The 57,671-nt window shown below is 71.0% G+C and carries 47 protein-coding genes (1 of these 47 running past the window's edge); 26 read left to right on the top strand and 21 right to left on the bottom strand.

Annotation, left to right across the window (positions count from 1 at the left end):
* The 4 genes in view from C2L58_RS22445 to pdxA are tightly spaced (each overlapping or abutting the next) and all read right to left on the bottom strand, a layout consistent with a single transcriptional unit that may run on beyond the window.
* A protein-coding gene (locus tag C2L58_RS22445) for a DEAD/DEAH box helicase (RefSeq protein WP_199191380.1) crosses the window boundary here: on the bottom strand, positions 1-1,611 show its start. The gene continues 3,060 nt to the left of window position 1, outside the view; only the first 1,611 of its 4,671 coding nucleotides appear in the window; it begins with the start codon at positions 1,609-1,611; the stop codon falls past the left edge of the window.
* Complete coding sequence (locus C2L58_RS22440) at positions 1,604-2,392, bottom strand: DeoR/GlpR family DNA-binding transcription regulator (protein ID WP_103339581.1); 789 nt, start codon at positions 2,390-2,392, stop codon at positions 1,604-1,606. The genes C2L58_RS22445 and C2L58_RS22440 overlap by 8 nt, the downstream gene beginning before the upstream one ends.
* A complete protein-coding gene (locus C2L58_RS22435) occupies positions 2,364-3,641 on the bottom strand; it encodes an MFS transporter (RefSeq protein ID WP_103339580.1) in 1,278 nt (425 codons plus the stop codon). The genes C2L58_RS22440 and C2L58_RS22435 overlap by 29 nt, the downstream gene beginning before the upstream one ends.
* Complete coding sequence (pdxA, locus tag C2L58_RS22430) at positions 3,638-4,666, bottom strand: 4-hydroxythreonine-4-phosphate dehydrogenase PdxA (RefSeq protein ID WP_103339579.1); 1,029 nt, start codon at positions 4,664-4,666, stop codon at positions 3,638-3,640. The genes C2L58_RS22435 and pdxA overlap by 4 nt, the downstream gene beginning before the upstream one ends.
* 298 nt (positions 4,667-4,964) lie before the next feature.
* Here pdxA and C2L58_RS22420 point away from each other — a divergent pair, with 298 nt between their 5' ends.
* The 5 genes from C2L58_RS22420 to C2L58_RS22400 all read left to right on the top strand — a co-directional run bounded on the left by C2L58_RS22420 (position 4,965) and on the right by C2L58_RS22400 (position 9,375).
* Positions 4,965-6,803 (top strand): Hsp70 family protein, encoded by a 1,839-nt coding sequence (locus C2L58_RS22420; protein WP_103339578.1) that lies wholly within the window; start codon positions 4,965-4,967, stop codon positions 6,801-6,803.
* 45 nt (positions 6,804-6,848) lie between these two features.
* Entirely contained in the window at positions 6,849-7,043 is a 195-nt protein-coding gene (locus tag C2L58_RS22415) for a DUF3046 domain-containing protein (RefSeq protein ID WP_103339609.1), read from the top strand.
* Positions 7,044-7,280: 237 nt separating this feature from the next.
* Complete coding sequence (gene recA, locus C2L58_RS22410) at positions 7,281-8,324, top strand: recombinase RecA (RefSeq protein ID WP_103339577.1); 1,044 nt, start codon at positions 7,281-7,283, stop codon at positions 8,322-8,324.
* 308 nt (positions 8,325-8,632) lie between these two features.
* Entirely contained in the window at positions 8,633-9,160 is a 528-nt protein-coding gene (locus C2L58_RS22405) for a regulatory protein RecX (RefSeq protein WP_103339576.1), read from the top strand.
* Positions 9,160-9,375 carry a hypothetical protein gene (locus C2L58_RS22400; protein WP_103339575.1) on the top strand — a complete coding sequence of 72 codons (216 nt, stop codon included), beginning with the start codon at positions 9,160-9,162 and terminating at the stop codon, positions 9,373-9,375. Before C2L58_RS22405 ends, C2L58_RS22400 begins: the two co-directional genes overlap by 1 nt.
* 12 nt (positions 9,376-9,387) lie before the next feature.
* Here the strand turns inward: C2L58_RS22400 and C2L58_RS22395 are convergent, their stop codons facing one another.
* The 4 genes from C2L58_RS22395 to edd form a co-directional block, all read right to left on the bottom strand.
* Positions 9,388-10,641 (bottom strand): MFS transporter, encoded by a 1,254-nt coding sequence (locus tag C2L58_RS22395; protein WP_103339574.1) that lies wholly within the window; start codon positions 10,639-10,641, stop codon positions 9,388-9,390.
* 22 nt (positions 10,642-10,663) lie between these two features.
* Positions 10,664-12,631 (bottom strand): PEP/pyruvate-binding domain-containing protein, encoded by a 1,968-nt coding sequence (locus C2L58_RS22390; protein WP_103339573.1) that lies wholly within the window; start codon positions 12,629-12,631, stop codon positions 10,664-10,666.
* 214 nt (positions 12,632-12,845) lie between these two features.
* Positions 12,846-13,451, bottom strand: coding sequence for a bifunctional 4-hydroxy-2-oxoglutarate aldolase/2-dehydro-3-deoxy-phosphogluconate aldolase (eda, locus tag C2L58_RS22385; protein WP_103339572.1), 606 nt, complete (start codon positions 13,449-13,451; stop codon positions 12,846-12,848).
* Complete coding sequence (gene edd / locus C2L58_RS22380) at positions 13,448-15,400, bottom strand: phosphogluconate dehydratase (protein ID WP_103339571.1); 1,953 nt, start codon at positions 15,398-15,400, stop codon at positions 13,448-13,450. Before edd ends, eda begins: the two co-directional genes overlap by 4 nt.
* Before the next feature lie 247 nt (positions 15,401-15,647).
* Here edd and C2L58_RS22375 point away from each other — a divergent pair, with 247 nt between their 5' ends.
* From C2L58_RS22375 to C2L58_RS22350, 6 genes are all read left to right on the top strand, one after another.
* Positions 15,648-15,935, top strand: a complete 288-nt coding sequence (locus C2L58_RS22375; RefSeq protein ID WP_003054488.1) for a hypothetical protein — start codon at positions 15,648-15,650, stop codon at positions 15,933-15,935.
* Entirely contained in the window at positions 15,932-16,756 is an 825-nt protein-coding gene (locus C2L58_RS22370; protein WP_103339570.1) for a hypothetical protein, read from the top strand. The genes C2L58_RS22375 and C2L58_RS22370 overlap by 4 nt, the downstream gene beginning before the upstream one ends.
* A gap of 66 nt (positions 16,757-16,822) precedes the next feature.
* The gene (locus C2L58_RS22365) at positions 16,823-18,739 is read left to right on the top strand and encodes a fumarate reductase/succinate dehydrogenase flavoprotein subunit (RefSeq protein ID WP_103339569.1); all 1,917 of its coding nucleotides are present in this window, start codon (positions 16,823-16,825) and stop codon (positions 18,737-18,739) included.
* Entirely contained in the window at positions 18,736-19,488 is a 753-nt protein-coding gene (locus C2L58_RS22360) for a succinate dehydrogenase/fumarate reductase iron-sulfur subunit (RefSeq protein WP_103339568.1), read from the top strand. The genes C2L58_RS22365 and C2L58_RS22360 overlap by 4 nt, the downstream gene beginning before the upstream one ends.
* Positions 19,489-19,568: 80 nt before the next feature.
* Entirely contained in the window at positions 19,569-19,859 is a 291-nt protein-coding gene (locus C2L58_RS22355) for a hypothetical protein (RefSeq protein ID WP_103339567.1), read from the top strand.
* The gene (locus tag C2L58_RS22350; RefSeq protein ID WP_158264147.1) at positions 19,856-20,971 is read left to right on the top strand and encodes an amidohydrolase family protein; all 1,116 of its coding nucleotides are present in this window, start codon (positions 19,856-19,858) and stop codon (positions 20,969-20,971) included. The genes C2L58_RS22355 and C2L58_RS22350 overlap by 4 nt, the downstream gene beginning before the upstream one ends.
* On the opposite strand, the gene C2L58_RS22345 is transcribed toward C2L58_RS22350, so the two are convergent.
* The gene (locus C2L58_RS22345) at positions 20,955-21,134 is read right to left on the bottom strand and encodes a DUF397 domain-containing protein (protein ID WP_103339565.1); all 180 of its coding nucleotides are present in this window, start codon (positions 21,132-21,134) and stop codon (positions 20,955-20,957) included. The two genes, C2L58_RS22350 and C2L58_RS22345, sit on opposite strands and share 17 nt — an antisense overlap.
* Positions 21,135-21,140: 6 nt before the next feature.
* The gene (locus C2L58_RS22340) at positions 21,141-21,992 is read right to left on the bottom strand and encodes a helix-turn-helix domain-containing protein (protein ID WP_103339564.1); all 852 of its coding nucleotides are present in this window, start codon (positions 21,990-21,992) and stop codon (positions 21,141-21,143) included.
* A 209-nt stretch (positions 21,993-22,201) separates the two neighbouring features.
* Here C2L58_RS22340 and C2L58_RS22335 point away from each other — a divergent pair, with 209 nt between their 5' ends.
* A complete protein-coding gene (locus tag C2L58_RS22335; protein WP_103339563.1) occupies positions 22,202-22,921 on the top strand; it encodes a YoaK family protein in 720 nt (239 codons plus the stop codon).
* 47 nt (positions 22,922-22,968) lie between these two features.
* Here C2L58_RS22335 and C2L58_RS22330 read toward each other — a convergent pair.
* The 6 genes from C2L58_RS22330 to C2L58_RS22305 form a co-directional block, all read right to left on the bottom strand.
* Positions 22,969-23,771, bottom strand: a protein-coding gene (locus tag C2L58_RS22330; protein WP_103339562.1) for an IS5 family transposase whose coding sequence is annotated in 2 segments (ribosomal slippage) — positions 22,969-23,435 and positions 23,435-23,771 — 804 coding nt in all. Because the reading frame shifts where the segments join, the coding sequence is not laid out codon by codon here.
* A 308-nt stretch (positions 23,772-24,079) separates the two neighbouring features.
* Complete coding sequence (locus C2L58_RS22325; RefSeq protein ID WP_103339561.1) at positions 24,080-24,817, bottom strand: SDR family NAD(P)-dependent oxidoreductase; 738 nt, start codon at positions 24,815-24,817, stop codon at positions 24,080-24,082.
* A 75-nt stretch (positions 24,818-24,892) separates the two neighbouring features.
* On the bottom strand, positions 24,893-25,753 hold the full coding sequence (locus tag C2L58_RS22320) for an amino acid ABC transporter permease (protein WP_103339560.1): 861 nt from the start codon (positions 25,751-25,753) through the stop codon (positions 24,893-24,895).
* Entirely contained in the window at positions 25,750-26,397 is a 648-nt protein-coding gene (locus C2L58_RS22315) for an amino acid ABC transporter permease (protein WP_103339559.1), read from the bottom strand. Before C2L58_RS22315 ends, C2L58_RS22320 begins: the two co-directional genes overlap by 4 nt.
* 86 nt (positions 26,398-26,483) lie before the next feature.
* A complete protein-coding gene (locus tag C2L58_RS22310; RefSeq protein ID WP_103339558.1) occupies positions 26,484-27,410 on the bottom strand; it encodes a glutamate ABC transporter substrate-binding protein in 927 nt (308 codons plus the stop codon).
* 55 nt (positions 27,411-27,465) lie between these two features.
* Entirely contained in the window at positions 27,466-28,194 is a 729-nt protein-coding gene (locus C2L58_RS22305; RefSeq protein WP_199191382.1) for an amino acid ABC transporter ATP-binding protein, read from the bottom strand.
* A 278-nt stretch (positions 28,195-28,472) separates the two neighbouring features.
* Here C2L58_RS22305 and C2L58_RS22300 point away from each other — a divergent pair, with 278 nt between their 5' ends.
* Entirely contained in the window at positions 28,473-29,147 is a 675-nt protein-coding gene (locus tag C2L58_RS22300) for a response regulator transcription factor (RefSeq protein ID WP_199191381.1), read from the top strand.
* Positions 29,148-29,152: 5 nt separating this feature from the next.
* Complete coding sequence (locus C2L58_RS22295) at positions 29,153-30,550, top strand: sensor histidine kinase (RefSeq protein WP_103339555.1); 1,398 nt, start codon at positions 29,153-29,155, stop codon at positions 30,548-30,550.
* On the opposite strand, the gene C2L58_RS22290 is transcribed toward C2L58_RS22295, so the two are convergent.
* Both C2L58_RS22290 and C2L58_RS22285 read right to left on the bottom strand, forming a co-directional pair.
* Positions 30,547-31,479, bottom strand: a complete 933-nt coding sequence (locus tag C2L58_RS22290; protein WP_103339554.1) for a TAXI family TRAP transporter solute-binding subunit — start codon at positions 31,477-31,479, stop codon at positions 30,547-30,549. The genes C2L58_RS22295 and C2L58_RS22290 overlap by 4 nt on opposite strands.
* 51 nt (positions 31,480-31,530) lie before the next feature.
* A complete protein-coding gene (locus tag C2L58_RS22285; RefSeq protein WP_233225858.1) occupies positions 31,531-31,884 on the bottom strand; it encodes a winged helix-turn-helix transcriptional regulator in 354 nt (117 codons plus the stop codon).
* A 92-nt stretch (positions 31,885-31,976) separates the two neighbouring features.
* Here C2L58_RS22285 and C2L58_RS22280 point away from each other — a divergent pair, with 92 nt between their 5' ends.
* From C2L58_RS22280 to C2L58_RS22235, 9 genes are all read left to right on the top strand, one after another.
* Positions 31,977-32,471: a DUF1579 domain-containing protein gene (locus C2L58_RS22280; protein WP_233225857.1), complete on the top strand. Its 495-nt coding sequence runs from the start codon at positions 31,977-31,979 to the stop codon at positions 32,469-32,471.
* On the top strand, positions 32,468-33,418 hold the full coding sequence (locus C2L58_RS22275) for an LLM class flavin-dependent oxidoreductase (RefSeq protein ID WP_199191379.1): 951 nt from the start codon (positions 32,468-32,470) through the stop codon (positions 33,416-33,418). Before C2L58_RS22280 ends, C2L58_RS22275 begins: the two co-directional genes overlap by 4 nt.
* A gap of 1,995 nt (positions 33,419-35,413) precedes the next feature.
* The gene (locus C2L58_RS22265) at positions 35,414-36,514 is read left to right on the top strand and encodes an ROK family protein (RefSeq protein ID WP_103339606.1); all 1,101 of its coding nucleotides are present in this window, start codon (positions 35,414-35,416) and stop codon (positions 36,512-36,514) included.
* 166 nt (positions 36,515-36,680) lie between these two features.
* Positions 36,681-37,637, top strand: coding sequence for a carbohydrate ABC transporter permease (locus tag C2L58_RS22260; protein ID WP_103339552.1), 957 nt, complete (start codon positions 36,681-36,683; stop codon positions 37,635-37,637).
* Between the two features lie 25 nt (positions 37,638-37,662).
* Positions 37,663-38,502 carry a carbohydrate ABC transporter permease gene (locus tag C2L58_RS22255; RefSeq protein ID WP_103339551.1) on the top strand — a complete coding sequence of 280 codons (840 nt, stop codon included), beginning with the start codon at positions 37,663-37,665 and terminating at the stop codon, positions 38,500-38,502.
* A 31-nt stretch (positions 38,503-38,533) separates the two neighbouring features.
* Positions 38,534-39,844, top strand: coding sequence for an ABC transporter substrate-binding protein (locus C2L58_RS22250; RefSeq protein WP_103339550.1), 1,311 nt, complete (start codon positions 38,534-38,536; stop codon positions 39,842-39,844).
* Between the two features lie 7 nt (positions 39,845-39,851).
* Positions 39,852-44,009 carry a glycoside hydrolase family 38 C-terminal domain-containing protein gene (locus tag C2L58_RS22245; protein WP_103339549.1) on the top strand — a complete coding sequence of 1,386 codons (4,158 nt, stop codon included), beginning with the start codon at positions 39,852-39,854 and terminating at the stop codon, positions 44,007-44,009.
* Positions 44,010-44,166: 157 nt separating this feature from the next.
* Positions 44,167-46,014, top strand: coding sequence for an autotransporter-associated beta strand repeat-containing protein (locus tag C2L58_RS51380; protein WP_103339548.1), 1,848 nt, complete (start codon positions 44,167-44,169; stop codon positions 46,012-46,014).
* Positions 46,011-47,336 (top strand): jacalin-like lectin, encoded by a 1,326-nt coding sequence (locus C2L58_RS22235; protein ID WP_103339547.1) that lies wholly within the window; start codon positions 46,011-46,013, stop codon positions 47,334-47,336. The genes C2L58_RS51380 and C2L58_RS22235 overlap by 4 nt, the downstream gene beginning before the upstream one ends.
* Here the strand turns inward: C2L58_RS22235 and C2L58_RS22230 are convergent.
* A complete protein-coding gene (locus C2L58_RS22230; protein WP_103339546.1) occupies positions 47,321-48,037 on the bottom strand; it encodes a protein kinase domain-containing protein in 717 nt (238 codons plus the stop codon). The two genes, C2L58_RS22235 and C2L58_RS22230, sit on opposite strands and share 16 nt — an antisense overlap.
* A gap of 100 nt (positions 48,038-48,137) precedes the next feature.
* Positions 48,138-52,187: a family 43 glycosylhydrolase gene (locus tag C2L58_RS22225; protein ID WP_103339545.1), complete on the bottom strand. Its 4,050-nt coding sequence runs from the start codon at positions 52,185-52,187 to the stop codon at positions 48,138-48,140.
* A 268-nt stretch (positions 52,188-52,455) separates the two neighbouring features.
* Here C2L58_RS22225 and C2L58_RS22220 point away from each other — a divergent pair, with 268 nt between their 5' ends.
* The 3 genes from C2L58_RS22220 to C2L58_RS22210 all read left to right on the top strand — a co-directional run bounded on the left by C2L58_RS22220 (position 52,456) and on the right by C2L58_RS22210 (position 57,127).
* The gene (locus C2L58_RS22220) at positions 52,456-53,835 is read left to right on the top strand and encodes a glycoside hydrolase family 43 protein (protein ID WP_233225856.1); all 1,380 of its coding nucleotides are present in this window, start codon (positions 52,456-52,458) and stop codon (positions 53,833-53,835) included.
* A 21-nt stretch (positions 53,836-53,856) separates the two neighbouring features.
* Positions 53,857-55,293, top strand: coding sequence for an RICIN domain-containing protein (locus C2L58_RS22215; RefSeq protein WP_233225855.1), 1,437 nt, complete (start codon positions 53,857-53,859; stop codon positions 55,291-55,293).
* Between the two features lie 82 nt (positions 55,294-55,375).
* Positions 55,376-57,127: a cellulase family glycosylhydrolase gene (locus C2L58_RS22210; RefSeq protein WP_103339605.1), complete on the top strand. Its 1,752-nt coding sequence runs from the start codon at positions 55,376-55,378 to the stop codon at positions 57,125-57,127.
* Here the strand turns inward: C2L58_RS22210 and C2L58_RS22205 are convergent.
* Positions 57,124-57,671: DDE-type integrase/transposase/recombinase (locus tag C2L58_RS22205; protein WP_146073643.1), on the bottom strand; the 548-nt coding region annotated here is incomplete at its 5' end. The genes C2L58_RS22210 and C2L58_RS22205 overlap by 4 nt on opposite strands.

The raw sequence follows: 57,671 nt of genomic DNA, 5'->3' as shown, positions 1-57,671 counted from the left end.
GCCGAACTCCTCGCTCGGGTAGCGGCCCGCGAGCATGTCGAGCACCGCGTGCAGGGCGTCGTCCGGCAGCGCGGCGAAGGGGGCGGCCCGCCGCACCAGCGACGCGAGGTCCGGCACCGTCCACGGTTCCAGCGCCACCATGGCGACGACGTGCTGCGCCAGGACGTCCAGCGGGTTGCGCGGGTAGCGGACCGCCTCGATCGCCCCGCTCGCCATCCGCTCCGCGACCACCGCGCAGGAGACGAGGTCGCCGCGGAACTTCGGGAACATCACCCCGGACGACACCGCGCCGACCTGGTGCCCCGCCCGGCCGACCCGCTGCAGCCCGGACGCCACCGTCGGCGGCGCTTCGATCTGCACCACGAGGTCGACCGCGCCCATGTCGATGCCCAGCTCCAGCGACGACGTCGCCACCACGCACGGCAGCTGCCCGGACTTGAGCGCCTCTTCGACGTGGGTGCGCTGCTCCCGCGACATCGATCCGTGGTGGGCCCGGGCGATCACCGGCGCCGCGCCGGTGCTCACGCCGGACTGCCCGACGGCTTCCGCCGGGAACGCGTCGGCCGGGGTCAGCTCGGTCTGCTCGACGGCCAGCTCGTTGAGCCGGGCGGTGAGCCGCTCGGTGAGCCGGCGCGAGTTGGCGAAGACGATGGTCGAGCGGTGCGCGCGGATCAGGCTCAGCACCCGCTCCTCGACCGCCGGCCAGATCGACGGCCGCTGCACGGGGTTGCCGGCCATCTCCTCCAGCGTGCCCAGGCCGCCCGGGGCGATCTCCCCGGGCGGGAACGCCTCGGTCAGCGACTCCAGCGACTCCAGCGCGTCGAGCGGGCTCGGCGCCGGCCCGCCGCGCGGCGCGTCGAGGTTGCCCATGTCCTCCACCGGGACCTCGACGCGGACCTCGATGGTCTTCGCCAGCTTCGGCTGGACCACGCGCACCGGACGGCCGCCGGCCAGGAACGCGCTCACCTCGTCGATCGGGCGGACCGTCGCCGACAGGCCGATCCGCTGCGCCGGCTTCGGCAGCAGCGCGTCCAGCCGCTCCAGCGAGAGCGCGAGGTGCGCGCCGCGCTTGCCGCCGGCGACCGCGTGCACCTCGTCGACGATCACGGTCTCGACGCCGCGCAGCGACTCCCGCGCCGACGACGTGAGGATGAGGAACAGCGACTCCGGCGTGGTCACCAGCACGTCCGGCGGGGTCTTGCCGAACGCGCGGCGCTCGGCCGCGGTGGTGTCGCCGGTGCGCATGCCCACTTCGATCCCGGGCACCGGCAGCCCGAGCCGGCGGCTGGCCTGCGAGATGCCGGCGAGCGGGGCCCGCAGGTTCCGCTGGACGTCGACCGCCAGGGCCTTCAGCGGCGAGACGTAGAGGATCCGGCAGCGTTTCGTCGCTTCCGCCGGTGGCGGCTCCACCGAGAGCCTGTCCAGCGCCCAGAGGAACGCGGACAGGGTCTTGCCGGACCCGGTGGGCGCGACGACGAGGGCGTGCTCGCCCGCGTGTGCGGCCCGCCAGGCCCCTTCCTGCGCCGCGGTGGGCGCGGCGAAGGCCCCGGCGAACCAGTCGCGGGTCGCGGGGGAGAAAAGGTCGAGAACGTCAGCTGCCACGTCATCCATGATGCGCGGCACCACCGACAATTCCGGGGCCGCCGGCCAGGATCACGCTCTGGGCGAACTGGGGGAACATCACGTCCACCCGCGGCTCGTCGGTGATCAGCCGGTACTCGCGGTCCAGCGGCGTCCAGTAGGAAAAAGGGGCCTGGTCCAGCTGGGAGTGGTCGGCCAGCACGTAGGCCTCCGCGCCCGCGTGGAGCATCGCGTGCTTGACCACCGACTGTTCCAGTGACGGGCAGCACAGCCCGCGCCCGGCCACGACGCCGTCGGCACCCAGAAACACCCGGTCGGGTGAAATGTGTCGCAGCTGCGCCAGCACGCTCTCGCCGAGGATCGCCTCGTCGGAGTGCCGCAGCCGGCCGCCGAGGACGATGAGGTCGATCCCGGGGAAGCCCGCGAGCTCGCGGATCGCCGTGACGCCGTTGGTCACCACCGTCAGCCCTTCGCGGTGGGCGAGGTGGCGGGCGAGCCTGCCGGTGGTCGTGCCCGCGTCGAGGAGCACCACCTCGCCGTCCCGGACGAGCGCGGCGGCCTCCCGGGCGATGGCGTCCTTGGCCGCCGCGTGCTCCCGGTCCTTCTCGAGGGGACTGCGCTCGGTGTCGAGTGCGCCGCCGTAGGTGCGGACGACGTGCCCGGCGCCGGCGAGCGAGGCGAGGTCGCGGCGGATCGTCGACTCGGAGACGCCGAACTCTTCGGCCAGTTCCGCGATGCCGCCGGAGCCGTCGCGGACGGCCTCCAGGAGCATCGCGCGCCGGTCACGGGTGCCTGGTCGCGGCTGAGGCATGCGCCGAGCCTTCCACAGTCACGGGTTTCAGCCCGAAGAACGCCAGCCCGGCGGCCACGGCGAGGAACGCGGCCAAGACGACGAACCCGGTGGTCGTCGTGCCGGTGACATCGGTCAGCCAGCCGACCAGGTAGGGACCGGCGAAGCCGCCGAGGTTGCCCAGCGCGTTGATCAGCCCCATCGCCACGGCGACCACTTCGATGCCGAGGACCCGGCCGGGGATCGCCCAGAACGGCCCGTACGGCATGTAGACGCCGGTCGCCACCACGCAGAGCAGCGCCAGCTGCACGGCCGCCGGCCAGTGCCCGAGGTTGCCCAGCAGCAGCCCGCCGATCGCGACGAGCAGCGGCACCGTGACCGCGAGCCGCCGGTTGCCGGTGCGGTCGGACCAGTGTGCGCACGCGACCATCCCGGCCAGCGCCAGCACGTACGGCACGGCCGACAGGAAGCCGACGGCGGTGGCCGAGCCGCCGGTCATCGTCTTCACCACCGACGGCAGCCACAGGGAGAAGCCGTAGAAGCCGGTGATCCAGAAGAAGTAGATGCCGACCAGCAGCAGCACCTGGCGGTTCGCCAGCGCCTGCCGGTAACTCTCCTTGGCGAACGCCGGCTTCGCGTCTTCTTCGGCCCGCAAGGTGGTTTCGAGGTACTCGCGTTCCGCCGCGGAGATCCACCGCGCCCGGGCCGGCCGGTCGGCCACCGCGAACCACCAGACGACCGCCCACACCAGCGGCGGCAGGCCCTGGAGGACGAACACCCAGCGCCAGGACATGTGGTCGAGCATGAACCCGGACAGCGGCGACATGAGGATCGCCGAGATCGGCAGGCACGTCATCCACAGCGCGTTCGCCCGGGCCCGTTCCGCTTGCGGGAACCGCGACGCCAGCAGGATCAGCACCGCGGGCCACACGCCGCCCTCGAACAACCCGAGCAGCAGCCGGGCCAGGTACAGCTGGGTTTCGTTCCGCACCAGCCCGCAGAGCACCGCCGCGAACGCCCAGGCGATCATCAGGATCAGCACGGTCCTGCGGGCGCTCCACTTCGCCGCCAGCACCGCCGCGGGGATCTGCAGCACCAGGTAGCCGACGAAGAAGATGCCGCTGGCCAGCCCTTTCGCGCCGGCCGACAACGGGAAGTCGTCGCCGATGTAGGGCAGGATCACCGCGACGTTCGTGCGGTCGAGGTAGGCCAGCATGTACATGACCACCGCGACCGGGATGACGTACGCCCAGCGCTTGCGGGGGATCACCGGCGGGCCGGTGGGTAGATGACCGGCAGCTTCCGCGCGTACGGCGCCAGGGTGGCCGCGGCCTTGAACGCCGCCCGCATGGTGCCGTGCGACGCCCGGCCGGTGCCGGCGATGTCGAACGCCGTGCCGTGGTCGACCGACGTGCGCAGGATCGGCAGGCCGACCGTCACCGACACCGTGCCGTCGAAGTCGTAGGTCTTCGACGCGATGTGCCCCTGGTCGTGGTAGAGCGAGAGCACCCCGTCGAACCGGCCCTGGATCCCTTGGTGGAACACGGAATCCGCGGGGATCGGGCCGACCACGTCGAGCCCGGCCACCCGCGCGGCGGCGACCGCCGGGGCGATCGCGATGATCTCCTCGTCGCCGAACTTGCCGTTCTCCCCGCCGTGCGGGTTGAGCGCCGCCACGGCCAGCCTCGGTTTCTCCGTGCCGAACACTTCCAGCGCGGTGTACGCCTCCCGGATCGCGTGCTCGATGTTCTCCCGGGTGATCTGGCTGATCGCCTCGCGCAGCGAAAGGTGCCGGGTGGCGAAGAAGATCTTCAGCCCGGAGACCCAGAACATCGTGTTGAACCGGGTCGATCCGGTCAGCTCGCCGAGCATCTCGGTGTGCCCGAGGTGCTGCGAGCCCGCCGCCCAGATGGCTTCCTTGTTGATCGGCGCGGTCACCACCGCGTCGACCTCGCCGGCCAGCGCGAGCCGGGTGGCGACCTCGATCGCCCCCACCGCGGCGGCGCCCGCGGTCGCGTTCACCTCGCCCCACGGCAGGTCTTCGGTGACCACGCCGAGGTTGAGCACGTCGATCACGCCGGTGGTGAAGCGCGCGTCGGCGACCGTGGCGATCGGGTTGATCTCCAGGTGCAGGCCCAGGTGCCGGACCAGGCGTTCCAGCACGATCGCGTCGCCCACCGCCACCCCGTGCGCCATCTGCAGGGCCTCGGGCTCGGCGAGGGTCTTCAGGGTGATCTCCGGGCCGATGCCCACGGGGTCGCCGAGGGTGACGGCGAGGATGGGGAGGTCGTTCACGGGTGGTTCCTTCCGGTGGCCAGGAGGTGGTTCGGGTTTTCCGGGCAGGGCGCCTTCCGAACCGCCTGCATGGCGTGTGGTGGCGAGGCGTGCCGGGTACCTACGTTCACCGGCACCGACCCTCCCTTCTTGCGCGATCCGAGCAGTCGAGTTGACTGAACTGTGCAACTATCGTGCACCTTGATCGGCGCCCACGTCAAGGAGCAGTGACTTTCCCGGGTCCGCACGCACGGTGACCGCGCGCATGGCAGCATCACGCGGGCGCCGTCGTGGCGTGTTTTTCGCGAAGGGGAGTGCTGTGCGGATCCTGTCCGTGGACCTCGGGACGTCCAACACCGTCGCCGTGCTTTCGGCGCACGGGAGGCCGCCCCGGGTCGTCGAGGTGGACGGCTCGGCCAACATGCCTTCGGCGGTGTTCGCCACCGAAGAGGGCACGATCATGGTCGGCCGCGACGCCGAGCGCCGCGCCCGGCTCGACCCGACCCGCTTCGAACCGAACCCCAAGCGCCGCATCGACGAGCAGACCCTGCTGCTCGGCACCGACGTCGTCCCGGTCACCGACGCGCTGGCCGCCATCCTGCGCCGCGTGCTCGAGGAAACCTCTCGCCAGCTCGGCGGCGAGCAGCCCGACGAGGTCCGGCTGACCCACCCCGCGCAGTGGGGGCAGCCGCGCCGCACCGTGCTGATGGCCGCCGCCCGGCTCGCGGGGATGGGCCCGAACATCCTGCTGGTGCCCGAGCCGGTCGCCGCCGCGGCGCACTTCGCGTCGTTCCCCGGCAAGTCGCTCGCGCCCGGCCAGGCCCTCGCCGTCTACGACCTCGGCGCGGGCACCTTCGACGTCGCGGTCGTCGGCGCCACGCAGAACGGGTTCACCGTGCTCGCCGAGGACGGCCTGCCCGACCTCGGCGGCCTCGACGTCGACCAGGCGCTGATGGTGCACGTCGGACGCGAGGTCTCGCACTCCGACCCGCAGCGCTGGCAGCGCCTGCTGCGCCCGGAGTCCACCGCCGACCGGCGCACCCGGCGCGCGCTGCAGGAGGACGTCAAGGCGGCCAAGGAGGCGCTGTCGCGGCACCCGCAGACCGAGGTGCCGATGCCCGAGCCGTTCAAGGACGTCCTCGTCACCCGCGGCGAGCTGGAAGGCCTGGTCCGGCCGGCGATGCTGCGCAGCGTCGAGCTGCTGTCGCGGACGCTGCGGTCGTCCGGGCTGACCCCGGACCGGCTGGCCGGCATCTACCTCGTCGGCGGGTCGAGCCGGCTGCCGCTGGTCGGCGCGATGATCGCGGAGAAGCTCGGTGTCGTGCCCGCCAGCCTCGACCAGCCGGAGACCGCCGTCGCGCTCGGCGCGCAGCATGTGGCCCGCGACGGATCGTCCGTGCGCACCCAGAACGTCGAAGGGGCGGTGGCCGCGGGTGCGCCGCCGCGCCGCCCGCAGTACGCGCCGCCGCCGCAGTACCCGGGTTACGCGCCGTCGAACTTCCCGCCGAGCGGCCCGCAGCCGGTGCCGTCGAACTTCCCGGCGTACTCGCCCGCGCCCGACAAGGCCGAGCCGAAGCCCGGCGGGAAGAAGAAGCTGCTGATCGGGATCGCGGCCGCGGTCGTCGTGGCGCTCGCGGTGGGCCTGACGGTGTTCCTCACGTCGTCGTCCTCGGTGACGACCTACACGGCGGACCAGTGCAAGACGCCGGGGCAGGCGGACGACAAGGGCTTCACGGGGTGCCTGCGCCAGCTCGCCGGGAAGATCGCCGACACCGGGGACTGCAAGCCGGGCATGGGCAACGGCCCGGCGGCGCCGGCGCAGAGCCTGGGGGCCGCCTCGACCTGCTCCGCGCCGGGCCGGGCCGGCACGCAGGTGACCTACGTCCACGGCGACAGCGCCGACGCCCTCAAGCAGTACACCGAGGGCCTGCTCGCCTCGGCGGGCGGCGACCGCACCGAGGCCGACTGGGGCGGCAACGGGCTCAAGGGGCACTACGCGTCGGCCGCGGGGAAGACGTCGGCGGTGCTCGTGTTCACGGTCGCGGACCGGCCGCTGGCCGGGTTCATCTACCAGCTGAACACGAGTGACCAGGCGGCCGCGACCACGCCCGGCACGCTGGCCGACTACTTCGAGGCGAGCGTCCAGCCGGGCCGGTAGACGGCGCGAACGGGCCGTTCGCGCCCGCCGGTTAGAGTGGGTCCGATGCGGATCACGGTTTTCCGGCGGCTGATGGCCGACGAGTTCGGTCCCGGGCGGGCCCAGGTGCTGGCCAGCGACCACGTCCTGAGCGGGCTCGGCGGCCGCACCGTCGACCAGGCGCTGACCGCCGGAATTCCGGCCAAGGAGATCTGGCGCGAGGTCTGCAACGCCTTCGACGTCCCGGCCGAAAGGCGCTGACCTGCGCGGATGCGCCCGGGCCTGACCCGGGCGGGCGAAAACCCTACCGCAAGGGTGTGTCGCTGCCGACCTCGAACAGGTGTTCGTCTATGGTGTTGTCCACATCGGGTCCAGCGATCCACAGATTGGGCGCCGCGCCTGGAATTGTCGGTCCCCGCCGCTAGCGTCGGACCGGACAGCTGAAGAACCGACACAGAGAGCCCTCGACGGGGCTCAGACCAGCGAGGTGGACTTTCCATGCCTGCAGCACCCGACAAGGACAAGGCGCTCGAGCTCGCGCTCGCGCAGATCGACAAGCAGTACGGCAAGGGCTCGGTCATGCGCCTGGGCGAGGACACCCGGCCGCCCATCGCCGTGATCCCCACCGGTTCGATCGCCCTCGACGTCGCCCTCGGCATCGGCGGCCTGCCCCGCGGCCGGGTCATCGAGGTCTACGGGCCGGAATCCTCCGGTAAGACCACGGTCGCCCTGCACGCGGTGGCGAACGCGCAGCGCAACGGCGGCATCGCGGCGTTCATCGACGCGGAGCACGCGCTGGACCCCGACTACGCCAAGAAGCTCGGCGTCGACACCGACGCGCTGCTCGTCTCCCAGCCGGACACCGGTGAGCAGGCCCTGGAGATCGCGGACATGCTGGTCCGCTCCGGCGCGCTCGACATCCTGGTCATCGACTCCGTGGCCGCGCTCGTGCCCCGCGCCGAGATCGAGGGCGAGATGGGTGACTCGCACGTCGGCCTCCAGGCCCGGCTGATGAGCCAGGCGCTGCGCAAGATGACCGGTGCGATGAACAACTCCGGCACCACCGCGATCTTCATCAACCAGCTGCGCGAGAAGATCGGCGTCATGTTCGGCTCCCCGGAGACCACCACCGGTGGCAAGGCGCTGAAGTTCTACGCGTCGGTCCGCCTGGACGTGCGCCGCATCGAGACGATGAAGGACGGCGGCGAGGCGGTCGGCAACCGCACCCGCGTCAAGGTCGTCAAGAACAAGATGGCCCCGCCCTTCAAGCAGGCCGAGTTCGACATCCTGTACGGCCACGGCATCTCCCGCGAGGGTTCGCTCATCGACATGGGGGTCGACCAGGGCATCCTGCGCAAGTCCGGTGCCTGGTACACCTACGAGGGCGACCAGCTCGGCCAGGGCAAGGAGAACGCGCGGAAGTTCATGCGCGACAACCCGGACATCGCCAACGAGATCGAGAAGCGGATCAAGGAGAAGCTCGGCATCGGCCCGCAGCTCGACGCGGCAGTCGAGGCCGTCCCGGCGCCGGTCGACTTCTAAGAGCCGGGGGAGAGGGGCTGCGGGATTGGGTGAGGTGTGCTCGCGGAGTGCGCTCGCCGCTATCCCTCCGCCGTGTTCTCCGGGGGTCGAACCCCCGGACCCCCGCCAGGGGGCGAGCCCCCTGGACCCCCGCCGTGGTCGCCTTGGGTGGTGACCCGGACCTTGGCGTGGGGGTGACGTGCGGTCTTGGCGGAGTGCGGCTTGGGGTGGCGTGCGGGCTGGGGCTGTGCGGGCCCCGGCTGGGGCTGTGTGATCGGGCAGTGGTGTCGTGAGAACGAGGAGTGATCCAGGTGGCTAGGGCGCCCAAAGTGCCGCCGGCCGAGCTGCCTCCGGAGGAGCGGTACAAGAAGGCCAAGGAGATCTGCTTCGATCTTCTGGCCGTGCGTGCGCGCACTCAGGAGGAGCTCCGGCAGGCGTTGCGCCGCAAGGGGTTCGACGAGGAGACCAGCGAAACCCTGCTCGGCAAGCTCGACCGGGCGGGGCTGGTCAACGACGCGGAGTTCGCCGAGCTGTGGGTGAAGTCCCGCCACACCACCCAGGGCCTGTCCCGCACCGCGCTCGTGGCCGAGCTGCGGCGCAAGGGCGTCGACGGCGAGGTCGCCGCGCAAGCGGCCGGCGAGGTCGACCGCGAGTCCGAAGAACAAATGGCCAGGGAACTGGTCCGCAAACGCCTCGGCTCGCTCGGCAACGTCGACGAACAGACCGCCCTGCGGCGGCTGCTCGGCTTCCTCGCGCGCAAGGGCTACCCGCAAGGCCTCGCCTACACCGTGATCAGGGAGGAACTCCGCGAGTACGGCGCGGAGTCCACCCTGCTCGACGACGCCGTCATCGACTGATGGCGGACAGCTGGCCCGTCGAACACTTCTCGCGGAGCAACCCGGCAGGCCCGGGCCAGGGGGACGTGGGGGCTCTGCTGCGCCGGGTCGCCGACACCCTCGACGAACTCGGCGACGTCCAGGTGCAGGACGTCGTCTTCGGCAGCGAAGTCACCGGGGGCGAAGACGACCTGCACATGACGGTGTACTTCCACCGGGAGCCGCGCCGGCGGTAACGGGTCCGGACGTCACGCCGAGACCGTCTCCCGCCGGACCGGGCGGCGGCGGTCCGAGCGGTGCTTGCGGACCGCCAGCAGCAGCACCGCGAGCAACCCCATCGCGACGCACGTCACCACGGCCGTCAGCACCAGGAACTCGTTCAGCTGCCCGGCCGCCAGGTACGCGCCCAGCGCCACCGCGACCAGCGCGCACACCGCCCGGTCCACAATGGACTCCATGGACAGGAGGGTGGCCCGGTAGCGGGAATCCGGGATGGAGTCGTTCAGCAGCTGCTTCTGGACCGGGAACGCGATCCCCGTCGCCACCGCGAACACGCACAACAACACCACCGCCGGGAAAGTGCCGACGAACACGATCACCCCGAGGCACACCGCCATCACGATCGTCAGCGTGAACACCGAACCCACCGGGCCGATCGCCCGGCGGAGCCGGTGGGGGCGGGCCGCGCCCAGTGCCTCGAAGACCGTCATCGCGGCCAGGACCGCGCCGAACCAGTTCACCGAGAGCGCCTTCGACTCCAGGATCGGCTGGAACAGGTTCACCTGGCAGATCCGCACCAGCGTGAACATCGCGACACCCTGCACCATCAGCAGCACCAGCCACCGGGACGAACGCAGCGCCGACAGCGCGCCGCCGACTCCCGCGAGCAGCGAGGCCGTCTTGCCGGTCACGCGGCGGCCACCGGGGATCGGCGGGAGCTTGCCCGCGAAGACCAGCGCGATGCCCGCGTTGATCGCCGTCAGCCAATACGGAGAGGGGAGGCTCCAGGACATCAGCAGCCCGATCACCGGCCAGAACACGATCTTGCCGACCAGGCTGTACGCGCGGCCGACACCCTCCACGCGGAGGTAGTGCTCCCCGGCGCCGGAAGCGTGCAGGTACTCGTACAGGTACGCACTCTGCGCCCCGGACACCAGCGAGCGGGCGAGGGCGATCAGGATGAAGTGCACGAGGAAACCCGCGTACGAACCCGAGAGCACCGGCACCAGGTTCGCGGCCACCAGCACGCCGGCGCCCGCCGCCAGCGAGGTGCGGTAGTCGAAGCGGTCGGCGATCATCCCCGTCGGGATCTCGAGCAGGCAGAACACGATGTAGTAGATGCTCTGGATGCCGAAGATCTCGCCGTCGGAGAGCCCGGCGAGCTTCTGGTACGAGTAGAAGATCGGCACCCACAGCAGCAGGCCGAAGAAGAACTGGAACCCGTAGGTCAGCCGGACGGCGCGCTGAACGGCGGGTTGCGCGGGCAGGCGAAGGCCCAGCATGATCGTGTATCTCCCGGGAAGGTCAGGCCGGATAGGGGCGCAGCTGCACGAGGTGGAGGTGCTCGCCGTCGGCGAGCCACTCGACGTCCACCGGTGAGTCGAAGGTGTAATCGGGCGAGAAGTGGCCCTGCAGCAGGCGGCCGGCGATCGCCAGCCGCTGCAGCTGGTCGTGCGCCCGCGAGTCGAGGTCCGCGGGCGCGTCGCCCAGGGACAGCGTGCGGCCGCCGCCCTCGACCGTCGAATACAGGTACTGCATCGGCAGCGCCGAACCGTCGACGACGTCCGTCACGCGAGGGGACACGTTGACGTACACCGTGCGGAAGTCCGCGCGGTTCATCGGGTTCGTCGTCACCAGCACCCCGCCGAAGTCCGCCCCGACCTGCTCCTGGATCACGACGCCCATGTAGCACTCGTCGAGGGAGATCCCGGCCTGCTGCCGCAGCCGGACGCTGCGCACGGAAACCAGCGACGCCCAGACCTCCTTGACGCTGGCGAAGATCCGCTCGGCCGTGGTGACGTGGTTGTGCGACTCGTAGATCCCGGCGGCCGAGAACCCGGCGAGGTCTTCGGCGTTCGACGAACTGCGCACGACGAACGCGCGCACGCCGGCCAGCTGCGACACGAGCGCGGAGTCGATTTCGCCGGCGAGCGCTCCCGGCAGGCGCGCCGACCGGATCAGGCCCTGCAGCTCGACGCACAGCGGCTCGATCTCGCGGGCGTCCAGCTCCAAGGCCATCTTCAGCTTCCCGACGGCCTGCTGGATGCGCGGCGACGACTCCAGGAACCGCCGTTGCAGCGAGAACGGCAGGGCGATGCCGCGCGGCACGCGGACGTGCTCGTCGAGCAGCCGGCGGGCCGCGGCCGAAAGGTCGGCGTCCGCGGGAACGTCCAGCAGCCGGGCGAGGTACGGGAGCAGGTTGTCCCGCGGCGGCCGCGGCACCTGGTAGAAGCCGAGCAGCCGCTGAGACCCGTGGGCCAGCACGTGGTGCAGCTCGCCGAGGTTGGCCGCTTTGGTGCCGTAGCGGTGGCGGTCGGACGCACGCAGCCGGGCGAGGTTCACGATCGGGCTGTGGTCGGCCTCCGGCTGCTCCAGGGTGACGCGCTGGGCGTACCAGGCCGGCGGCGCCGCGCCGGCCGGCTCGTCGACCTCCCGCAGGGACAGCGCCTGGGCGTCCACTGTGTACTCGACCCACTTCCCGTCGAGCCCGCGGCGTTCGATCTCGGCCAGGGCGCCGAGCTGGACGGCGTTCGGGATCTGCCAGCCGGTGGCGAGGACGTTGGTGTGCGACAACGGCGTCGTGTGCCGCGTGTTGACGATCCCCGCCAGCCGCGGGATGTCGTCGGGCACGCGGTCCATCACGATGATGTCGGTCCAGTCCAGCGTGGCGGCCCGGTACTCGGCCTCGGTGCGGAACGCGCGCAGCCGCCCGGTGGCCGTGCCCGGGTTCAGCGGCACGAACGGCGCCGTGGAGAACAGCTCGTGCGCGAAGACGCGCGGCAGCTCGCTCGCCGGGATCTCCCGGACGATCCGCTCCTGCAGCTGGTTGGCCGGCTTGAACAGCAGCGGCAGCGCCGGGTCGGTGTACTGCGCGACGAAGGCGTGGAACTCGCGGATCAGCCCGGCCGGCATGGTGTCGACCTCGACCGTCTCCAGCGAAAGCATCTGCGGGTGCAGCGCGAGAATGCCGAGGAGGAACCGGCGGTCCGGCGCGTGGTAGAAGGCCTCGTTGTACGAGTCGATCTCGGCGCGCACGCGTTCTTCTCCGACGCCGAGGATCTCTTCGCCGATATAGATCGCATGAAAGGAATGCCGCGCGTGATTCAGAAAGTGGATCTTCGCCTGCTCGCGGTCGACCACGACCTTGACGAAGGAATAGCCGCCGAGAGTGCCGCCGAGCTGGTGAAGTGCGGACACCGAAAGGCGTTCGCCGACGAGTGCGGCAACGGTCTCGGGGGCAGGACTGGGCGCGACCACGCTGGTCAGGGACACGGATTCTCCTCGCTGGAATAGCGAGGAGGAACGATAACAGGCGGGTAAATAACCCACCAGCGCGGCGGATGGGCCATTCAGCGGGACGGCGCCGGTTTCCATGACCGGCGCCTCACCCGCTCGGAGCACCGTTCCAGCGCGTGGGAACGGTGCTCCCGGAATGCGGACGCGTATTCCGCCGTTCGAGTGCGGGAACGACGCGGAGTGATCTCCGCTACAGCGCGGCCGCCTCCGCGGCCAGCTTCTCGATCGTCGCGACGTCGAGCGAGGCCGTCAGCCACGAGCCGCCGATGCAGCCGACGTTCGGCAGCGCCAGGTACGACGGCGCTGACGCCACGGTGATCCCGCCGGTCGGGCAGAACTTCAGCGACGGCAACGGACCCGCGATCGACTTCAGGTACGCGACGCCGCCGGACGCCTCCGCCGGGAAGAACTTCAGCGCCGACAGGCCGCGTTCGGCCAGCCGCATCGCTTCGGACACCGTGCTCGCGCCGGGCAGGAACGGCAGCCCGGAGTCGAAGCACGCGTCGACGACGGCGTCCGTGCAGCCCGGCGTCACGAGGAACTGCGCGCCCGCGTCGGCCGCCTGCTTCGCCTGGTCCGGCGAGACGACGGTGCCCGCGCCGATGACGATGTCCGGCACCTCGGCGGCGACGCGCTCGATCGCCGGCAACGCCGCTCGCGTGCGCAGGGTCAGCTCGATGACCCCGATCCCGCCGGCGAGCAGGGCCCGGGCCGTGGGCACCGCGTCGTCGGCGTCGTCGATCACCACGACGGGCATCACGGGGGACAGCTCGAGCAGGTCCTGACCGGTGGTCACTGACCGACCTCCTGGGTTGCGAAAGCGGGCGTTCGGTGTTCTCCGGGGCCAAGCCCCGGACCCCGGCCGGGGGGCAAGCCCCCCTGGACCCCCGAAAGGACGCCAAGGTGCTCCGGAGTCAAGCCGCCGAACACGGATGCGCCCTGGTCGGCGGGGCCGACGGCACGGCGCAACGCGGCGAACAGCTCTCGGCCGGTGCCGGTCCAGGATGCTTCGGACGGCGGCGAGTCCACAAGCTCACGCCGGGCGAGTTCTTCGTCACCGACCAGCACGTCGAGCGAGCCCGCGGAAGCGTCGAGCCGGATGACGTCGCCGTCCGCGACGCGGGCGATCAGGCCGCCCGCGGCCGCCTCCGGCGTCACCTGGATCGCGGCCGGGATCTTGCCCGACGCACCCGACATCCGGCCGTCGGTGAGCAGTGCCACCGCGTGCCCGCGGTCCATCAGCACGCCCAGCGCCGGCGTCAGGCCGTGCAGCTCCGGCATGCCGTTGGCCCGCGGACCCTGCTGGCGGATCACCACGACGACGTCGCGGTTCAGCTCGCCGGCCTCGAACGCGGCCGTGAAGCCCTCCTGCGTGGTGAACACCCGGGCCGGTGCCTGCACCACGCGGTGCTCGGGCGCCACCGCGGACACCTTGACCACCGCGCGGCCGAGGTTGCCCGCGACCATCCGCAGGCCGCCGTCCGCGGCGAAGGGGCGCCACGCCGGGCGCAGCACCTCTTCGTCGAGGCTGCGCGTGGGCACGTCCCGCCAGACCAGCTCGCCGTCGGACAGGATCGGCTCGGCGCGGTAGCGGTGCAGCCCGAACCCGGCCACCGTGTGGACGTCTTCGTGCAGCAGCCCCGCGTCGAGCAGCGTGCCGACCAGGAACTGGATGCCGCCGGCGGCGTGGAAGTGGTTGATATCGGCGCTGCCGTTCGGGTAGACCCGCGCCAGCAGCGGCACGACGGCCGAGAGGTCGGAGAAGTCGTCCCAGGTCAGCTGGATGCCCGCGGCCGCGGCGATCGCGACCAGGTGCATCGTGTGGTTGGTCGACCCGCCCGTGGCCAGCAGCGCGATGACGCCGTTGACGAACGCCTTCTCGTCGAGGATCCGCGCGACCGGCGTGTACTCCTCGCCGCGCGAAACGGCGACGATCCGCCGGCCGGCCTCTTCGGTCAGCGCGCGGCGCAACGAAGAACCCGGCTGGACGAAGCTGGCGCCGGGCAGGTGCAGGCCCATCACCTCGACGACCATCTGGTTGGAGTTGGCGGTGCCGTAGAAGGTGCAGGTGCCGGCCGAGTGGTACGACGCCGCTTCGGCGTCGAGGAGGTCTTCGCGGGTCGCCAGGCCCTCGGCATAGAGCTGCCGGACGCGTGCCTTCTCCTTGTTCGGCAGCCCGGAGTTCATCGGGCCGGCGGGGACCAGCAGTGCCGGGAGGTGCCCGAACGACAGGGCACCGATCAGCAGGCCGGGGACGATCTTGTCGCACACCCCGAGCAGCAGCGCGGCGTCGAACATGTCGTGCGACAGCGCGATCGCCGTCGACATCGCGATGACCTCACGGCTGAACAGCGACAGCTCCATGCCCGCGCGGCCCTGCGTGATGCCGTCGCACATGGCCGGGACGCCGCCGGCGAACTGGGCGACGCCGCCGGCGGAGCGCACGGACTTCTTCAGCCACGCCGGGTACTCCTGCATCGGCTGGTGCGCCGACAGCATGTCGTTGTAGGACGACACGATCGCGACACCGGGGGCGCGCGCGGCCCGCAGCGCTTCTTTGTCGACGCCGTCCATCGCGGCGAAACCGTGGGCGAGGTTGCTGCACGCGAGGCCGCGGCGGACCGGGCCTTCGGCGTACGAGGCGGCCGTGCGGTCGAGGTAGGCCGTGCGCGTGGCGGCGCTGCGCGCGGCGATACGGGCGGTGACTTCGGCGATGACGGGGTGCAACGATGGGGTCGGGCTCATGTCCGGCTCCGGATCACTGGGGTGGGGTGGTCCGCGGGACGGCAGCGCTGACGCCTCAGGGTCGTGACCCTGGCCACACTACCTCGGGAAAACGCCGAATCAAAATCGATTCAGAAGATCGACCCGCGTGACCCCGATCACCTCCGGAACCGTTAGTGTGCTAGTTGTCACACTGCACGACGCGTGGCAGAGCCTTCGAAGGTTGCCTTCGCCGGTTCCCTGCCAGCCCCACCACACGGGAGGCATGATGTCCACCTCCGAGATCGCCGAGCTGCGGCGAACCATCGGCCAGCTCCGGCAGTGCGTCGGCGCACTGCGCTCTCGCTACGGCGACGCGTCGGCCGTGCGCCGGCTCGCCAACGACGTCGAGCGCCTCGACATCGACACCGCGGACCTCGACGGCGTGCCCCTCGCGGTGCCCGCCCAGGCGAAAGCCGCCGAGCGCGTCCCCGTCCCCGACACCCCCTACGACCCGGCGCTCTGGCACGGCGCGGATGACGAAGGCGTCGGCGGCTACAAGCGCGACCAGCGGTGAGCGCTCCCGCTGACAACGGCGTCGGCACCGGCGTCCGGGCCCCGAAGCGAGCCCGGATCGCCGAGCGCACCCTCCGCACGGACCGGTGGTGGCTCCAGCCGCTGCTGACCGTGCTCGGACTGTCGGCGTTCATCATCTACGCGACGGTCCGGTCGTTCGTGCGCACCGCGTACTGGGTGCCCGACTACCACTACCTGACGCCGTTCTACTCGCCCTGCCTGTCCACCTCCTGCGTCGAGGGCTCGAGCCACTTCGGCCACTGGTTCGGCGACCTGCCCGGGGTCATCCCGCTCGGCTTCGTGGTGCTGCCGTTCTTGCTCGGGTTCCGCCTGACCTGCTACTACTACCGCAAGGCGTACTACCGGTCGGTGTGGTTCTCCCCGCCCGCCTGTGCCGTCGCGGAACCGCACGCCAAGTACACCGGCGAGACGCGGCTGCCGCTGATCATCCAGAACGTCCACCGCTACTTCTTCTACGTCGCGCTGGTCGTCTCGCTGGTCAACACCTACGACGCGATCACGGCGTTCCACGGGAAGACCGGCGGGTTCGGTTTCGGGCTGGGCAACCTCATCCTGCTCGCCAACGTGATCCTGCTCTGGGCCTACACGCTTTCCTGCCACTCGTGCCGGCACGTGACCGGCGGCCGGCTGAAGCACTTCTCCAAGCACCCGGTGCGCTACTGGATCTGGACGCAGGTCACGAAGCTCAACACCCGCCACATGACGCTGGCCTGGACGACGCTCGGCACGCTGGTGCTGACCGACTTCTACGTCATGCTCGTGGCCAGCGGCGCGATTTCGGACCTGAGGTTCGTGAACTGACTTTTCCCACTCCCGACAGTGTCCTCCCGACGGTGACGTCCCCCAGCTCCGAGGTGGAATTCTTTTATGACCGAGGTCGAACGGCACAGCTACGACGTGGTGGTGATCGGTGCCGGTGGCGCCGGTCTGCGCGCCGTGATCGAAGCCCGCGAACGCGGCTTCCGCGTCGCGGTCGTGTGCAAGTCCCTGTTCGGCAAGGCGCACACGGTGATGGCCGAGGGCGGCTGCGCGGCCTCGATGGGCAACGCGAACTCGAACGACAACTGGCAGGTGCACTTCCGCGACACCATGCGCGGCGGGAAGTTCCTCAACAACTGGCGGATGGCCGAGCTGCACGCCAAGGAGGCGCCGGACCGCGTCTGGGAGCTGGAGACCTACGGCGCGCTGTTCGACCGCACCGCCGACGGCCGGATCAGCCAGCGCAACTTCGGCGGGCACACGTACCCGCGGCTGGCGCACGTCGGTGACCGCACCGGGCTCGAGCTCATCCGCACGATGCAGCAGAAGATCGTCTCGCTGCAGCAGGAGGACTTCGCCGAGACCGGGGACTACGAAGCGAAGATCAAGGTCTTCGCCGAGTGCACGGTCACCGAGCTGCTCACCACCGACGGGAAGATCGCCGGCGCGTTCGGCTACTGGCGCGAGAGCGGGCGGTTCATCCTCTTCGAGGCGCCCGCGGTCGTGCTCGCCACCGGCGGCATCGGCAAGTCGTTCAAGGTGACGTCGAACTCGTGGGAGTACACCGGTGACGGCCACGCGCTGGCCCTGCGAGCCGGCGCGAAGCTGATCAACATGGAGTTCGTCCAGTTCCACCCGACCGGGATGGTCTGGCCGCCGAGCGTCAAGGGCATCCTCGTCACCGAAGGCGTCCGCGGTGACGGCGGCGTGCTCAAGAACTCCGACGGCAAGCGGTTCATGTTCGAGTACGTGCCCGAGGTGTTCAAGGGCCAGTACGCCGAAAGCGAAGAAGAAGCCGACCGCTGGTACGCCGACGCGGACAACAACCGGCGCACGCCGGACCTGCTGCCCCGCGACGAGGTGGCCCGCGCGATCAACTCCGAGGTCAAGGAGGGCCGCGGCTCCCCGCACGGCGGCGTCTTCCTCGACATCGCCAGCCGGCTGCCGGCCGAGGAGATCCGCAAGCGGCTGCCGTCGATGTACCACCAGTTCAAGGAGCTGGCGGACGTCGACATCACCGCGGAGCCGATGGAGGTCGGCCCGACCTGCCACTACGTCATGGGCGGCATCGAAGTCGACCCGGACACGGCCGCGGCGAGCGTGCCCGGCCTGTTCGCGGCCGGCGAGTGCTCGGGCGGCATGCACGGCTCCAACCGGCTCGGCGGCAACTCGCTGTCCGACCTGCTGGTGTTCGGCCGCCGCGCCGGGCTCGGCGCGGCCGAGTACGTGCACGGCCTCGACGGCAGGCCCGCCGTCGACGAGTCCGATGTGGACGCCGCGGCGAAGATGGCGCTCGCGCCGTTCGACCCGCCCGCGGGTGCCTCGGCGGAGAACCCCTACACCCTGCACACCGAGCTGCAGCAGTCGATGAACGACCTGGTCGGCATCATCCGCAAGGCGGAGGAGATCGAGCAGGCGCTGACGAAGCTGGCCGAGCTGCGGCAGCGGATCCTGCGCGTCACCGTCGAAGGGCACCGGCAGTTCAACCCCGGCTGGCACCTGGCGATCGACCTGCGCAACATGCTGATGGTCAGCGAGTGCGTCGCGAAGGCGGCGCTGACGCGGACCGAAAGCCGCGGCGGGCACACGCGGGACGACTTCCCGGGCATGGAAGCGGACTGGCGCAACAAGCTCCTCGTGTGCTCGGCTTCCCCCGGCGAGAACCCGGTGGTGCCGGACATCGGGGTCGAGGTGAAGGAGCAGGTGCCGCTGCGGCAGGACCTGCTGGAGCTGTTCGAGTTCGGCGAACTCGGGAAGTACTACACCGACGGCGAGCTCGAGGCGCACCCTGGGAGCAAGGCATGACCTACAAGGCGAGTTTCCGCGTCTGGCGCGGCGACGACACCGGCGGCGAGCTGCAGGACTTCACCGTGGAGGTGAACGAGGGCGAGGTCGTCCTCGACATCATCCACCGGCTGCAGGCCACCCAGGCGTCGGACCTCGCCGTGCGGTGGAACTGCAAAGCGGGCAAGTGCGGCTCGTGCTCGGCGGAGATCAACGGAAAGCCGCGCCTGCTGTGCATGACGCGGATGTCGACGTTCACCGAGGACGAGGTGATCACGGTGACGCCGATGCGGACGTTCCCGGTGATCCGCGACCTCGTCACCGACGTGTCGTTCAACTACACGAAGGCGCGCGAGATCCCGTCGTTCACCCCGCCGGCGGACCTGAAACCGGGCGAGTACCGGATGCAGCAGGTGGACGTCGAGCGCTCGCAGGAGTTCCGCAAGTGCATCGAGTGCTTCCTGTGCCAGAACACCTGCCACGTGGTGCGTGACCACGAGGAGAACAAGGAAGCCTTTGCCGGGCCGCGGTACCTGATGCGCATCGCCGAGCTGGAGATGCACCCGCTGGACGTCGCGGACCGCCGGGACGCGGCCCAGGACGAGCACGGCCTCGGGTACTGCAACATCACGAAGTGCTGCTCCGAGGTGTGCCCGGAGGGGATCCACATCACGGACAACGCACTGATCCCGATGAAGGAGCGCGTCGCGGACCGCAAGTACGACCCGATCGTGTGGCTGGGCAACAAGCTCTTCCGCCGGGACAAGTAGGGCTTTCTCCTCGACGCTCGCGAACCGCGCCTCAGGCCGGTTCGCGAGCGTCTTTTCGTCCGCGCGTGCCAAGGTGGGGCATGGAGATCGAACTGCTGCCGCCGTCCGCCGCAGCCGCGGTGGTCGAGCGGGTGCGGCTCGGCGACGCGACCGGGGGACTCCGCATGGTCGCCGCCGGTCCGGCGCGGCGGGGGGTCGGCGCCGAGCAGGAGCTCGTGCGGTTCGCCGAGCGGGCGAGGCAGGCGACCGGGTGCCGGGAGAGGCCGCTCGAGCTGCTCGTGCCGCGGGACCTCGCCGAGGACTACCCGCACCTCGCGCCGTCGCTGGCCACGCCGTGCGACTTCCTGATCTATCGCAAGGACCTGCGGTGACGGTGCTCGCCGGGGCGCGGGTGTTCGATCCCGAAACCGGGGAGAGCGTCCGTGCGGACGTCCGGCTGGACGGCTCGCGAATCGCCGAGGTGGGGGCGGGCCTCGACGGCGAGCGCGTCGACTGCTCGGGCGGCCTGCTGATCCCCGGGCTCATCGATTGTCACGTGCACGTGGCTTTTCCCCGGCCCGAGCCAGTGCCGCGCAGTGCGCGGATCCTCGAAGCCGTGCCCGTGCTGCGCGGGCTGCTGGCGCGCGGGATCACCACCGTCCGGGACGCCTGGGGCGCCGATGCCGGGTTCAAGCACGCCCTGCGCGAAGGGTGGATCGCCGGGCCCGACCTGCTGGTCAGCCTGCGGCAGCTGTCGCCGACCGGTGGGCTCGGCGACAGCTGGGAGGCGCCCGCGGGCGCCGTCGACCACTACGGTGACCCGTCGCTGCCCGACCCGCTGTTCGATGGGCCGGACGCCGCCCGCGCGGCGGTTCGCCGGATGGTGCGCGCCGGCGCCGACTGGATCAAGGTCGGCGCCGGCGGGGCCATGCGGGCGGTGCGAGACGGTGTCGACGTCCGCCCGACCGACGACGAGCTCGCCGCACTGGTCGACGAGGCCCGCCGCGCCGGCCGGGACGTGCTGGCCCACGCGCACACCTCCGCCGCCGTCGTCTCGGCCGCCCGCGCGGGAGCGCGCAGCATCGAGCACGGCACCTTCCTCGACGACGACGCCGCGGCCGCCCTCGAGCACGCCTGGTACGTGCCGACGCTCTCGCCGATCAGCGACAGCGAGTTCGCCGAGACGCACCGCCGCTCGCTTCGGCTCGCGGTGGAAGCCGGTGTCCGCGTCGCCGCCGGTTCCGACCTCGCCCCGCGTCCCCATGTCGACTTGACGACCGAGCTGTGGCTGCTGGCCGCGGTGCTCGGCGAGGCGGCCGCCCTGAAGGCGGCCACCTCCGAGGCGGCTCGTCTGCTCCGGCTCGACGACGACCGCGGTCGGGTCGAGCCCGGGTTGCGCGCCGACCTGGTGCTGCTGGACGGCACGGATCTCGACGTGACTGACCTGCCCGGGCGGACCCGGGCGGTCTGGCACGACGGGAAACGCGTCAGCGCAGTGAGCTGAGCAGCGCGTTCCACGCGGCGTGGGGGACCGTCAGATGCCCGGTGGCGGGCGCCTTCGAGTCGCGGACCGCGGTGACCTGCGAAGTCAGGGCCACCTCCACACACGTCTGGTGTTCCTGGCCTTCGCTGTGGCTGCTCTTGAACCAAGTCCGCTCGCGGGCCACCCTCGATCACTCCCTCCGGCGTTCGTACTCGTCCGAGAACCGGACGAGCCACTCCCGTGATTGTCCCTCGGAGAGGGCCACTTGTTCCAGCCTCGTGACGAGAAGGTAGAAGGCCTCCACGGCGATGCGGTCGTCCACGAACAAGCCCGCGGTGTAGGTCTCTTCGTAGACCACCGGGGCGTGTTCGGGGAACTCCATGACCGTGAAGGTCGTGCTCAGCACGCGGAACGTCGGATCCGACTCCGGCACCACCCGGATGACGCAGTGCGGCAGGTTCGTGGTGAGCACGAGGTTCTGCAGCTGCTCGTGCATGAGCGCCGGATTTCCGACGACCGAGCGCAAAGCGCGCTCGTGCACGAAGAAGGTGCAGACCGGCGGGGCGTGGCGCTGCAGCAGCTGCTGCCGGTCCACCCGGGCCCGCGTCAGCATGCCGAGCCGGTCGGAGGTGTAGCGGCCGGTGAGTTCGAAACAGGTGTGGACGTACTCCTCCGTCTGCAGCATCCCGGGGAGGGCGGCCGGGCTGTAGTAGGTGATCGATCGCGCGAGGTTTTCCTGGATGATGAGGGACTTCATCGGGTCGACGAGCTTGTCGAAGTAGGGCCGCACCCAGTAGAGGTCGCCGGGCGGCTTGGTCAGTTCGAGGAGCCGCGCGCGTTCCGCGGCCTTGGTGCCGCAGTGGGCGAGGTAGATCGCCGCGTCGATCGGCGAGATGCTCCGGCCGTTCTCCCAGGCGGACACCTTCGAAGCCGACCAGTCCGCGCGGCGGGCCAGCTCGCGCAGGGTCAGCCGTTTCAGCTCGCGCTGGCTCTTGAGTTCGCAGGCCATTTCCCGCGTGCGCACCGTGCTCTTTTCGGTCATGCCACGGACGGTAGAGGGAACCTCCGACAAAACGCCGCTCGCCGCGCGCGGATTCACCGCAAGGAGGTCGCTGTTCCGCCTGTGTGACAACAGAAGCAGCGTGCGAAGCGCTGTGAAGGCGCTTCGCGGGCGAAGCTGCTTCGCGCTTTCTTAAGCGATATACGAAATACTCATTTGGAATCGACGCGCGATCGGTGTTGAATGCAGTCATGGCTGAACCGAAACCACGGGACCTGGCCGTCCTGCTGCTGACGCTGACCGTCGTCACCGGCGTGGTCGACGCCGTCAGCTTCCTCGGGCTGGGGCGCGTCTTCGTCGCCAACATGACCGGGAACGTCGTGTTCCTCGGCTTCGCGGCGGCGGGGGAGACGACGTTGTCGGTGCTCGCGTCGCTGACAGCCGTGCTCGCGTTCCTGGCCGGCGCGCTCGCCGGCGGGCGGCTGGCCCGGCGCGAAGACGACTACGACGCCCTGCGGCAGGCGACCGCGGCGCAGGCGGCGCTGATCGCGGTGGCCGTCGTGCTGTCGGCGACCCTGGGCAGTGAGACGCGGCTGGGCAGTGAACTGCTGATCGTCGTGCTCGGGCTGGCGATGGGCCTGCAGAACGCGGCCGTCCGCCGCATCGGCGCGCCCGATCTGACGACGACGGTGCTGACGATGACGCTGACCGGTTTCGCGGCGGATTCGAAGGCGGCCGGCGGGCCGGGTTCGCGCCCGCTGCGGAAGGTCGCCGCCGTGGGGGCGATGCTCGTGGGGGCCTTCGCGGGCGGGCTGCTGCAGCTGCACGTCGCGATGTGGGCCGCGCTGGGGGTGGCGCTCGCGCTGGTTCTGGGTGTGCTCGGCGTGCTGCACCGCACGCGGCGGAACGGCGCCGCGGGGGAGTTACCGTCCACAAAGGACGTATCGGGCACGCAGGGGGAGCAGGGGTGAACGACGCGGACGGGAGCCTCGCGCCGGCTCCGTGACGGGCTAAGGGGTCAGTTCAGAATGAGTTTGCGGAGGCAGATCACGGAGCAGGCGCGGCTGAGGATGGCTTGATGCACGTCGGCTCGTCGTTCGGTGCGGATGCGCAGTCGGCGGAAGTTCTTGAGCCAGGCGAAGGCGCGCTCGACCGGCCAGCGGATGGTGCCCAGGCCGGAGCCGTGCTCGACGCCGCGGCGGGCGATGTGCGGAGTGATGCCGCGGGCCCGGACGAGGCGGCGGTACTTGTCGTGGTCGTAGCCGCGATCGGCGTAGAGCCGCCGCGGCCGGCGCCGAGGCTTGCCGACCACGCCACGGATCGGCGGAATGGCGTCGACCAGCGGAATCAGCTGAGTGACGTCATTGCGGTGGCCGCCGGTCAGCGTGACCGCCAACGGGGTGCAGTGGGCGTCGGTGATCAGATGGTGCTTCGAGCCAAGCTTGCGCCGGTCGACCGGGCTGGGGCCGGTGTGCTCCCCCCTTTGAGGGCACGCAGGTGAGCGGAGTCGACCAGCGCAGCGGACAGATCCAGCAACCCGGCGGCCCGCAGTTCGGCGAGCAGGCGTTCGTGCAGCTGCTGCCAGATACCGGCCTCGTGCCACTCGGTCAGCCGCCGCCAGCAGGTGGCCCCGGAGGCGCCGAACAGCGCGGTGGGCAGGCGATTCCATCCGATGCCGGTGCGGATCACGTACAGGATGCCTTCGAGTGCAGCACGATCATCAGCACGCTTGCGACCCGGATAGCGGAACCGCCGTGGATGCACCGGAAGCAGTGGCTCCAGCCGCTCCCACAGCTGGTCGGTCAGAACCTCCTCACGCATACCAACATTTTGGAAAGTCCCGCATGTCAGGCAAGACGACACGCCGACTCATTCTGAACTGACCTCTAACTCCGAAATTGACCGAGGTTGTTGCGGCAACGTCGCGGCGACCTGCCGGTATTACGGCATCAGCCGCACCGTGTTCTCCCGGTGCTCGAGCACCCCGCTGCACTGCCCGACCATCACCCCTCCCGAGGTGGGTCGAGAAGATCATTCACCTCCACCGCCCCCACGGCGGCCTGGCCGGCCAGATCCCGGATGAAAGGCTTGTCCAGAAGACCCAACCCTGACCACACACAGCAGGGCAGCTAACCGAGCGCGCGGCCGCCGTCGACGAGGAGGCGTTGGCCGGTGATGAAGCCTGCCTCTTCCGAGGCGAAGAAGCTCACCGCCGCGGCCACCTCCTCGGGCGTGCCCAGCCGTCCCACCGGGACTGACGACCGGTACTCCTCGCGCTCGGCTTCCGGTACCTCCGCGTGCCGCTCCACCGGGATGAACCCGGGCGCCACCGTGTTGACCGTGATGCCGTCCGGGGCCAGTTCGCGTGCCCACGCCCGGGCCAGGCCGATCTGGGCGCTCTTCGCCGTCGCGTACGCCGAGCGGCCCGGGGGCGGGCGGTCCGCCACCTCCGAGTCGATGTGCACGATGCGGCCGTGGCGGCGGGCGCGCATCCCCGGCAGCACCGCGTGGCCCAGCAGCAGCGGCGACCGCACGAAGAAGTCCAGCTGGGCCAGGTGATCCGGCCAGCCGACCGACGACACCGGTGCCTCCGGCTGCGGGCCGGTCGCGTTGAGCACCAGCACCCCGATCGGGCCCAGCAACGCCGTGACGGCGTCGACCAGGTCGCCGGCCTGGCGGCGGTCGGTCACGTCCGCCGCGAACGCCGCCGCGCGGCCGCCCTCGGCGAGGATGGCCTCCGCGGCCGTCTTGAGGTCGGCGTTGTCGTGCCGGCCGTTGACCGCGACGGCGAACCCGTCGCGGGCCAGCCGGCGCGCGATCACCCGGCCGAGACCCCGGGAACTGCCGGTCACCAGTGCGACACCCATGCCGCCGACGCTAGGGGACGCCCCGGGACACGACAAGGCCCCCGGGACGTGTCCCGGGGGCCTCGAACGGGTGACTCAGGCCGAAGCGGCCACGAGGTTGTCGGTCGCCGCGGGCGGGGCCGCCACGACCTTCTTGTTGCGGCGGTTGCGCCGCTCCAGGTACGTCGCCAGCGCCGTCAGCAGCAGGCACATCACCACGTAGATGGCGGTCGCCACGATCGTCGACGGCACGATCGGCCGCCCGAACGTCCCCTGTGAACCGATGTAGCGGGCGTAGTAGAGCAGCTCCTGGTAGGTGATGATGAAGCCGAGCGCGGTGTCCTTCAGCAGCACGACGAGCTGGCTGATGATCGTCGGCAGCATCGCCCGGACCGCCTGCGGCAGCAGAACCAGGAACATCACCTGCGTCTTGCGCATGCCCAGCGCGTACGCGGCTTCGCTCTGGCCCTTCGGCAGCGACTGGATGCCCGCGCGGAAGACCTCGGCGAGCACCGAGCCGTTGTACAGCGTCAGGCCGAGGACCACGCCGAGGAACGGGCTCGTCGGCACGCCGACGGTCGGCAGGCCGAAGTAGAACAGGAACATCAGGATCAGCGCGGGGATGGCGCGGAAGAACTCGACGACGAAGCCGGCGATCCGGCGGATCCAGGCGTGGTCCGACAGCCGGCCGGCCGCGAAGATCGCGCCGAAGACCAGCGCCAGCACGGCCGCGGCGGCGAACGCCTGGAGCGTCGAAAGCACCGCGTTGCCCAGGTCGCGCTGCACCTGCGCGTACTGCAGCCACTCCCACTTGCGGGCGGTGAACTGGCCGCTGTCGTAGAAGCGCCACCCGATGTAGCCGAGGAACGCGAGGACCACGAGGGTGCCGACCACCGCGTAGGTGCGGTAGCGCAGCCGGGCCTTCGGGCCCGGGACGTCGAACAAAACGTTGCTCATCGGGCCACGCTCCAGCGCTTCTCCAGGCTGCGTTGGACGAACGACAGCACGGCGACCAGGACGATGAACCCGAGCGCGACCCACAGCAGGCCGATCAGCTGGTTCTCGCCGCGTTCGGACAGGTACGAGCGGATCGCCCCGGCCTCCGCGACCGAGAAACCGGCGGCGATGGTGGTGTTCTTCAGCAACGCGATCAGGGTGCTGATCAGCGGCGGGACGACCGAACGCAGCGCCTGCGGGAGCACGACCTGGCCGAGGATCTGGCCGAAGGTCAGCCCCAGCGCGCGGCCCGCCTCGGCCTGGCCGACCGGCACGGTGTTGATGCCCGAGCGCACGACCTCGCAGATGAACGCCGAGGTGTACACGGTCAGGGCGACCACCGCGGCCGGGAAGTAGTCGAGCTTGACGATGTCGAGCAGCGGGTACGCGAACACGAAGAACGCGAACACCAGGGTGAGCGGCGTGTTCCGGGCGATCGTCACGTACGCCGTGCCGACGGCGCGGAAGACCGGGACCGGGCTCACCCGCAGCATGGCCAGGATCGTGCCCCAGACCAGGCTGCCCACGGCCGAGAGCAGGAACAGCTCGATCGTGGTGAGGAAGAACGGACCGAACAGGTCCAGGTTGTTGAGCAGGACGTCCATGGAGCCTTCCCCGCGTCCGTGGTCAAGGGGTGGATGGAGAAGGCCGGTGGACCGGGAAACCCGATCCACCGGCCGTCACGCGAGTGTCAGTACTTCTCGAGGGTCGGCTTCTTGGCGGCCGAGCCCGACTTGCCGAGGGTCGCGTCGTAGATCTTCTGCCAGGTGCCGTCGTCCAGCGCCTTCTGCAGGATCTCGTTGACCTTGTCGCGCAGGACCTTGTCGTCCTTGTTGAGGCCGATGCCGTACTTCTCCGTGGAGAACGTCTGGCCGACGACCTTCAGGGTGTCCGGCTCCTGGGCCGCGTAGCCCTTGAGGATCGCGTCGTCGGTGGTGACCGCGTCGACGTCCTTCGACTGCAGCTTCTCGACGCACTGCGAGTACTTCTGGAACTCGACGATGTTGCCCGGCTCGGTCAGGTTCTCCGAGCGGATCTTCTGGATCGGGGTCGAGCCGGTGACCGAGCAGACCTTCTTGCCCTTGAGGGCGTCCTTGCCGGTGATCGAGCTGTCGTCCTTGCGCACCAGCAGGTCCTGGCCGGCGAGGAAGTACGGGCCGGCGAAGGAGACGAGCGCCTTGCGCTTGTCGGTGATCGAGTACGTGCCGACGTAGTAGTTCACGTCGCCGTTCGCGATCGTCTGCTCACGCGCGCCCGAGTCGACCGTGCGGAAGGTGATCTTCTCCGGGTCGAAGCCGAGGCCGGCCGAGACGAGCTTCGCGATCTCGATGTCGAAGCCGCCGAACTTGCCGGTCGTCGGGTCCTTCATGCCGAGGCCCGGCTGGTCGTCCTTGGCGCCGACGGTCAGCGCGCCGGCCGACTTCATCTTGGCGAACACCGGGGAGCCGGCCAGGTCGACGCCGGTCGCGACCGGGTAGGTCAGCGCGGCGGGGGCGTTCGTGCCGCTCTGGGCGCCCGAACCCGGCGAGGTCGGCGTGCCTTCCTTGCCGCAGGCGGTCAGCGTGGTCAGCGCCAGCCCACCGGCGAGCAGTCCCACCGCGAGGGTGCGGATCCTCATGTGAATCTCTCCTGTGTGTCGATCACCCGGGCGCCGACGGCGCCGCGGACCGTGCTCAGTGGGTAAGGATCTTGCCGAGGAAGTCCTTCGCGCGCTCGCTCTTGGGCGCGGTGAAGAACGATTCCGGCGTCGTGTCCTCGACGATCTCGCCGTCGGCCATGAAAATCACCCGATCGGCTGCCCGCCGGGCGAAGCCCATCTCGTGGGTGACGACGAGCATCGTCATGCCGTCCTTGGCCAGCCCCGTCATGACGTCGAGGACCTCCTGGACCATCTCCGGGTCCAGCGCCGAGGTCGGCTCGTCGAACAGCATGACCTTGGGTCGCATCGCCAGCGCCCGCGCGATGGCGACGCGCTGCTGCTGGCCACCCGAAAGCTGCGCCGGGTACTTGTCGGCCTGGTTGGCGATGCCGACCCGCTCCAGCAGCTCCATCGCCGTCTTGCGCGCTTCGGCCTGCGAGGTCTTGCGGACCTTCACCGGCGCGAGCATGACGTTCTCGACGATGGTCTTGTGCGCGAACAGGTTGAACGACTGGAACACCATGCCGACGTCGGCCCGCAGCGCGGCCAGGGCCTTGCCCTCGGCGGGCAGCGGAACGCCGTCGACGGCGATCTCGCCCGAGTTGATCGGCTCGAGCCGGTTGATCGCCCGGCACAGGGTCGACTTGCCCGAGCCCGACGGGCCGAGCACCACGACGACCTGGCCGCGAGGCACCTCGAGCGTGATTTCCCTGAGCACGTGCAGGTCGCCGAAGTACTTGTTCACGGCGGACGCCTTGATCATCGGCGCCGCCACCTCCGCGGTCATCTGGCCTCCCGGGTCGTTCGTGCAAATCGGGCATGGGTCACCACGCGATGGCGAGAACCTACCGTTGCTGCACCGGCTGGCAAGGCCGCTTGAGCAATACTTAGGGTTTCAAGTGAGTATCGATGTCCATTTTGGCGGGTGTCCACCGGGGGTCACGGGGAGTGACCGTCCGGGTGGCCGGTGCAGGACCTGCCCGGACGTCCTAGAGTTCGCCCTACCGGCCGGTGAAGCAGGTCACCATGGGAGGCGGACGGGTGCGGGTGCTGCTGGTGGAGGACGACGACCGGGTCGCGGGCGCGCTCATCCCGGCGCTGACCCGCCGCGGCCTGGCGATCGCCCGGCTGGCCACCGGCGCCGGGGTCCTCGACCGGGTGCACGAGGTCGACGTCATCCTGCTCGACCTCGGCCTGCCGGACATCGACGGCGTGACGCTGTGCCGCCAGATCCGCGCGGTCAGCGACGTCGCGATCATCGTCGTCTCGGCGCGCGGCGAGGTCGACGACCGGATCCAGGGCCTGCGCGCGGGCGCCGACGACTACCTGGTCAAGCCCTACGACGTCGAGGAGCTGATGGCCAGGGTCGAAGCCGTGCGCCGCCGCCGCGGGGAGCACGGCGCCGCCGAGCCGGTGGTCATCCGGGTCGGGGACGTCACCGTCGACGTCTCCCGGCACGAGGTGCTGGTCGACGGCAAGGCGGTCGCGCTGTCCCGCAAGGAGTTCCAGGTGCTCGCGCTGGTGGCGGGCGCGCGCGGCGCGGTCTGCTCGCGCGAGCACGTGCTCACCGAGGTGTGGGGCCACCGCGGTCCCGCGGAGAGCCGTTCGCTGGACGTCCACGTCGCGACGCTGCGGACGAAGCTGGGCCGCCCGGCGCTCATCGAAACGGTCCGCGGGGTCGGGTACCGGCTCGGCGGCCAGGTCGCCCGGAGCTGAGGGGCGTGCGCGTCCGGCTGCAGGGCATCGTGCTGACGCTGGTGGCGTTGCTGGTGTTCGGCCTGGGCATCCCGCTGGGCAGGAGCATCGCCGCCGGTGTGCAGCAGGACCTGTTCCTCGACCGGCTGACCGACACGGCCCGGTTCGCGTCGCTCGCGCAGCGCCCGCTGCTGGACAACAAGCCGGACCTGGTCGACTCCGCCCTGCGCCGCTACACCGAGGTGTACGGCGTCCAGGTGCTGGTCTTCGACCAGGACGGCAAGCAGGTGGCCAGCTCGCTGGGGCCGAATGCCGCGCGGCTCGACACCCACGCCGAGCAGATCAGCGGACCGGCCCACGAGGCGCTGGCCGGGCGCCGCTCCCAGTCCGGCGGCGTGCTGATGCCGTGGGACGCCACGCCGCTGGTGCTCGCCGAACCGGTGCTCGCCGACGGCGAGGTGCACGGCGCGGTGGTGACCGTGTCCGACACCGGGGCCGAGCGGGCCGAGGTGCTGTGGTGGTGGCTGCTGCTCGCCACGGGCGGGATCCTCGCGTTCACGCTCGCGCTGGCCGTGGCGATCCCGGTGGTCCGGTGGATCCTGCGGCCGGTGCAGCGGCTCGACGACGCCACCGGAGCGCTGGTGGCGTCCGTGGTCAGCGGGCGGGAGGCCGAGCCGGTGGGGGAGAGCGGCGGGCCGCCGGAGCTGCGGCAGCTCGGCCGGTCCTTCGACCGGATGGCCGAGAGCGTGTCCGGCGCGCTGGCCGCGCAGCGCGCGTTCGTCGCCGACGCCTCCCACCAGCTGCGCAATCCGCTGACGGCGCTGAAGATCCGGCTGGGCAACCTCGAAGGGCACGTCGACGACGAGCCGGCGTCCGCCGACCTGGATGCCGCGCGGGTCGATGCGGGGCGGCTGCACCAGATCCTGGACGGGCTGCTTTCGATGGCCCGCGCCGAGGCGTCGGGCGGGGAGCTGGACCCGGTGGTGCTCGACGACGTCGTCGCCGAGCGGGTCGCCGACTGGACGGTGGTCGGCCAGGCGCGGGACGTCCGGCTGATCGTCGACACCGCCGGCAGCGGCACGCGGGTGTGCCTGCCGCCGCGGGGTGCCGAGACGATCCTGGACGCACTGCTCGACAACGCGCTGAAGTTCACCGCGGCCGGCACCGAGATCCGGGTCGCCGTCGAGCGCGACGGCGACCGGGTGCGCCTGTCGGTGCGCGATCACGGGTCGGGCCTGCGGCCCGAGGAGCTCGACCGCGCGCGGGACCGGTTCTGGCGCAGCCCCGCCCACCAGAACGTGCCCGGCTCGGGGCTGGGCCTGGCGATCGTCAGCGAGCTCGTCGCGCATGCCGACGGTGAACTCGAGTTGGACCTGCCCGAAGGCGGCGGCCTCCGGATCACGATGACGTTCCCGGCCGGCTAGCCAGGTAGGTAGGTCTTTTCCGTCCGGAAGTAGCGGAGTGCCCCGGGGTGGAGGGGGAGCGGCTGGGTCTCGATGCCGGGGTGCACGTCGATCGACAGCGCCGCCGGGCTGGCCTGCGCGAGCTGGTGCCGGGCGTCGAACAGGCCGCGGACCAGCGCCTCGGCGACGTCGGCGTTCATCGACTGCCGCACCACCAGGAAGTTCGGCACGATCAGCGTTGTCACCGGCAGGAACTGGTTGTAGGTGCTCGCGGGGATGGTCGCGGTGCCGTAGACCTCGCTGAGCGTCCGCATTTTCGGCATCTGGTCGCCGATGTCGACCAGCCGCAGCTGGTTCTGGTACGTCACGATTCTCGGCGTCGGCAGCCCGCCGGACCAGAAGAACGCGTCGACGTCGCCGCGCAGCAGCGCGGCGATGGAGTCGTCGAGGCCGTGGAGGCTCGTACTGACCGAGCTGGTCAGGCCGGCGGCGGAGAGCAGCTTGTACGCGATGAACTCGACGCCGGAGGCCGGCGAGCCGATCGCGATGCGGTGGCCGCGCAGCTGGTCCCCCGACCGGATGTCGGAGTCGGCGCGGACCACGACGTGCAGGTAGTCGTCGTGGATCCGGGCGAGCGCGGCCAGTTCCGGGTGGGTCTTGTGCTGCTCCTCGGCCACGTCGGCGGCGACGAAGGCGACGTCGGCCTGGCCGAGGAGCACCTTGGCGACGTTGTCGGGCGAGCCGTCGGTCTGCAGCACCTGCGGCCGCTCGATGCCCAGGCCGGCCTGCCAGGCGTTGGCGAGGGTCTGGGCGAGCTTGTCGTAGACGCCGCCGGGGTTGCCCGCGGCGATCCGCAGCCGGAGATTCCCGAAGCCGCCGGTGCAAGCAGCGGGCGCCAGCAGCAGGGCGGCGGCCGCCGCCAGTGCGCTCCTCCGCCGGACCGTGGCCATGGCCTGATCGTGCCAGACTTCGCGGCGTCCGGTCAGCTCAGCCGCCGATGCTCAGCCGAGTTCTCCCGCCTGGTGCGCCGCCCAGTCGGCGCTCCAGGCCTTGACCGCGTCCAGCACCGGCCCCAGCCGCGAGCCGATGGCCGTGAGCGCGTACCGGACCTCGACCGGCCGGGCGACCGTGACCACCCGCTCCACGACGCCGGCCAGCTCGAGTTCCTTGAGCCGCTGGGAAAGCATCGCGTCGGTGATCCGGGGGATGCGTTCGCGCAGCTCGGTGAACCGCAACGCGCCCGAGCGCAGCTGGTCCAAGATCACGCCGGTCCACCGGCGGCCGATCAGCTCGATGGCCGTGTGGAAGTCGGGGCGCTCGTTCGCGGGCGCCGGCTCTTCGGGTTTCGCCTCCATGTCGCCGACCACCGTAGCCCGCTCTGGCTTTCGTTGCCTACTATGTTTTCAATAGTGTACTTTGAAATGTGAAGCGAACAGGGAGGAACCCCATGACAGCCGATCCGATGGGAACCGGCGCCCCGGTCCCGCACGAGCGCCTGCGCGAGCTGGACTTCTTCGTGGGCGGCTGGGACGCGCCCGGTGTCTTCCACGAAACCCCGTTCGGCCCGCGCAAGCCGATCCGGATGCGGATCGACGGCGCCCGGGAGCAGCGCGGCTTCTGGATCACGCTGGGCACGGCAGAACTGCCGACCCCGGAGAACCCGGCCCCGCTGAGTGCCCGCTACGTGTGGGGCTACGACCCGGCCGCCGGCGAATTCGTCGCCGACTGGTACGACAGCAACGGCGGACGCGCGGTCCAGCGCTCCGCGGGCTGGGTGGGCGAGCAGTTGCGGTTCCTGGGAACCATCACCATGCACGGCGCCACCGTGCCCCTGCGCGACACGTTCACGCGCCGGGGCCCCGACGCGTACCACCACCTGGGCGAAATCCACCTCGGCGAGGGCTGGCTCCCGGTCGACGAAGAGGAAGCGGTCCGAGTGTGAGCGGGCCGGTCGACATCGGGATCGCGTCGCTGGCCGACGTCCAGCCGGTCACCGTCGACGGCACCCGCCGCACGCCCGAGGACCGCGTCGAACAGATCGTTTCGCTCGCCGTGCTGGCCGACGAGCTCGGGCTGGATCACTTCGGGCTGGGCGAGCACCACAACCCGGACTTCGCGGTGTCCTCACCGGCGGTCGTGCCGGCCGCGATCGCGTCGAGGACGAGCCGGGTGCGGCTCACCAGTTCCGTCCCCACCCTGAGCGCCCTCGACCCGGTCCGGGGCTACCAGGACTTCGCCACGCTCGACGTGCTGAGCGCGGGCCGCGCCGAGATCACCGCGGGCCGCAGCGCCTACCCCGAACCGTTCCGGCTCTTCGGCGTGCCCCTCCGCGACTACGACGACGCGTTCGAGGAGAAACTCGGGCTGCTGCTGAACATCCGGGCACGACCGGTCGTCACGTGGGAGGGCCGGTTCCGTCCTCCGCTCGATGACGCGGCGATCCTGCCGAGGGCCGTGCAGGAGCCCTTGCCGGTGTGGCTGGGCGTCGGGGGCCACTACTTCGGCGCGCCGAGCACGCGGGAGGCGACGGCGGTCTATCCCTGCTACCGGGACTTCCTGCGCCCCAAGCACCCGGGTGGCGGTGGCTTCCTGGTCACGTCCGAGCAGTTCGAGCTGGGGACGCGGGCCGGGCAGCACCTGATGATCGGGACCGCCGAGCACGTCTCGGCCAAGCTCGCGGAGCTGCACGACGTGCTGCGGTTCGACCGGGTGCCGTCATGGCCGCGCCGTCACCCGGAGGGTCGGCTCCCCCTCCGCGTCGCCCGCGGGATCGCCGACGACGACCGAGAAACCCGGCGCGTCGATCACCAGACCGTCAGCCGATGCATGCACCCCGACGGTGAAGGGGGCATCACCGTGCGGGCCGTACCGCACCGCGAAGACGGCTGATCCCGGCGGGGAATCCGGCAGTGGGCCCGCGAGGACGTGGTTCGTGTCGGTCACGCGCTGCCAGCCCGCGTCCGGGTTTCCGTAGCCGCGGGGGTCGTCGGCCAGGGAGAACGCCAGCTGCTCCTGCGTCAATCCGATCGTTTCCGGGCTGTTGAAGCTCGTCCGGCCCGCCGGGGGGTTGACCACCCGCAGCGACGCCCCCGACGTGATGGCCAGGCTGCCCGCGTGCAGCGTGCCGCTGGTGTGCAGCACCGCACCGGGCTCGCTCAGGTCGAACGGTGCTCCGCCCGGCAAAGCCACCGAGACGATCTTGCGTTGGCCCGCTTCGGTTTCCTCCACATAAGGCAGCCCGGCCAGGAACTCGCACCCGGCCGCCGGGACCACCGCGAACAGCGTCACCCGCTGCTCCTCCGCCACCCACAGCTGCTGGACGCTCAGCAGCACCTGCTCCCGCGTCACCACCGCCTTCGTCACCAGCCGGGCCACGACATCGCCGTCGCGCGCGTCGCGGATGCGAAACGGGCCGAGCGGGCGGGTGAGCAGCGTGCACCCCAGCAGCGGGCCGATGCCGTGCTGGCCCGCCACGACGGACTCGATCACCGCCGCCCGTCCCGCGTCGATCAGGTAAGGCGTGTGACTGCTCGTGAACGACACCGACGCGGTGCGGTGGCGCAGCGAATACGCGGAGGTGACCGGAAAAGCAGTCGTCCGGTGCCACTTGCTGTCGTCCTGGTACAGCCACACCGTCGTGAACGCGAAGTGCCCGCTCGGCGCGCCGGTCCGGGCCACGGGGTAGTAGGTGACGCGGCGGTCGCTCAGGTAGCGGCCGAGGTCGGTGGCCAAGTGCGCCCCGAAGTAGCGGAGGCCGAGCAGGCCTTCGGCGCCGCAGTGCTGCTCGCTGTAGCGGGGGCCGCCGTAGTCGAAACCACGGGCCGACAGGCGGCAGTCGAGGTGGCGGGCCAGCTCCGCGCCGTCGTCGAGGAACAGCCGGTCGGCCGTCACCCGATGGGCCTGGGCCAGGAAGGACAGCGAGATCGGCAGGTAGTTCTGGTCGTGGCCGGCGCCGTGCTCGGCCGGGAGCGCGAAGCCGCGATCGGTCACCCGCGAGGGCCGGATCACGTCGGTGTAGAGCCGCATCGCCGCTGTCGTGACACGGTTGCCTTCGCGGTCCCGGGAAACCCGGTCGAGGTGGCGGCCGAGCATCAGGCCCGCGACGATCGCGCCGAGGGCCTGGTTGCCCGTCTGCTGGGGGTTGAACACGCTCGCTTCGGTCAGCCACCGCCAGTACCCGAGCGCCAGCTCGGTCACCGCGGCGTACTGGTCGCCGGTGAGCAGGCCCTCGCCGAGCTCGAGGACGTTGACCGCGTGCAGCATCGCCCACACCGTGCTCGGCCAGTCGCCGAAGGGGTGTTCGCCGTCGCCCGGCAGGTACCGGGCGTACGGCAGGCCGCTGTGGCGGACGCGCAGGAACGGCTCGCCCGGGTTGTCGGTCCGGAACACCCGGTGCGCCAGGAAGAAGTCCAGGCCCCGGCGCACCGCGTCGGTGAGTGCCGGGTCATCGGACACGCCGCGCCACGCCAGGCAGAGGAGGGAGAGCACGCCGAGGCCCATGTCCCCGACGTCGTCGTCGGCCGCGGGGTCCTCGAAGTTGCCGCACGCCTGCTGCGCGGCGAGCGCGGCGTCGACGGCGGCAGCGAGGACGGCGTCGAGGTGGACGGGGTCGTCGGGCAGGTCGTGCGAGCTCGCGTGCTGGCTCGGCAGCAGGATCGGCTCCATCCGCTTCGCAGTCTCCCTGCCGTCCTGGGCAAAGGACCGGTCGAAGTGGTCAGGAAAGCGCTTTCCCGGACGACTTGCCCATCGCGGTCCGGAAAACGGGGATGCGGCTGGGACCCGCACTTGGTTAAGTAGTAAACAAACGAACCCGTACGTTGTCAACGGGCCGGATCGCGGCCGGCGGCACGTTCGACAGTTTCACTTCGGCGAAAGCAGGTGCAGATGGCGAAATCGGGCATCGGCGACCGGGCCGGCGAGGTCTTCGCCGCGCTGGCGGCCGCCGGCCAGGCCACCCGGCCGCAGCTCGCGGTGGCCTGCGGGCTGTCGAAGCCCACGGTCTCCCTGGTGATGGCGGAGCTGGAAGCCGCCGGGCTCGCCGAACGCAGCGGCAGCTGGTCCGGCGCCACCGGGCGGACCGCGGCGGTCTACCGGCTGGGCCCGCGGGCCGGGTACGTGCTGGCGGTGGACCGCGGGTCGACGCAGGTGGCGCTGCGGGCGACCACGCTCGCCGGAGAACTGCTCGACGAAGACCAGACCACCCGGCCCGCGTCCGCGGACACCATGGTGAAAGCCGTGCTGCGGCGGGGGAACGCGCGCGGTCCGCTTCGGGCCGTGGTGATCGCGGTGTCCGATGTGGTCTCCCCGCCCGGTCGTGGTGAGCCGGCGACGATGGCGCGGGTCCGGGACGTCGTGGCCTCGCTCGGGCTGCCGGAGGGCGCGGCCGTGCACACCGAGAACAACGTCAACTGCGCGGCGATCGCCGAACTCGTCGAAGGGGCGGGCAAGGACCACGACAGCTTCGTGTTCCTGCAGGTCGGCGTGGCGATCGGGGCGGGGGTGGTGCTCGGGCGGCGGCTCGTCCGCGGGGCCAGCGGCGCGGCGGGTGAGGTCGCCCGCCTGGCTTATCCGTGGGCGGACGACCGGCCGCCGGTCCGGGACGCGCTGGAAGCGCGGCTCGGTTCGCGGGAGCTGCTGCGCCGGGCCAGGGCACGCCGCCCGGACCTGGCGCCGAAGACGGCGGCCGCGTTGTTCGCGCTGGCCGAGAAGGGGGACGCCGTCGCGCTCGAAATCGTCGCGGAACACGCCGAAGCCGTCGGGAACCTGGCCGCGTCGATCTGCGCGGTCGTCGACCCCGGCCTGGTCGTGCTGGGGGGCGGGGTGGGGCGCAACAAGCTGCTCCGGCCGGGTGTCGTCGCGACCGTCGAGCGGCTGAGCTGGCCGACCGAAGTCGTGGTGAGCGAGCTGGGGGCGCGTGCGACCGTGCTCGGGGCCGCGCACCTGGCCAGGGAGAAGGGCATCCACGCGGTGCTGGCGGCGGGGTGAACGAGTCGTTGACAGCGGCGGAGCCCGCTGCCTAGAGTGCCGAGAAAGCGCTTCCAGCTCCCTGGGACGGAACCACTGGAACCGCGTGCGTCGGAAGAAGTGCCACGGCAGCCGCCCGGTTTTTCGGGAGCGCTGCCGGTCCACGCCGGAGTCCCGGGAGCAGCCGATGTCAGCCGAAGCCGCAACGCACCCTGTCGAAGCCGGGACGCCGCCGGCAGCGAAGCCCGCGCCCGCCCGGCGTCGCCGCAAGCGGCACCAGGACAACCTGGCGGCGTACCTGTTCCTGTCGCCGTGGTTCCTCGGGATCTTCGGGTTCGTCCTGCTGCCGATGGCGTACTCGCTGTACCTGTCGCTGACGAAGTTCGACCTGCTGAGCTCGCCGCAGTGGGTGGGCTTCGACAACTACCTGGCGATGTTCCGGGACGAGAAGTTCCTCCACTCGGTCAAGGTGACGCTCACCTACGTCGTCGCTTCGGTGCCGCTGAAGCTCGCGGTCGCGCTCGTCGTCGCCGCGGTGCTGAACCGGGGCCTGCGCGCGCTGGGGTTCTACCGCTCGGTCTTCTACCTGCCGTCGCTGCTCGGCGCGAGCGTGGCGGTGTCGGTGATGTGGCGGCAGATCTTTTCGCAGCAGGGCCTGCTGAACCAGATCCTCGCGATCTTCGGCGTCCACGGTGCGGACTGGATCGGGGACCCGCGGTTCGCGCTGTGGACCCTGGTCCTGCTGTCGGGCTGGCAGTTCGGCACCCCGATGCTGATCTTCCTCGCCGGGCTCAAGCAGATCCCCAAGGACCTCTACGAAGCCGCGGAGCTGGACGGTGCCGGCCGGATCCGGATGTTCTTCCGGATCACCGTGCCGATGCTCTCCCCGGTGATCTTCTTCAACCTGGTCCTGGAGACGATCAACGCGTTCCAGACCTTCACCCCGGCCTACGTCGTCAGCGGCGGGCTGGGCGGGCCGATCGATTCGACCATGCTCTACACGCTTTACCTCTACCGCAAGGGGTTCTCGAGCCTGCAGATGGGCTACGCGTCGGCGATGGCGTGGGTCCTGTTCGTGGTGATCGGCCTCTTCACCGCGCTCTACTTCGCGTCTTCACGGCGCTGGGTCACCTACGCGGACTGAACTCCCCACGGCCGAAAGGACCGAGATGGCCATCAAGCCTGCGAAGATCCACTGGCGCGCGCACGGGGTGCTGCTCGCCGGGGTCGTCGTGATGATCTACCCGCTGGTGTGGCTGGTCGGGGCTTCGTTCAAGCCGGAGAACCAGATCTTCAGCACGCTCGACCCCATCCCGTGGCACTTCACCCTCGGGAACTACTTGACCGGCTGGACGGCGACGGGCACGTCGTTCACCGTCTACCTCGCGAACTCCGCGACCATCGCGCTCTGCGTGGTGATCGGCAACATCGCGTCCTGCTCGCTGGCCGCCTACGCGTTCGCCCGGCTCGACTTCGCGTTCCGCAAGATCTGGTTCGGGCTGATGCTCGGCACGCTGATGCTGCCGTTCCAGGCCACCATGATCCCGCAGTACACGATCTTCTACGAACTGAACTGGATCAACACGTTCCTGCCGCTGGTGGTCCCGCAGCTGCTCGCGTGCGACGCGTTCTTCATCTTCCTCATGGTCCAGTTCATCCGGGGCATTCCCCGCGAACTGGACGAAGCGGCGGCCATCGACGGCGCCGGGCACGCCCGCGTCTTCTTCTCGGTGATCCTCCCGCTCCTGCGCCCGGCCCTGCTGACCACCGGCGTCCTGACGTTCATCTGGACGTTCAACGACTTCCTGCGCCAGCTGGTCTACCTGTCCGACAAATCCCGGTACACGGTCCCGCTGGGGCTCAACTCCTTCATCGACCGGGCGAGCGGCTCCAGCTACGGCGGCATGCTCGCGATGTCGGTGGTCACCCTCGTCCCGACCGTCGCGGTGTTCCTGATCTGCCAGAAACGGCTGGTGGACGGCGTGGCCAACACCGGCATCAAAGGCTGAACCCCGACCGCAGAAAGAAAGTGAGACCGCCATGGCACAGCACCTGTCCAGGAGGGGGTTCCTCGGGATCGCCGGGGCGGGGGTGGCCTCGGCCGCGCTCGCCGGCTGCGGTTTCGCGCCGCCCAGCAGCAGCGGATCCGGCGGGAACAACGCCCTGACCTTCCGCTGGTGGGGCGGGAACGCCCGCAACGACGCCTACCAGAAGGCGGTGAAGCTCTTCACCGACAAGACCGGGATCGCCGTCACCACCCAGTACTCCGGCTACGACGGGTACTTCGACAAGCTCAACACCGAGTTCGCCGGCGGCAACCCGCCCGACCTCTTCCAGATGGACACCGCGCTCGTCAGCACCTACGCCGGCCGGAACGTGCTCACCGACCTGGGCACCTACGTCCCCGCCACGATCGGGCTGGACACCCTCTACGCGCCGTTGCGCACGGCGGGCACCGTCAAGGGCAAGACCTACGGCGTCGCTTCCGGCTCCGGCAACGCCCCGGTGCTCTACGACAAGACGGTCCTGGACCAGCTCAAGATCACCGCCCCGACCAGCGACTGGACGTGGCAGGACTTCGGCACCATCGCCACCGAGATCTCGAAGGCCTGGGGCCCGGACAAGTACGGCGCGCTGGACGCGTCGAAGGACGACTCGGGTGCGCTGCAGCCGTGGCTGCGCCAGCGCGGCAAGGACCTCTACACCGCCGACCAGACCCTCGGGTTCGGTCCCGAGGACCTGACCGAGTGGTTCACCTTCTGGGACGGCCTGCGCAAGGCCGGCGCGGTCTGCCCGCCGACGCTGCTGAGCAACACCGACGCGGCGACCGGCACCCACCCGTTCATCACCGGGCAGATCGCGATGACCACCGGCTGGGGTCTCGCCCAGATGCAGCCGCTGACCCAGCACGAGCTGAAGCTGGTCGTCGTGCCCCGCGAGAACGGCAAGACGGGGCAGGCGCTGTCCGGCGGCGTCCTGCTGTGCATCCCGGTCAAGAGCAAGAACCCGGAAGGCGCGGCGAAGCTGATCAACTTCTTCCTCAACGACGACGACGCGATCAAGACGATGAAGCTGCAGCGCGGGCTGCCGCCGTCGGACAAGGCGAAGAACCTCCTCGCGCCGACCGCCACGGCGCCCGAGAAGGCGGACATGGAGTTCGGCGAGTACGTGGCCGCGCAGGTCGCCAAGGACGGCCTGCCGACCGCGCCCACCGCGCCGCCGGGCTACGGCGACGTCAAGACGGCGCTCGATTCGGCGGCCAAGCAGGTCGCGTTCGGCAAGATGTCGATCGCCGCGGGCGTGACGCAGTTCTTCAGCGACGCCAAGAACGCACTCGCCAACGCCAAGTAGGAGAACTGTGCGCATCACCGCCGTGCGGGGCACCGATCTGTTCGTCGGCTCCGCGGCCGCGGCCCGCCAGGTGGTCCGGGTGACCCTGACCGGGCCGCGGGCGCCGGTGCGGGTGCGGGTCGAGGGCAAGCGGGTGTTCACACCGGAGCCCGTCGCGGCCGACGTCCACCCGGACGGCGTCACCGTCGAGGTCGGCGTGCTCTTCCAGGCGCCCGAAGGCTCGTCGCACCGGGTCACCGTGGTCGCGGAGTCGGCCGGGCAGCGGGTGACGGCCGAGGCGGACCTCGTCGTCGCCGAGACCGGCTGGACGATGTGGATGGTGTCGCACTTCCACTACGACCCGGTGTGGTGGAACACCCAGGCGGGGTTCACCGACACCTGGCTCGACCTGCCGCTGGCGCAAGAGAAACGGATGAACTTCCAGCGCTCGGCGTTCGACCTCGTCCGCGCGCACCTGGAAGCCGCCCGCGACGACGAGGACTACCGGTTCGTGCTGGCCGAGGTCGACTACCTCAAGCCGCACTGGGACACCTTCCCCGGCGACCGCCACGACCTGCGGCGGTTCCTCCGCGACGGCCGGATCGAGCTGGTGGGCGGCAACTACAACGAGGCCAACACGAACCTGACCCACCCGGAGTCGACGATCCGCAACGCCGTCTACGGCGTCGGCTACCAGCGGGACGTCCTCGGCGGCGACCCGCGCTCGGCGTGGATGCTCGACGTGTTCGGCCACGACCCGGCCTACCCGGGGCTGATGGCCGACGCCGGCCTGGAGTCGAGCGCCTGGGCGCGCGGGCCGTGGCACCACGTCGGGGCGAAGCGGCACACCGGCGACATCGGCCGGATGCAGTTCCCGTCGGAGTTCGAATGGATCTCGCCGAGCGGGCGGGGCCTGCTGACCGCCTACATGGCCGACCACTACGTCGCCGGCTGGGGCATCGAGCGCCAGGACACCCTCGAAGAGGCGATGGCGGAGGCCTACCGGCAGTTCAGCACGCTGCGGCAGGTGGCCGCCACGCGCAACGTGCTGCTGCCGGTCGGGCACGACCACAACATCCCGTCGCGGTTCTGCACCGAGATCCACCGCACCTGGAACGCCCGGTACGCCTGGCCGCGGTTCGTCGTCGGCCTGCCCCGGGACTTCTTCGCCGCGGTCCGCACGGACGCGGCGGCGCGGGGCACGCCGATCAGCGTGCAGACCCGGGACATGAACCCGGTCTACACCGGCAAGGACGTCTCCTACATCGACACCAAGCAGGCCCAGCGCGCGGCCGAGGTGGCGGTGCTCGACGGGGAGCGGGCGGCGACCCTCGCCACCCTGCTCGGCGCGCCCTACCCCCACGAAGCCCTCGACAAAGCCTGGCGGCAGCTGGTCTACGGCGCCCACCACGACGCGATCACCGGCACCGAGTCCGACCAGGTCTACCTCGACCTGCTCACCGGCTGGCGCGAAGCGGCCGACCGCGGCGGCGAAGTCCTCGAAGGCGCGATCGCCGAGCTCGCCCAGCACGCCGACACGACCGGCGACGGCGTGGCCGTGTTCGTGCTCAACACGCTGTCCTGGGCCCGGGACGCGGTGACATCGGTGACCGTGACTCCGGGAACCACGGGCGTGCGGGTGGTCGATCCGGACGGCCGTCCGGTCCCCGCCGTCACGGACGCGGTCGTGCGGAGCCCCGACGGCTCCCTCGAAGAGATCACGCTGACCTTCCTCGCTTCCGCGGTGCCCGCACTCGGCTACCGGGTCTACCGGGTCGTCGACGCGGCCACCGTCCCGCCCGGGTGGACCGCCCGGCCGGGGCCGCTCACGATCGAGAACGACGTCTTCGCCGTCGAAGCCGACCCGGCGCGGGGAGGTGCGCTCCAGCGCGTCCACGACCGGCGGAGTGGCCGTGACCTGCTGCGGGACGGCGGGCTCGCCGCCGGGCTCGTCGTGCAGGACGAGCACGCCGAGCACCCGGTGTGGGGCGAAGGGCCGTGGCACCTGCTGCCGAAGGGCCCCGGGCACGGCCCCGGCGCGGCGGAAGTCGTCGTCGAGACCGGCCCGCTGGGGGAGCGGCTCGTCGCCACCACCACGCTGGACGACCTGCGGATCACCCAGCGCACGACGTTGTGGCGCGGAGTGTCCCGAGTGGACGTTCGCACCGAGGTCGACGGCTCGCTGGGGCAGGACCGGCTCCTGCGGGCCCGGTTCGACTTCGACGTCCCCGGCGCGCTCCCGGTCGCCGAGGTCGGGTTCGGCGCGATCGGCCGCTCGTCCGGTTTTCCCGACGTCGACGCGGCCGAACACCTCTGGACGCTGGACACCCCGGCCCACACCTGGGCCGGGCTGTCGGCGACCGCCCGCGTCACGCTCACCCGCGACGACGGCACCCGGGCCACGCACGCCATCGGCGTCGCCGAAGTGGTCGAGCCCCTTGCTCCGGGGCTCGAGGTCCGGGCGCTGGCCGCGGCGCTGGCCGCGAAGGGCGTCACGGCGACCTGCACCCGCCCCGGCGGTCCGCGCTACGGCGCCCTCGACGTCGACTCGAACCTGCCCGACGTCCGGATCGTCGTGGGCGCGGACAACCCGTTCGCCGCCGAAGTCCTCGCCTCCGCCGAGCCCGGGTACCGGGACGCCCTGGCCCGCCACGGCCGGGTGTTCGTCCCGGCGACCCGGACCCGGCGTGAAGCCTGGGTGCCCGACGCCGATCTGCGGGGTCCGCGGGACCTGCCGGTGGTGGTCATCGACGACGTCAAGGCCGCCGTCGCCGAGCTGCGCGCCGAGGCCACCCTCGACGTGCGGCTCCCCGACGGGCTGCCCGGGACGGCCGAACCCGCCGACGACTACTCGGTCGCGGTCGTCAACCACGGCACGCCCGGGTTCGTCGTGGACCCGGAAGGCACGCTGCACCTGTCGCTGATGCGCTCGTGCAGCGGCTGGCCCAGCGGCGTGTGGATCGACGGCGACCGCCGGACCGCGCCGGACGGCTCGAGTTTCGCCTGGCAGCACTGGACGCACACGTTCGGCTTCTCGATCGTCGCCGGCGAAGGGGACTGGCGTGCCGCCGGTTTCCCGCGCGGTGCCCAGGAAGCCGCGCACCCGCTCCACGCCCGTCAGGTGCCCGCCGGCGAAGGCACGCTGCCGTCCACCTTGAGCCTGATCGCGGTCGAACCGGCCGAAGTCGTGCTGACGGCGGCGAAACCGGCGGGCAACCCGCTCGCCTCGGGCTCGGTGATCGGCCCGTCGGACGCGATCACGGTGCGCGTGTACGAATCGACCGGGTCCCCGGCCACGGCGTCCGTCACGCTGCACGGCGGGATCCGGTCGGCCTGGCGCACCGATCTCCTCGAGGAGAAGGGCGAACCGGTCGAGGTCGACGACGGCCGCGCCCGCGTCGAACTCGGGGCCGCGGACGTGGCGACCCTCCGGCTGGAACCCGCCGCCCGCCTTGGATCCGGCCGGGAACCCGCCACCGAACCCGTGCAGCCGGTGCACACCCGGTACTGGCTGCACAACGAAGGGCCGGCGCCGGTCGGCAACCTCCCGGTGAGCGTGCACGTGACGCCCACCCGGGCGAAGCTCGAGGACGGCCGAGCCCGGCTGGACGTCACGGTCAGCTGCAGCGGCCGCCGGGCCCGCGGCCGCGTCGAACTGCAACTGCCTCCGGGGTGGCATGCCGAACAGGTCCCGGACTACGACCTCGAGCCGGGGGAGCACGCGAAAACCACGGTCGAGGTGCGGGGTCCGGAGACACCCGGCCGGTACTTGATCGCCGCCCGGATTTCCGACGAAGCCGGGCAAATCCTCGAAGACACGGTGGAAATCCTGGCCGGGCCACCGCCGTCGCGCGACGACCTGGTCGACGTCGGACTCCCGCCCGGGCCGATCACCCTGGGACCGGGTGGGAGGGCCGAGCTGGCGGTGTCGCTGACGAACCTGGCCCAGAGCGAGATCCGGGGCGGAATCACCGCGATCAGCCCGTTCGGCACCTGGGCGGGCGAGGTGACGATCGGCCCGCGGGCCCAGCCGTTCCGGCTCGCCGCCGGCGCGAGCGTCACCGTGCCGGTCACCGTCCGCGCGGGGCACACGGCCCGGCGTGGGGCGCACTGGTGGGCGCTCGTGCGCGTGACCGCCCACGGCCGGCTCGCCTACAGCCCCGCCGTCGAAGTCCGGATCGAGTGAATTCGACAAATTCAGCATTGTCCGCAGAAAGATCAGGTTACCTGCGGGCGAATTACTCCGGACGCTCCTTGACCGGGGAGCCGCCCGGCGCTGATCATTCCCGCATCGATTCCCCGCGCGCTTTTCCGGCTGCGCGGGCCCTTCCCAGGAGAACCAGTTGAGCCTCGCGCCCTTGGACCGGCGGACCTTCCTGCGCTGGTCCGCGCTCGTCCCCGCCGTCGCCGCCGTGCCCACCGTGCTGGGCGTGCCCGCGTGGGCGGAGGAGACGACGGCCTTCGTCGACACCTACCGCACGAACGTCCCGGCGAACCACACCCCGGAGACCAACGCCGCGGTCCGGATCCTGAGCGGGATGCAGCGGCTCTGGCGCACCGGGTCCACTTGGGACAGTGGCGTCGTGCTCGACGCGGACGTGCTGCGCGCGAACGTCCGGCACTGCGTCGCCGTCACCCGCCACCGGACCGACGCCGAAGCCAAGCGCGCCTTCGTCTACGACCGCCAGCACCAGTCCTACGCCGCCATCGGCGGCCTCGGCCCCCTGGCCGACCTCTACCGCAGTGGCGCCAAGGCCGTCACGAGCATCACCTCCGCGCCCGACGGCACGCCGCCGGCCAAGATCGACGACGCTGTCCCGGCGACCGCCCCGGCGGGCTCGGCGCTCGGCGCCGGTGCGCACGACTCGGAGCTCGGCCTGGTGGCCACGCTCGTGGACACCGTCCGCGGGACCTTCGCCTCGGGCAACCCGAGCAAGGCCGCCTACCAGTACCCGCGGCCGTGGCGGCTGACCGCGGACAGCCGGGTCGAAGACACCGGCCGGACCGACACGCTCGGGTTCCCGGTCTACCGGTCCGACGTCGTCGTCGCGCCGCAGCTGCTGCGGCAGCGCAGCACGACCCCGGCCGAAGACGGCGGCTACCCCAGCGGCCACACCAACGCGTTCCACCTGGCCTGCCTCGCCCTGGCCTACGCGGTCCCGGAGCGGTTCCAGGAGCTGGTGGCGCGGGCCTACGACCTGGCCGACACGCGGATCGTCGCCGGGATGCACTCGCCGGTCGACGTGATCGGCGGCCGGACCCTGGCCACCGCGCTCACCGCGGCGACGCTGGCCGACCCGGAGAACGCGGCGCTCAAGGCGGCGGCGCGCGAGCAGGCGCTGGAGTACTTCACCGCGAAGACCGGCACGACCGCGGACACGCTGTTCGCCCGGGCGCACACCGGCGCCGACGAATACGGCGACCGCCGCGCGAACGCCGCGATGGTCGCGCGCCGGGCGACCTACGGGCTGCCGGACCGGCCCACGCGCGCCGCGATGCGGGTGCCGAAGGGCGCCGAGGTGCTCCTCGAGACGCGGCTGCCGTACCTCGACGCGGCGCAGCGGCGGGAAGTCCTGCGCACGACGGCGTTCCCGGCCGGGCACCCGCTGCTCGACGGGCCCGAGCTCTGGGGACGGCTGAACCTCTTCGCCGCGGCCGACGGCTACGGCTCCTTCGACGCCGGCGTCCGCGTCACGATGGACGCCACGCGCGGCGGGTTCGGCGCCGATGACAGCTGGCGCAACGACATCGGCGGTGCCGGCGGGCTCGTCAAGGCGGGCACCGGCACGCTGACCCTCGCCGGGGCCAACAGCTACCGCGGCGGCACCCGCGTCGAGGCGGGCACGCTTGTCGCGGCCACGCCGGGCGCGCTGGGCACCGGCGACGTCGAACTCGCCGGTGGTGCCCTGCGCGCGTCCGGCCTCCGCGTCGGCGGCTACCACCAGACCGGCGGCACGCTGTCCGTCACCGCGGGCCCGGCGCTGCTCGTGCGCGGCGAGGCCACGCTGGAGCGCGGCGTCCTGGAGCTCCGGATCGACGGCTCCTGCCCGTGGCACGAGGTCGACGTGCTGTGCGCCCGGCGGCTGCGCGGCCGGTTCTCCGCCATCCGAGCCGACCGCCCAGGCTACCGGGTGGTTCCCCGTTACACCCCCACCGGTTTGTCCGTCCGAATCCTGCGGGAGTTCTCGTGAGAAAACGCATCGCCGCGTTGGCACTCGCCGTCACTGTGTCCACTGTGGTCAGTCCGGCGGCCGCGCACGCCGCCGACGGCAGCGGCAGCTTCTCGGTCCTGAGCTACAACGTCGCCGGCCTGCCCGAGAGCATCTCGAGCGCACCGACGCCGCGTGACCCCGCGACGACGGCGATCGGGCAGCGGATCGCTCCCTACGACATCGTGCACGTCGAAGAGGACTTCAACTACCACGCCAAGCTCTACGCCGCCGACAACCACCCGTACCGCACGCCCACCAGCGGCGGCGCGGGGATCGGCAGCGGGCTGAACACGCTGTCATCGCTCCCGTACGACGCCGACGACTTCGAGCGCGTCCGCTGGACGTCCTGCCAGCTCGACTCCGGGGACTGCCTGACCCCGAAGGGCTTCACCTTCATGCGGGTGCGGCTGGCCGAGGGCGTGTACGTCGACTTCTACAACGCGCACACCAACGCCGGGACGAACGACGGTGACGAGGCCTCGCGCGCCTCGAACCTGGCGCAGCTGACCGCGTTCATCCGGACGCACTCGGCGGGCAACGCGGTGGTCGTCATGGGTGACACCAACACGCGCTACACCCGCGCGGCCGACACGATCGCGCAGTTCGGGGCGGACAACGGCCTCACCGACGCGTGGGTGAAGCTCGTGCGCGGCGGGGTCGCCCCCGCGCCCGGCAGCCCGGCGCTGCTGTGCGAACCGGTGGTCACCAACGACTGCGAGATCGTCGACAAGGTGCTCTACCGCAGCAGCAAGCTCGTGTCGCTCGACGCGACCTTCTACAACAACGAGCACGCGAAGTTCCTCGACGACCAGGGCCGGATGCTGTCCGACCACGACCCGATCACCGTCCGGTTCACCTGGACGCGCAACCCGGCGCTGCGGCTGTCGGAGCAGTACGGCGGCCCGCACGGCGACTACTTCACCGACGTCGCCACGGTGCCCGCGGGCGCCCGGGTGCGGACGCTCTCGCTGCGCAGCGGCTCCCGCGTCGACCAGCTCGGGGTGACCCTGGAGAACGGCACCAGCCTGACCCACGGCGGCACGGGCGGGACGGCGGCGTCGCTCACGCTCGGCACCGGCGAGTACGTCACGACGGCGACCCTGTGCCAGGGCAAGTACAGCGACACGACCCGGATCTTCTCGGCCCGGTTCACCACCAACCTCGGCCACGTCCTCGCCGGCGGCTCGACGACCGGCGATTGCGTCACCCGCACGGCCCCGGACGGCTGGCAGATCGCCGGCTTCCACGGCCGCACCGGCGACGAGGTCGACAAGGTGGGCTTCGTCTACACGCAGCGGTAGTCGCCCGCGAGCGTCCGCCTCGCCCCGTCGTCCCGCGAGCCCGGACGGCGGGGCAAGGAGCTGGTGAACAGGTCTTCGGCCTCGGCCATCGTGGGCCGGGCCGCCGGGTTGGGGTGCAACAGCCGGAGCACGGCCTCGGCGACCGGGTGGTGCGCCGGCGTGTGCTCGGCGCCGGGCCGTCCCTGCAGCGCGGCGTAGAGGGTCGCGCCGAGGGAGTACACCTCCGCCGGGAAGTCGGGGAAGCCCCCGTCGAGCACCTCGGGGGCGTGGTAGGCGCGCGAGCCGCTCGCCCCGGCCACGAGCCCGGCGTGTCCCTCGGCGGAGATGACGACGTGGTCCGGGTCGACGGCGGCGTGCAGGACGCCTTCGTCGTGCGCGGCCGCCAGCACCGCGGCCAGCCGTGCCCCGAACCGGGCGACGAGGGCGGGGGCCAGCGTGCCGTGCTCGTCGAGCAGCTCGGTCAGCGTCCGCGCCCCCGGGTACTCGAGCACCAGGTAGGTGGTGCTGTCCTCGTCGACGACGTCACAGATGGCCGCCCGCGGCGCGGGGATGGCGGGCGCCGCGGGCGGCTCGTCGAACAGCGGCTTGACGGCGACGATCCGGTCCAGCCGTTCGTCCTGGGCGTGCCAGACCACCGTGCTCGGCCCGGCCGGGCCGAGCAGGCGGTACCGGTCACCGATCAGTGTCCCTTCGCGCGCCACGTCGCCGTCCCTCCGTTGTCCACCGTTCTACTGGGGGATACGGCCGGAAACCGAATCCGGTTCGCTTGATCGACTCGTTTTCCCCCGCCAGGGTGGGCGGTCACCTCAGCGGCCGGACGCTCCCCAGCGTCGGGACCACCTTCGCGATCGTCCCGTCCGCACCGAACCGCAGCCGGTCGATGGTCACTTCCCGATGCGTTCCGTCACCACCCGGGATCGCGAACCGGTGATAAGCGATGTACCAGTCGTCCGTACCGGGCCCCTGGACGATGCTGTGGTGACCGGTGCCGAGGATGCCGAGCGACGGGTCCTTCTCCAGGATCACGCCCCGGTTCACCAGCCCGGCACCCAGCGGGCTGGTCGCCGTCGCGTAGCCGACCCGGTAGTTCTCGCTGCCCGTGTCGTCGATGGACCACGTCAGGTGGTACGTGCCCGCGCGCTTGGTCATGAACAGCCCCTCGCGGAAGCCGTCGAGGCCGGTCAAGCGGGTGATCTTCGCCGGGTCGTAGGACGTCAGGTCGGCGTTCAGCGGCACGACGTAGGCGTCGCCGTTGCCCCAGTACAGGTAGGTCTGCCCGTCGTCGTCGGTGAACACCGCCGGGTCGATCGCCTGGCCGCCGGCCGGGTTGGCCGCGATCAGCGGCTTGCCCAGCGCGTCGGTGAACGGGCCGGTGGGGGAGTCCGACACGGCGACGCCGATCTTGGCGTCCGCGCAGAAGTAGAAGTAGTACTTGCCGTTCTTCCGCGTGATGGTCGGCGCCCACGCCCGGCTGTCCGCCCAGGACACGTCCGGGCCGAGGTCGAGGATCTTCGGGTGCCGCGTCCAGGTGACGAGGTCCTTGCTCGACCACGCGTCGAACGTCGTGCCCGACCAGCCGGGGAAGCCGTCGGTCGTGGCGTAGGTGTAGTACGTGTCGCCGAAGCGGACGATGTTCGGGTCCGCGTTGAAGCCGGGCAGGACCGGGCTGTTCATCACCACCGCGCTGACCGTCCACGTCCGCCGCTGCCAGCCGGCGCCGACGACCGAGTAGCCCACCGGGCCGGTGAAGTCCTGCCGCGAACCGTTGCGGGGGAACACCTGCGTGCCGTCGGCCACCCGCAGCACCGGCGCGAGGCGGCGCACGTCCGTGCCCGGCTTCACCGGCAGGACGATCGTGCCTTTCGCGTTGTCGATGATCGCGGGCACCTTGAGGGAATCGAGGGTCACCGCGCCGACGGCCGTCTCGTTGCCCGGCGCGCCGAGCACCTCCTGGGCCGTCAGGCCGCGGTTCCACACGGTGAACCGGCGCATCTTGCCCTGGAAGTACTTGTCGGCACCGTAGGCCGAGCGCCCGAGGTAGTTCGACGTCGTGCTGCCCGCGCCGAGGTCGCCGGGTTTCGCCGTGACACCGTCCCCATGGGCCACTTCGACGCCGTTGTCGTAGAGGCGTGCCGTGCCGTTCGCCAGCGTGTACGTCAGGGTGTGCCAGGCGCCGCGGGACAGCGCCCGCTTGCTGTCGGTGTTCTGCTCGGTCGACCAGTTGCCGGCCGCGATCGCCGTCCGGTAGGTGTCGCCGGTCGCGAACAGGTAGCCATCGCCGGCGTTGTCGGTGCTGTTGCCCAGGTTCCACAGGAAGTACGGCGTCTGCTGGCCGGGGTCGACCCACACCTGCGCCGACACCGTGATCCCGCTCAGGCCGCTCATGAGGTTGTCCGGCAGGGCGACGTAGCCGTCCTTGCCCGCGAACGAAAGTCCGTCCGCCGAACGCGTGACGCCGCCGTGCATCCTGGCGTCCCGGCCGTTCCCGGAGACGTCGGTGACGGTGTCGCCCCGGCCCGCCGCGGTGAGGTCGTAGTCGGCGACCACACCCTTCTTGTCCGCCGGCGCCGGCGGCGGTCCCTGCCGCAGCCGGGCGAGCTCGGCCTTCGTCACCGGGAGCACCGTGCCGTGGCGCGGGCTCTTCGGGAGCTGGTACTCGGCCGGGATCGTCCAGTTCGGCTCGGCGAGGGAGTCGGTGACGAACGGGACGTAGCCGCGCCGGGGCGTCTCGTCCATGAAGGCGTAGATCTTGCTGCTGTCGTTCGCCTTGAACACCGTCGGGCCCTCGACCCAGTCGGTGCCGAGCTTGGTGCGGATGCAGTCGGAGACGAGCTGCCAGTTGCGCGGCTTCGTCGTCGGCAGGTCCACCGCGCGCAGGTTCTTCGACCGCTCGAGCACGATGTCACGTTCGCAGGAGCCGATGACCTTGCCGTCGGTGGTCAGCCGGTAGTAGTAGTCGCCGTCCTTGATGACGGTGGAGTCGATGACGCCGGCACCGGGGTCGTTCCACACCTGGGGCTTGCTGAACGTCCGGAAGTCGCGGGTGGTCGCGTACATCATCCGCGGGTACGTCGCGCCGGCGTGGTCGACGTCCGTGGGGGCGTAGGGGCTGGTGGCCCAGTAGACGACGTACGCGCCGATCGTCGGGTCGTAGGTCGCCTCCGGCGCCCAGGTCATGCCGGCCGTGTCGTCGGAGACCCGGACGTGGCGCTGGTTCGACCAGGTCACCAGGTCGGCCGACTCCCAGATCTCCAGGTACTGGCTGCCGTGGCGCTGTGCCTGGTCCCAGCCGCGGCCGTCGTTGATCTGCAGGTCGGTGGCGACGATGTAGAACCGGTCGCCCTCCGGGCTGCGGACGATGAACGGGTCGCGCACGCCGGTCTCGCCGTAGTTCGAGCGCAGGACGGGCCGGCCGCCGTTGAGCTCGTCCCAGTGCAGCGGGTCGTTCCCGCGGCTGGCCGCGAAGTGGATCTGCTCGGTGTCCTGCGTGGCCTCACCGGTGAAGTAGGCGAACATGTAGCCCTCGAGCGCTTCCTTCTTGGGCAGCGGCAGGACGGTGAGGGTGAAAGAGCGTTCCGCGGTCGCGTGGCCCTTCGTCGCGCGAACCGTGAGACGCGCCTTCGCCGGGCGCGATCCGGCCGCGGGCCGGGTCACCTCGCCGGTGGCGGTGACGATCCGGGGGTCCTGGCTGCACCAGGTCAGCGTGACGTCGCCGGCGCCCTTGACCGGCAGGGTGATGTTGCCGCGGATCGCGTCCTGATCCGGGATGACGATGTCCTTGAGCGCGTTGTCGACCTGCTGCCGGTCGGTGATGTCCGGCAGCACGGTGACGGTGAAGGAGCGGCTCGCGGTCTGGCCGGCGTACGAGACGGCCGCCGTCAGGGTCACCTTCGCGTTGCCCGTGCCGGGCGCGGGCCGCGTCACCACTCCCGTCGCCGACACCACCGCCGGGTTGCTCGACGACCAGGCGATCGCGGAGCCGCCGGCGGCCGTTTTGGGCAGGGTGAGGTTGTCGGTGACGGCGGAGGTGTCGCCGAGGTCGAGGGCGGCCGCGTCGGCCGTCGCGCGCCCGGCGGCGGTGCGCGCGCCGAGGGCGCGGGCTTCGTCGGCGGTCACCGCGCGGTCGTAGACGCGGAAGTCGCGGACGTTCCCCTTGAGGTACTTGTCGCCGTCGTAGACCGACCGGCCCAGGTAGTCGGCGGTCGTGGTGCCGCCGCCGATCGAGCCGGGCGTGATCGTGACGCCGGTCTGGCGGGCGGCTTCGATCCCGTCCTCGTACAGGACGGCGGTCCCGCCGCCGAGGGTGTAGGTGATCGTGCGCCAGCTGCCGCGGGCGAGGTTGCGGCCCGCGCTCGCGGTCTGCTCGGTCGACCAGTTCCCGGAGGCGATCGACGCGCGGAACTGGTCGCCGGTGGTGAACAGGTAGCCGTTCCCGGTGCCGCCGGCCGTGTTGCCGAGGCCCCACAGGAAATACGGCGTGCCCTGGTCGGCCGCGACGTTGACCTGAACCGAAACCGTGATGTCCGCGAGATCCCGCATGAGGTTGTCGGGCAGCCGGACGTACCCGTTCGTGCCGCCCAGCCGCAGCCCTTCCTCGCCCTGCCACGTCGTGTCGCCGCTGACGGTGGCGGTGCGGCCGTGCCCCGACGCGTCCGGCACGGTGGTCCCGGAGCCGCCGGTGAGGTCGTAGCGCACGACCAGCCCGTCGTCGAGGGTCGCCGCGTGGCCGGACGTGGCGAGGGCGGTCGTGGACGCCGCGGCGACGGCGAGGGTGGCGAGGATCGCGGTCAGCGGGCGGGACCGCCGGGCGAACTTCGGCGACGTCGTCGTCGCCGAGAGTCGAACGGGCATACCGGCTCTCCAGGAGGTGGGCGCCGACGGCGCGGGAAGAAGACGACGCGAGGGGAGTTTCCGAAGCCGCAACCGGCTGCCGGGCGCGAAGTGAGCGCTAACATAGCTCCCGATCCACGCGCGGTCAATCGGCTGTTTTGCCTGGTGGTGTCCGACCTCCGACGATCGGACCCTTGACACCGTGTGGCGCGGGTCACCTACACTACGACGGCTTGTTAGCGCTAACAATCCCTTGGTGCCCGGCACTCGACGACGAGGTGGGTGGACGATGATCAGTCGACGCGGACTGATGGCGGGCACGGCGGCAGCCGCGGTCGCCGGCGTGCTCGGCAGCAGGGCCACGGCTCGCGCCCAAGCCGCCTCAGGCGGGTACGTCATGGCGTACTTCACCGAGTCGCCGTCGATGACGGGCGCCGACTACGGGCTGCACCTGGCGGTCAGCGCGGACGGCCTCGACTGGATGCCGCTCAACCAGAACAACCCCGTGGTGACGCCGACGGCGGGCACCGGCGGGCTGCGCGACCCGTTCGTGCTGCGCAAGCAGGACGGCCGGTTCGTCGTGCTGGCGACCGACCTCAAGGGCACCGACTGGTCGCTGCAGAACCAGTACGTGCACGTCTGGGATTCGGCGGACCTGCGCGGGTTCACCGGCTACCGCCGGATCAAGCTGCACTCGATGGCGACGCACAGTTGGGCGCCGGAAGCGTTCTGGGACCCCTCGCGCAACCAGTACGCGATCATCTACTCGGCGGCGTACGGCGGCCACGACGTCATCATGGTCAACTACACCACTGACTTCACGACGGTCAGCGCGGCGCAGGTGTTCTTCGACCCCGGCCACGCGACGATCGACGGAACGATGGCCACCATCGGCGGCGTCAACTACCTGTACGTCAAGAACAACACCAACAGCACCCTGGTCGGCCAGCGCTCCGGCTCCCTCGCCGCCGGCAGTTTCACCACGTACAAGACCGGGATTTCACCCGGGCGGGGGGTGGAGGCGCCGCAGATCGTGCCCGCGCTGCCGGGGAACCGCTGGTACCTGTGGGGCGACACGTGGAGCCCCAACGGCCGGTTCTTCTGCTGGGAGACCACCGATGTGGCCGCCGGCAATTGGACGCTGCTGAACGATCGCGCGTATACGCAGCCGCTGAACTCCAAGCACCCCGGCATCACGCCGATCACGGCCGCGGAGCGGTCCGCGCTCGTCGCGCAGTGGGGCGCCCCGGCGTGGCGACGGCTCAAGTCCTACAACTTCCCGGACCGCTACGTCCGGCACGCCGACTCCGTCGGACGCATCGACGCCTACCCGTTCGACCCCTACCAGGACCAGCTCTGGAAGCTGGTGCCCGGGCTGGCGGACGCGACCGGCGTCTCGTTCGAATCCGTCAACTACCCGGGCCGGTACCTGCGGCACAGCAACTACGAACTGCACCTGGCGGCCGACGACGGCTCGGCGTCGTTCAAGGCGGACGCCACCTTCCACCAGACGGCCGGGCTCGCCGACGCGAGCTGGTCTTCGTTCCGGTCGCACAACTATCCGGACCGCTACCTCCGGCACTACTCCTACGTGCTGCGGATCGACCCCCTCGGCAGCACTTCGTCCACTGTGGACAAACAGGACGCGACGTTCCGCGTCGGCTACTGACCCGCTTGAGAAGGAGCCGTGATGCTACGACGACGTGGCGCGGTCTTGTCCTCGCTCGTGCTCGTCTCCGTGCTGCTCAGCGCACCCGGTGCGGGCGCCGCGACGGTGACGGTGACCAACGGGAGCCAGTTCACCGACACCTCCGGCGCCCTGGTGCACGCCCACGGCGGCGGGATGCTCAAGGTGGGCGCGTACTACTACTGGTTCGGCGAAAACCGCAACGCCGACGACACCTTCCGGGCCGTCTCGGCCTACCGCTCGACCGACCTGAAGACCTGGGAGTTCCGGGGCGACGTGCTGACGCAGTCGTCGGCGGCCGAGCTGGGCCGGGCGAAGATCGAACGGCCGAAGGTGCTCTACAACAGCTCGACCGGGCAGTACGTGATGTGGATGCACAAGGAGAACGGCGACGACTACGCCGAAGCGCGCGCCGCCGTGGCCACCTCCTCGACGGTCGACGGCGGTTACACCTACCGCGGCAGCTTCCGCCCGCTCGGTGCCCACATGTCGCGGGACATCACGCTGTTCAAGGACGACGACGGAACCGCGTACATGGCGTCCGCGGCGCGCGAGAACGCCGACCTCAACGTGTACCGGCTCACCGCCGACTACACCGGCGTCGCGGCGCTGGTGCGGACGCTGTGGCCCGGCTCGTACCGCGAGGCGCCGGCGATGTTCAAGCGCAACGGCGTCTACTTCCTGCTCACCTCGGCGGCCACGGGCTGGCAGCCCAACCAGCAGAAGTACGCGACGGCCACCAGCGTCACGGGCACGTGGAGCGGGTTGGCGAACGTCGGGGACTCCACCGGTTTCGGCAGCCAGACCGCGTACGTGCTGCCCGTGCAGGGCTCGCAGGCGACCTCCTACCTCTACCTGGGCGACCGCTGGGCGGGTGCCTGGAACCGTCCGGTCAACGAGTCCCGGTACGTGTGGCTGCCACTGAGTTTCCCCAGTGCCACCACGATGTCCATGAGCTGGTACCCGAAGGTGAGCGTCGACGCGGCGACCGGTGTGGTCGCGGGAGCCGGCACCGGCAGTGCGTACGAGTCGCTGGTAGCGCGCCACAGCGGCAAGTGCGCGGACATCCCGAGTTCGGCGCGCGACGACGGCGTGCAGCTGAAGCAGTACTCGTGCAACGGTGGCGGGAACCAGCAGTGGAGCGAGCTGGACCTCGGCAACGGGTACGTCAACCTGATCGCGCGCCACAGCGGGAAGTGCCTCGACGTCTCGGACGGCTCGACGGCGGACGGGGCCGCGGCGGTGCAGTGGACGTGCAACGGCGGCACGAACCAGCAGTGGCAGGCCCAGGCGGCCGACGGCGGGTACGTCCGGTGGGTGGCCCGGCACAGCGGCAAGTGCCTGGACGTCGTCTCCGCGTCGACGGCCGACGGCGCCGCCGTCAAGCAGTACCCGTGCACCGGCGTGACGAACCAGCAATGGCAGCGGCGGGCGGCCTGAGCGGGGCTCCGTTCGGCCCTTGACGACCGGAGGAGGGCTCGCTAGCTTTTTGCGAAACTCCTTCATGTTTGGGGCCGCCATCATGCGCCTGCTCGTGGCTTTGCTCACCGCCGTGGCGATGACCTCCGGGGTGGTCGCCGCCGCCGTCGCCGAAGATGTTCCACAGCACCGGTTGACCGTGCGCGGCTCGGCTTTCGTCGACGAGTACGGCCGCGAAGTGGTCTTGCGCGGCTTCAACGTCTCGGGGGAGACGAAGCTGGCAGAAAACGGTTTCCTGCCGTTCGCCGACGCGGCCGACGCCCGCCGCTCCGCGCAGTCGATGCGGGCCCTCGCCGGCGCCAACGCCGTGCGCTTCCCGATCGCGTGGGCCGGGACGCAGCCGGTGCGCGGGCCGGTGAACACGCAGTACCTGGCGAAGCTGACCGACCAGCTGAAGGCGTTCCTGGACGAGGGGTTCACCGTCCTGCCCGACTTCCACCAGGACCTGTTCTCCCGCTACCTGTTCAACCGCGGCAGCTGGTACACCGGCGACGGCGCGCCGAAGTGGGTCGTCGACCTCGGCGGCTACCCCGCGGAAAGCTGCGGCATCTGCGCCCACTGGGGCCAGAACATCACCCAGAACGGCGCGGTCCAGGACGCCACGAAGGACTTCTGGCACAACGCCCGCGGCGTCCAGGACGAGTTCGTCGGCATGGCCGTCCAGACGATGTCCTACCTGCGTACGAACCTGAGCGCCGCCCAGTTCGCGGGTGTCGCGGGCATGGACCCGTACAACGAGCCCTTCGCCGGGCGCTACGACCAGGGCCAGGACAGCAAGGCGTGGGAGCAGAACGTGCTGTGGCCGTTCTTCAAGCGGTTCCGCGACGCGATGGATTCCGCCGGCTGGCAGGACAAGCCCGCGTTCGTCGAGCCGAACATGTTCTGGAACGCCAACATCTCCTTCCAGCTCCACCCCGGCGGCTTCCAGGACACCGGCGTGATGGGACCGCGGTACGTGTTCAACACGCACTTCTACGACCAGCTGGCGCAGTCCGGCGTGTCCATGCCGGGCAAGGCGGGCGACGGCCAGTACAGCGCGAGCTTCGGCACGGTCCGGGACCGCGCGGCCGCGCTGGGCACGACGGCGATCGTCACCGAGTTCGGCCACCCGATGACCGGCTACACCTCCGACAAGACCCCGACCGTGGACAAGGCGATGTACCAGGCCCTGGACTCGCGCGTGGCCGGTGCGAACTGGTGGCGCAAGCCGGCGGAGTCGGGCCCGGTGCTGTCGGCGACGCAGTGGCAGTGGGACATCTACAGCGGCCGCCACCACGAGCTGATGAACGACAACCCGGACAAGGTCAAGACGGACGGCGACGCCTGGAACGGCGAGGACTTCTCCTCGGCCCGCACGGCCGACGACGGCACGGTCCAGCTCCGCCAGGACGCACGCCTGCTCGACCGCCTCTACCCGGCGGCGGTCGCCGGGCACACGCTGGCGTTCACGTACGAGGACCGCTCGCGTGACGGCAGCCAGACGCTGACGTGGAACCAGATTCCGTCGACAATGCCGGCGACCGCGGCGCTGACCGGCACCGGCCGGTACGGCGTCCTCGTGTGGCAAGGTGCGGACGCGGGAGCGCCGACCGAACTGCACGTTCCGGCCGGGCTGACCCCGACGGTGGTCACGGACCTGGCGTCGGTGAGCCGGGTGGGCGACCGCTCGCGCCTGCCGGCGACCCCGGGCCTGCACTACGCGCTGATCGCGGAACCGGCTTCGGCGCCGACCGCGGCCCAGTTGGCGGCGGTCCGGGCGGAACTCGCCGCCTGGGCACCCACGGCGGTCCGCTAGCTGTGATATCCAGGGAGGTTGGTCAGCCGGGTGATGGGTGGTTTGCCGCCGGTTGAACTGTGGGGTCGGTGATGATTGTAGAGGTGCAGCCAGCCCGGTAACGCCGCTCGCCGCAGGGCCTCGGATGGGTAGAAGCGGGCGTAGGCCCATCCCTCGGCCAGGGTCCGGTGGAACCGCTCGATCTTCCCATTTGTCTGGGGCCGGTAGGGCCGGGTCCGTTTCGGGACGATCCCCAGCTCGGCGCAGGTGTCGCGCCAGGCGTGGGAGCGGTAGGCCGATCCGTTGTCCGAGAGCACGCGTTCGACGGTGACGCCGTGGTCGGCGAACCAGGCGACTGCCCGGCGCAGGACTGCGGTGGCGGTGGCGGCGGTTTCGTCGGTGTGGATTTCGGCGTAGGCGATGCGGGTGTGGTCGTCGATGACGGTGTGGACGAAGGCGGTGCCGGTGCGGGCGTGCCGGTCGGTGCTCCAAGTCCCGGTGCGCTGTGAGGTCGCTGAGCGGTTCTTCTCGCCTTGCTGTTTGCCGACGTAGCGCCAGCCGCCGC

Origin of the sequence: Amycolatopsis sp. CA-126428, assembly GCF_002904335.1 — a bacterium.
Classification (GTDB): Bacteria; Actinomycetota; Actinomycetes; order Mycobacteriales; family Pseudonocardiaceae; genus Amycolatopsis.
Note: the sequence above shows the minus strand (reverse complement) of the source record. Positions and strands in the feature narration are given on the sequence as shown.

What these genes read in the sequence shown, in the direction of transcription:
- C2L58_RS22285 (WP_233225858.1), bottom strand. Translation starts at nt 31,884, where the DNA reads ATGGAGGCGAAACCCGAAGAGCCGGCGCCCGCGAACGAGCGCCCCGAC.
- C2L58_RS22280 (WP_233225857.1), top strand. Translation starts at nt 31,977, where the DNA reads ATGACAGCCGATCCGATGGGAACCGGCGCCCCGGTCCCGCACGAGCGC.
- C2L58_RS22315 (WP_103339559.1), bottom strand. Translation starts at nt 26,397, where the DNA reads ATGGACGTCCTGCTCAACAACCTGGACCTGTTCGGTCCGTTCTTCCTC.
- C2L58_RS22305 (WP_199191382.1), bottom strand. Translation starts at nt 28,194, where the DNA reads ATGATCAAGGCGTCCGCCGTGAACAAGTACTTCGGCGACCTGCACGTG.
- C2L58_RS22325 (WP_103339561.1), bottom strand. Translation starts at nt 24,817, where the DNA reads ATGGGTGTCGCACTGGTGACCGGCAGTTCCCGGGGTCTCGGCCGGGTG.
- C2L58_RS22360 (WP_103339568.1), top strand. Translation starts at nt 18,736, where the DNA reads ATGACCTACAAGGCGAGTTTCCGCGTCTGGCGCGGCGACGACACCGGC.
- C2L58_RS22225 (WP_103339545.1), bottom strand. Translation starts at nt 52,187, where the DNA reads ATGCCCGTTCGACTCTCGGCGACGACGACGTCGCCGAAGTTCGCCCGG.
- C2L58_RS22355 (WP_103339567.1), top strand. Translation starts at nt 19,569, where the DNA reads ATGGAGATCGAACTGCTGCCGCCGTCCGCCGCAGCCGCGGTGGTCGAG.
- C2L58_RS22215 (WP_233225855.1), top strand. Translation starts at nt 53,857, where the DNA reads ATGCTACGACGACGTGGCGCGGTCTTGTCCTCGCTCGTGCTCGTCTCC.
- C2L58_RS22375 (WP_003054488.1), top strand. Translation starts at nt 15,648, where the DNA reads ATGTCCACCTCCGAGATCGCCGAGCTGCGGCGAACCATCGGCCAGCTC.
- C2L58_RS22265 (WP_103339606.1), top strand. Translation starts at nt 35,414, where the DNA reads ATGGCGAAATCGGGCATCGGCGACCGGGCCGGCGAGGTCTTCGCCGCG.
- C2L58_RS22400 (WP_103339575.1), top strand. Translation starts at nt 9,160, where the DNA reads ATGGCGGACAGCTGGCCCGTCGAACACTTCTCGCGGAGCAACCCGGCA.
- C2L58_RS22220 (WP_233225856.1), top strand. Translation starts at nt 52,456, where the DNA reads ATGATCAGTCGACGCGGACTGATGGCGGGCACGGCGGCAGCCGCGGTC.
- C2L58_RS22440 (WP_103339581.1), bottom strand. Translation starts at nt 2,392, where the DNA reads ATGCCTCAGCCGCGACCAGGCACCCGTGACCGGCGCGCGATGCTCCTG.
- edd (WP_103339571.1), bottom strand. Translation starts at nt 15,400, where the DNA reads ATGAGCCCGACCCCATCGTTGCACCCCGTCATCGCCGAAGTCACCGCC.
- C2L58_RS22290 (WP_103339554.1), bottom strand. Translation starts at nt 31,479, where the DNA reads ATGGCCACGGTCCGGCGGAGGAGCGCACTGGCGGCGGCCGCCGCCCTG.
- C2L58_RS22365 (WP_103339569.1), top strand. Translation starts at nt 16,823, where the DNA reads ATGACCGAGGTCGAACGGCACAGCTACGACGTGGTGGTGATCGGTGCC.
- C2L58_RS22255 (WP_103339551.1), top strand. Translation starts at nt 37,663, where the DNA reads ATGGCCATCAAGCCTGCGAAGATCCACTGGCGCGCGCACGGGGTGCTG.
- C2L58_RS22210 (WP_103339605.1), top strand. Translation starts at nt 55,376, where the DNA reads ATGCGCCTGCTCGTGGCTTTGCTCACCGCCGTGGCGATGACCTCCGGG.
- C2L58_RS22395 (WP_103339574.1), bottom strand. Translation starts at nt 10,641, where the DNA reads ATGCTGGGCCTTCGCCTGCCCGCGCAACCCGCCGTTCAGCGCGCCGTC.
- recA (WP_103339577.1), top strand. Translation starts at nt 7,281, where the DNA reads ATGCCTGCAGCACCCGACAAGGACAAGGCGCTCGAGCTCGCGCTCGCG.
- C2L58_RS22260 (WP_103339552.1), top strand. Translation starts at nt 36,681, where the DNA reads ATGTCAGCCGAAGCCGCAACGCACCCTGTCGAAGCCGGGACGCCGCCG.
- C2L58_RS22320 (WP_103339560.1), bottom strand. Translation starts at nt 25,753, where the DNA reads ATGAGCAACGTTTTGTTCGACGTCCCGGGCCCGAAGGCCCGGCTGCGC.
- C2L58_RS22335 (WP_103339563.1), top strand. Translation starts at nt 22,202, where the DNA reads ATGGCTGAACCGAAACCACGGGACCTGGCCGTCCTGCTGCTGACGCTG.
- C2L58_RS22250 (WP_103339550.1), top strand. Translation starts at nt 38,534, where the DNA reads ATGGCACAGCACCTGTCCAGGAGGGGGTTCCTCGGGATCGCCGGGGCG.
- C2L58_RS22340 (WP_103339564.1), bottom strand. Translation starts at nt 21,992, where the DNA reads ATGACCGAAAAGAGCACGGTGCGCACGCGGGAAATGGCCTGCGAACTC.
- C2L58_RS22310 (WP_103339558.1), bottom strand. Translation starts at nt 27,410, where the DNA reads ATGAGGATCCGCACCCTCGCGGTGGGACTGCTCGCCGGTGGGCTGGCG.
- C2L58_RS22415 (WP_103339609.1), top strand. Translation starts at nt 6,849, where the DNA reads ATGCGGATCACGGTTTTCCGGCGGCTGATGGCCGACGAGTTCGGTCCC.